At 68.3% G+C, this 56,812-nt stretch carries 50 protein-coding genes, 1 tRNA gene, 1 other RNA gene, 3 pseudogenes and 2 riboswitches; of the genes and pseudogenes, 24 read left to right on the top strand and 31 right to left on the bottom strand.

Translation table 11 applies throughout. The features are described 5' to 3' along the window. Positions 1–337 precede the first annotated feature (337 nt). Positions 338–910, bottom strand: a complete 573-nt coding sequence (locus NBW77_RS02075) for a DinB family protein (RefSeq protein WP_175324628.1) — start codon at positions 908–910, stop codon at positions 338–340. Between the two features lie 103 nt (positions 911–1,013). Here NBW77_RS02075 and NBW77_RS02070 point away from each other — a divergent pair, with 103 nt between their 5' ends. Both NBW77_RS02070 and NBW77_RS02065 read left to right on the top strand, forming a co-directional pair. After that, positions 1,014–2,102, top strand: a complete 1,089-nt coding sequence (locus NBW77_RS02070) for a helix-turn-helix transcriptional regulator (RefSeq protein WP_250279203.1) — start codon at positions 1,014–1,016, stop codon at positions 2,100–2,102. Between the two features lie 110 nt (positions 2,103–2,212). Continuing rightward, on the top strand, positions 2,213–3,481 hold the full coding sequence (locus tag NBW77_RS02065) for an ATP-binding protein (protein WP_131745003.1): 1,269 nt from the start codon (positions 2,213–2,215) through the stop codon (positions 3,479–3,481). Between the two features lie 177 nt (positions 3,482–3,658). On the opposite strand, the gene pglX is transcribed toward NBW77_RS02065, so the two are convergent. Next, positions 3,659–7,084: a BREX-2 system adenine-specific DNA-methyltransferase PglX gene (pglX, locus tag NBW77_RS02060; protein ID WP_131745005.1), complete on the bottom strand. Its 3,426-nt coding sequence runs from the start codon at positions 7,082–7,084 to the stop codon at positions 3,659–3,661. A 419-nt stretch (positions 7,085–7,503) separates the two neighbouring features. Here pglX and NBW77_RS02055 point away from each other — a divergent pair, with 419 nt between their 5' ends. The 3 genes from NBW77_RS02055 to NBW77_RS02045 all read left to right on the top strand — a co-directional run bounded on the left by NBW77_RS02055 (position 7,504) and on the right by NBW77_RS02045 (position 10,785). Beyond that, positions 7,504–7,782 (top strand): hypothetical protein, encoded by a 279-nt coding sequence (locus NBW77_RS02055; protein ID WP_250279202.1) that lies wholly within the window; start codon positions 7,504–7,506, stop codon positions 7,780–7,782. Between the two features lie 407 nt (positions 7,783–8,189). Beyond that, positions 8,190–9,494, top strand: a complete 1,305-nt coding sequence (locus NBW77_RS02050; protein WP_131745006.1) for a toll/interleukin-1 receptor domain-containing protein — start codon at positions 8,190–8,192, stop codon at positions 9,492–9,494. A gap of 94 nt (positions 9,495–9,588) precedes the next feature. Beyond that, the gene (locus NBW77_RS02045) at positions 9,589–10,785 is read left to right on the top strand and encodes an SDR family oxidoreductase (RefSeq protein ID WP_131745007.1); all 1,197 of its coding nucleotides are present in this window, start codon (positions 9,589–9,591) and stop codon (positions 10,783–10,785) included. Between the two features lie 111 nt (positions 10,786–10,896). On the opposite strand, the gene NBW77_RS02040 is transcribed toward NBW77_RS02045, so the two are convergent. Then, positions 10,897–11,301, bottom strand: a complete 405-nt coding sequence (locus tag NBW77_RS02040) for a hypothetical protein (protein WP_131745008.1) — start codon at positions 11,299–11,301, stop codon at positions 10,897–10,899. Positions 11,302–11,406: 105 nt separating this feature from the next. Here NBW77_RS02040 and NBW77_RS02035 point away from each other — a divergent pair. After that, positions 11,407–11,502: pseudogene (locus tag NBW77_RS02035) on the top strand (HhH-GPD-type base excision DNA repair protein); the annotation flags it as partial. A 39-nt stretch (positions 11,503–11,541) separates the two neighbouring features. On the opposite strand, the gene NBW77_RS02030 reads toward NBW77_RS02035, so the two are convergent. Further along, on the bottom strand, positions 11,542–11,946 hold the full coding sequence (locus tag NBW77_RS02030; RefSeq protein WP_131745009.1) for a hypothetical protein: 405 nt from the start codon (positions 11,944–11,946) through the stop codon (positions 11,542–11,544). Between the two features lie 40 nt (positions 11,947–11,986). Between NBW77_RS02030 and NBW77_RS02025 the strand changes: the two genes are divergently transcribed. The 3 genes from NBW77_RS02025 to NBW77_RS02015 are packed head-to-tail and all read left to right on the top strand — an operon-like array spanning position 11,987 to position 13,854. Then, entirely contained in the window at positions 11,987–12,310 is a 324-nt protein-coding gene (locus NBW77_RS02025; RefSeq protein WP_131745010.1) for a PadR family transcriptional regulator, read from the top strand. Then, positions 12,307–13,044, top strand: a complete 738-nt coding sequence (locus NBW77_RS02020; protein WP_131745011.1) for a permease prefix domain 1-containing protein — start codon at positions 12,307–12,309, stop codon at positions 13,042–13,044. The genes NBW77_RS02025 and NBW77_RS02020 overlap by 4 nt, the downstream gene beginning before the upstream one ends. Positions 13,045–13,071: 27 nt before the next feature. Continuing rightward, entirely contained in the window at positions 13,072–13,854 is a 783-nt protein-coding gene (locus tag NBW77_RS02015; RefSeq protein ID WP_502799419.1) for an HhH-GPD-type base excision DNA repair protein, read from the top strand. A gap of 101 nt (positions 13,855–13,955) precedes the next feature. On the opposite strand, the gene NBW77_RS02010 is transcribed toward NBW77_RS02015, so the two are convergent. The 5 genes and pseudogenes from NBW77_RS02010 to NBW77_RS01995 form a co-directional block, all read right to left on the bottom strand. Next, entirely contained in the window at positions 13,956–14,345 is a 390-nt protein-coding gene (locus NBW77_RS02010; protein WP_207386791.1) for a VOC family protein, read from the bottom strand. 171 nt (positions 14,346–14,516) lie between these two features. Continuing rightward, on the bottom strand, positions 14,517–14,801 hold the full coding sequence (locus NBW77_RS22225; protein WP_131745014.1) for a helix-turn-helix transcriptional regulator: 285 nt from the start codon (positions 14,799–14,801) through the stop codon (positions 14,517–14,519). A 173-nt stretch (positions 14,802–14,974) separates the two neighbouring features. Further along, positions 14,975–15,319 (bottom strand): annotated as a pseudogene (locus NBW77_RS22220) (DUF6597 domain-containing transcriptional factor); the annotation flags it as partial. 160 nt (positions 15,320–15,479) lie between these two features. Then, positions 15,480–15,863 (bottom strand): type II toxin-antitoxin system VapC family toxin, encoded by a 384-nt coding sequence (locus NBW77_RS02000; protein ID WP_131745015.1) that lies wholly within the window; start codon positions 15,861–15,863, stop codon positions 15,480–15,482. Beyond that, positions 15,860–16,108: a type II toxin-antitoxin system Phd/YefM family antitoxin gene (locus NBW77_RS01995; protein WP_131745016.1), complete on the bottom strand. Its 249-nt coding sequence runs from the start codon at positions 16,106–16,108 to the stop codon at positions 15,860–15,862. Before NBW77_RS01995 ends, NBW77_RS02000 begins: the two co-directional genes overlap by 4 nt. A gap of 136 nt (positions 16,109–16,244) precedes the next feature. Between NBW77_RS01995 and NBW77_RS01990 the strand changes: the two are divergent. Continuing rightward, a pseudogene (locus tag NBW77_RS01990) lies at positions 16,245–16,331 on the top strand (HhH-GPD-type base excision DNA repair protein); the annotation flags it as partial. 50 nt (positions 16,332–16,381) lie between these two features. Here the strand turns inward: NBW77_RS01990 and NBW77_RS01985 are convergent. From NBW77_RS01985 to NBW77_RS01965, 5 genes are all read right to left on the bottom strand, one after another. Then, positions 16,382–18,490, bottom strand: coding sequence for a SpoIIE family protein phosphatase (locus tag NBW77_RS01985; RefSeq protein ID WP_165485792.1), 2,109 nt, complete (start codon positions 18,488–18,490; stop codon positions 16,382–16,384). A gap of 438 nt (positions 18,491–18,928) precedes the next feature. Next, positions 18,929–20,089 carry a M56 family metallopeptidase gene (locus NBW77_RS01980; RefSeq protein WP_131745018.1) on the bottom strand — a complete coding sequence of 387 codons (1,161 nt, stop codon included), beginning with the start codon at positions 20,087–20,089 and terminating at the stop codon, positions 18,929–18,931. Next, complete coding sequence (locus NBW77_RS01975; protein ID WP_131745019.1) at positions 20,086–20,580, bottom strand: BlaI/MecI/CopY family transcriptional regulator; 495 nt, start codon at positions 20,578–20,580, stop codon at positions 20,086–20,088. The genes NBW77_RS01980 and NBW77_RS01975 overlap by 4 nt, the downstream gene beginning before the upstream one ends. A gap of 73 nt (positions 20,581–20,653) precedes the next feature. Then, complete coding sequence (locus NBW77_RS01970) at positions 20,654–22,018, bottom strand: PH domain-containing protein (RefSeq protein WP_131745020.1); 1,365 nt, start codon at positions 22,016–22,018, stop codon at positions 20,654–20,656. A gap of 11 nt (positions 22,019–22,029) precedes the next feature. After that, entirely contained in the window at positions 22,030–22,503 is a 474-nt protein-coding gene (locus NBW77_RS01965) for a PH domain-containing protein (RefSeq protein WP_242605523.1), read from the bottom strand. 276 nt (positions 22,504–22,779) lie between these two features. Between NBW77_RS01965 and NBW77_RS01960 the strand changes: the two genes are divergently transcribed. From NBW77_RS01960 to NBW77_RS01945, 4 genes are all read left to right on the top strand, one after another. Further along, entirely contained in the window at positions 22,780–24,237 is a 1,458-nt protein-coding gene (locus NBW77_RS01960) for a cytochrome ubiquinol oxidase subunit I (RefSeq protein WP_131745021.1), read from the top strand. Then, a complete protein-coding gene (locus NBW77_RS01955; RefSeq protein WP_131745022.1) occupies positions 24,234–25,241 on the top strand; it encodes a cytochrome d ubiquinol oxidase subunit II in 1,008 nt (335 codons plus the stop codon). Before NBW77_RS01960 ends, NBW77_RS01955 begins: the two co-directional genes overlap by 4 nt. Before the next feature lie 64 nt (positions 25,242–25,305). Beyond that, positions 25,306–26,181 (top strand): CPBP family intramembrane glutamic endopeptidase, encoded by an 876-nt coding sequence (locus NBW77_RS01950; protein ID WP_250279200.1) that lies wholly within the window; start codon positions 25,306–25,308, stop codon positions 26,179–26,181. Positions 26,182–26,485: 304 nt separating this feature from the next. After that, positions 26,486–28,153, top strand: a complete 1,668-nt coding sequence (locus NBW77_RS01945; protein ID WP_131745185.1) for a CYTH and CHAD domain-containing protein — start codon at positions 26,486–26,488, stop codon at positions 28,151–28,153. Between the two features lie 129 nt (positions 28,154–28,282). Here NBW77_RS01945 and NBW77_RS01940 read toward each other — a convergent pair whose 3' ends face one another. From NBW77_RS01940 to NBW77_RS01925, 4 genes are all read right to left on the bottom strand, one after another. Further along, positions 28,283–29,182 carry a helix-turn-helix transcriptional regulator gene (locus tag NBW77_RS01940; RefSeq protein WP_165485793.1) on the bottom strand — a complete coding sequence of 300 codons (900 nt, stop codon included), beginning with the start codon at positions 29,180–29,182 and terminating at the stop codon, positions 28,283–28,285. 332 nt (positions 29,183–29,514) lie between these two features. Further along, on the bottom strand, positions 29,515–30,522 hold the full coding sequence (locus tag NBW77_RS01935; protein WP_250279199.1) for an aldo/keto reductase: 1,008 nt from the start codon (positions 30,520–30,522) through the stop codon (positions 29,515–29,517). A gap of 217 nt (positions 30,523–30,739) precedes the next feature. Further along, positions 30,740–30,940 carry a hypothetical protein gene (locus NBW77_RS01930; RefSeq protein ID WP_250279198.1) on the bottom strand — a complete coding sequence of 67 codons (201 nt, stop codon included), beginning with the start codon at positions 30,938–30,940 and terminating at the stop codon, positions 30,740–30,742. Continuing rightward, positions 30,937–32,619, bottom strand: coding sequence for an N-6 DNA methylase (locus tag NBW77_RS01925; RefSeq protein ID WP_250279197.1), 1,683 nt, complete (start codon positions 32,617–32,619; stop codon positions 30,937–30,939). Before NBW77_RS01925 ends, NBW77_RS01930 begins: the two co-directional genes overlap by 4 nt. Positions 32,620–33,203: 584 nt before the next feature. On the opposite strand from NBW77_RS01925, the gene NBW77_RS01920 reads away from it, so the two are divergent. Beyond that, positions 33,204–33,407, top strand: a complete 204-nt coding sequence (locus NBW77_RS01920; protein ID WP_013872098.1) for a cold-shock protein — start codon at positions 33,204–33,206, stop codon at positions 33,405–33,407. Between the two features lie 326 nt (positions 33,408–33,733). Here the strand turns inward: NBW77_RS01920 and NBW77_RS01915 are convergent, their stop codons facing one another. Both NBW77_RS01915 and NBW77_RS01910 read right to left on the bottom strand, forming a co-directional pair. After that, complete coding sequence (locus NBW77_RS01915; protein WP_131745025.1) at positions 33,734–34,876, bottom strand: aspartate-semialdehyde dehydrogenase; 1,143 nt, start codon at positions 34,874–34,876, stop codon at positions 33,734–33,736. Continuing rightward, positions 34,873–36,141 carry an aspartate kinase gene (locus tag NBW77_RS01910; RefSeq protein ID WP_131745026.1) on the bottom strand — a complete coding sequence of 423 codons (1,269 nt, stop codon included), beginning with the start codon at positions 36,139–36,141 and terminating at the stop codon, positions 34,873–34,875. Before NBW77_RS01910 ends, NBW77_RS01915 begins: the two co-directional genes overlap by 4 nt. Positions 36,142–36,378: 237 nt before the next feature. On the opposite strand from NBW77_RS01910, the gene NBW77_RS01905 reads away from it, so the two are divergent. Then, entirely contained in the window at positions 36,379–36,963 is a 585-nt protein-coding gene (locus NBW77_RS01905; protein WP_131745027.1) for a TerD family protein, read from the top strand. An 87-nt stretch (positions 36,964–37,050) separates the two neighbouring features. Next, the gene (locus tag NBW77_RS01900) at positions 37,051–38,073 is read left to right on the top strand and encodes a zinc-binding alcohol dehydrogenase family protein (RefSeq protein ID WP_502799418.1); all 1,023 of its coding nucleotides are present in this window, start codon (positions 37,051–37,053) and stop codon (positions 38,071–38,073) included. Positions 38,074–38,144: 71 nt separating this feature from the next. On the opposite strand, the gene NBW77_RS01895 is transcribed toward NBW77_RS01900, so the two are convergent. The 6 genes from NBW77_RS01895 to ffs all read right to left on the bottom strand — a co-directional run bounded on the left by NBW77_RS01895 (position 38,145) and on the right by ffs (position 44,012). Beyond that, positions 38,145–39,395, bottom strand: coding sequence for a Fic family protein (locus NBW77_RS01895; protein ID WP_131745029.1), 1,251 nt, complete (start codon positions 39,393–39,395; stop codon positions 38,145–38,147). A 169-nt stretch (positions 39,396–39,564) separates the two neighbouring features. Further along, positions 39,565–40,020: a hypothetical protein gene (locus NBW77_RS01890; protein WP_131745030.1), complete on the bottom strand. Its 456-nt coding sequence runs from the start codon at positions 40,018–40,020 to the stop codon at positions 39,565–39,567. Positions 40,021–40,362: 342 nt separating this feature from the next. Next, the gene (gene recR, locus NBW77_RS01885; protein WP_131745031.1) at positions 40,363–40,959 is read right to left on the bottom strand and encodes a recombination mediator RecR; all 597 of its coding nucleotides are present in this window, start codon (positions 40,957–40,959) and stop codon (positions 40,363–40,365) included. A 50-nt stretch (positions 40,960–41,009) separates the two neighbouring features. Continuing rightward, on the bottom strand, positions 41,010–41,459 hold the full coding sequence (locus tag NBW77_RS01880) for a YbaB/EbfC family nucleoid-associated protein (RefSeq protein ID WP_131745032.1): 450 nt from the start codon (positions 41,457–41,459) through the stop codon (positions 41,010–41,012). Positions 41,460–41,559: 100 nt separating this feature from the next. Continuing rightward, complete coding sequence (locus NBW77_RS01875; protein WP_131745033.1) at positions 41,560–43,845, bottom strand: DNA polymerase III subunit gamma and tau; 2,286 nt, start codon at positions 43,843–43,845, stop codon at positions 41,560–41,562. Between the two features lie 70 nt (positions 43,846–43,915). Next, positions 43,916–44,012: signal recognition particle sRNA small type (ffs, locus tag NBW77_RS01870), an RNA gene on the bottom strand. 101 nt (positions 44,013–44,113) lie between these two features. Between ffs and NBW77_RS01865 the strand changes: the two genes are divergently transcribed. The 4 genes from NBW77_RS01865 (at position 44,114) to NBW77_RS01850 (ending at position 46,996) form a co-directional block, all read left to right on the top strand. Then, positions 44,114–44,198, top strand: a tRNA-Ser gene (locus tag NBW77_RS01865). A 475-nt stretch (positions 44,199–44,673) separates the two neighbouring features. After that, the gene (locus NBW77_RS01860; protein WP_131745034.1) at positions 44,674–46,146 is read left to right on the top strand and encodes an AAA family ATPase; all 1,473 of its coding nucleotides are present in this window, start codon (positions 44,674–44,676) and stop codon (positions 46,144–46,146) included. 315 nt (positions 46,147–46,461) lie between these two features. Continuing rightward, positions 46,462–46,692: a hypothetical protein gene (locus NBW77_RS01855; protein ID WP_131745035.1), complete on the top strand. Its 231-nt coding sequence runs from the start codon at positions 46,462–46,464 to the stop codon at positions 46,690–46,692. Next, complete coding sequence (locus tag NBW77_RS01850) at positions 46,682–46,996, top strand: type II toxin-antitoxin system PemK/MazF family toxin (RefSeq protein ID WP_131745036.1); 315 nt, start codon at positions 46,682–46,684, stop codon at positions 46,994–46,996. The genes NBW77_RS01855 and NBW77_RS01850 overlap by 11 nt, the downstream gene beginning before the upstream one ends. On the opposite strand, the gene NBW77_RS01845 is transcribed toward NBW77_RS01850, so the two are convergent. The 5 genes from NBW77_RS01845 to fbaA all read right to left on the bottom strand — a co-directional run bounded on the left by NBW77_RS01845 (position 46,926) and on the right by fbaA (position 53,049). Next, positions 46,926–48,494 (bottom strand): ATP-binding protein, encoded by a 1,569-nt coding sequence (locus tag NBW77_RS01845; protein ID WP_250279196.1) that lies wholly within the window; start codon positions 48,492–48,494, stop codon positions 46,926–46,928. The genes NBW77_RS01850 and NBW77_RS01845 overlap by 71 nt on opposite strands. Positions 48,495–48,615: 121 nt before the next feature. Then, on the bottom strand, positions 48,616–49,050 hold the full coding sequence (locus tag NBW77_RS01840; RefSeq protein ID WP_131745037.1) for a DUF3151 domain-containing protein: 435 nt from the start codon (positions 49,048–49,050) through the stop codon (positions 48,616–48,618). A 159-nt stretch (positions 49,051–49,209) separates the two neighbouring features. Beyond that, positions 49,210–49,941, bottom strand: coding sequence for a transglycosylase family protein (locus tag NBW77_RS01835; protein WP_131745038.1), 732 nt, complete (start codon positions 49,939–49,941; stop codon positions 49,210–49,212). A gap of 1 nt (position 49,942) precedes the next feature. Then, positions 49,943–50,110, bottom strand: a riboswitch (cyclic di-AMP (ydaO/yuaA leader). Positions 50,111–50,518: 408 nt separating this feature from the next. Continuing rightward, positions 50,519–51,247 (bottom strand): transglycosylase family protein, encoded by a 729-nt coding sequence (locus NBW77_RS01830; protein WP_131745039.1) that lies wholly within the window; start codon positions 51,245–51,247, stop codon positions 50,519–50,521. A 5-nt stretch (positions 51,248–51,252) separates the two neighbouring features. Then, a riboswitch (cyclic di-AMP (ydaO/yuaA leader) is annotated at positions 51,253–51,400 on the bottom strand. Between the two features lie 611 nt (positions 51,401–52,011). Continuing rightward, entirely contained in the window at positions 52,012–53,049 is a 1,038-nt protein-coding gene (gene fbaA / locus NBW77_RS01825) for a class II fructose-bisphosphate aldolase (protein WP_131745040.1), read from the bottom strand. A gap of 643 nt (positions 53,050–53,692) precedes the next feature. Here fbaA and NBW77_RS01815 point away from each other — a divergent pair. The 3 genes from NBW77_RS01815 to NBW77_RS01805 all read left to right on the top strand — a co-directional run bounded on the left by NBW77_RS01815 (position 53,693) and on the right by NBW77_RS01805 (position 56,496). After that, positions 53,693–54,703, top strand: a complete 1,011-nt coding sequence (locus NBW77_RS01815) for a CAP domain-containing protein (protein ID WP_242605526.1) — start codon at positions 53,693–53,695, stop codon at positions 54,701–54,703. 226 nt (positions 54,704–54,929) lie between these two features. Then, on the top strand, positions 54,930–55,991 hold the full coding sequence (locus tag NBW77_RS01810) for an NAD-dependent epimerase/dehydratase family protein (RefSeq protein WP_250279194.1): 1,062 nt from the start codon (positions 54,930–54,932) through the stop codon (positions 55,989–55,991). Then, the gene (locus tag NBW77_RS01805; RefSeq protein WP_131745042.1) at positions 55,984–56,496 is read left to right on the top strand and encodes a GNAT family N-acetyltransferase; all 513 of its coding nucleotides are present in this window, start codon (positions 55,984–55,986) and stop codon (positions 56,494–56,496) included. The genes NBW77_RS01810 and NBW77_RS01805 overlap by 8 nt, the downstream gene beginning before the upstream one ends. Positions 56,497–56,812 lie beyond the last annotated feature (316 nt).

Genomic DNA, 56,812 nt, shown 5'->3' with positions numbered 1-56,812 from the left:
AGCGTGGGACTGCACCTGAGCCAGATCGCCGAGGCCGACGAGCTGCTGACGCGTACTCCCAGAGGATCGCTCGCTTCGCTCACGATCCTCTGGGTCCCCCGGACCCGTTGGCGCTGTTGATCGGGATGGTGCTGGACCAGCCAGTATCGGAAGGATGGAGCGGGACGGGACAATCCGTGCTCAACGGACACGTGGATCCCGTGCGCGTGGCGTAGCGGATCGTCGACGGGCGACGACTCGGCGGTGAGCTTGCGGTAGTCCGTGTCTACCGAGGCCGTCCAAGCCCGGATCACCAGCCGGAGGCTGCGAGGGCCAGCGACCGTCAGGCCGACGGCTGTCAGGTCGCGGTCTGGCCGTCGATCGTTTCGCGGAGGATGTCGGCGTGGCCGGCGTGCTGGGTGGTCTCGGCGATGATGTGGATCAGTACCCGGCGGACGCTGTGCCGCGCGCCCGGCTCGTGCCAGGGCGCCTCCGGCAGTGCCTGCGTCGCTGACAGGTCGGGGATGGCTGCGACGATCTCGTCGGTCCGGGCAGCGGCCCGCTTGTAGCGGGCGACGATCCCGGCCATCGTGTCACCCGGCAGCATCTGGAACTGGTTCTGGCGCTTGATGGCCCAGGCCGGGTATTCACGTGCGGTGCCGGTCATGAACTCCTCCCAGGTGACGCCGTCGGGTAGCGCGTAGTTCATCGCCGAGGGTCCCTCGAGGACGAACCGCATCCAGCCTTCCTCGCCGGCGGCGACATGCTTGATCAGCCCGCCCAGGCACAGGGCACTGGCCGTCGGGCGTTCGCCGGCCTGCTCGTCACTGAGACCGCGGGTCGTGTTGATCAGGCTGGCTCGGGCCACGGCGAGTTCGGCGAGCAGGTCGGCCCGCTCTGCGTCGAGGGCTACGGGTTGCGTGGTCGTCATCGTGATCGGCCCCTTCTGGGTCGTTGCCGTTGTCGGCTGTGACCACCACGGTCGTCCGGGAAGCGGTCAGTTTCTGGCCTCTTCTTCAGGCAATCTCATTGGCATGCCGACGACATCAGCGCGCCTGCTCGCCCTGCTCTCGCTGTTGCAGGCGCGCCGGGACTGGCCAGGGGCGCTGCTGGCCGCGCGGCTCGAGGTCAGCCCGCGCACGGTGCGCCGCGACGTCGACCGCCTCCGTGAGCTGGGCTATCCGATCCGGGCCACCAAGGGTCCCGATGGCGGATACCGGCTCGATGCCGGGGCGGAACTGCCGCCGCTGCTGTTCGACGACGAGCAGGCCGTCGCCCTGGCCGTCGCGCTCCAGCTCGCCGTCACGTCCGGTGCCGGCATCGGGGAGGCTGCGGCCCGCGCACTGAGCACTGTCCGGCAGGTCATGCCAGCGCGGCTGCGCCACCGGGTCGACGCGCTGCGGCTCACCGCGGTCGAACGCCGCGGAAGCCGGCCCAACCCGCGGGTCGAGCCGGCCGTTCTGGTGACGCTCGGTGCCGCCGTCCATGCCCGGGAGGAGCTGCGCTTCGACTACGCCGTCCCGTCGCGGTCGGTGCCGGCCGATGTCTCCCCGCCGCGTCGGGTGCAGCCCCATCACCTCGTCACCTGGGGCGGACGCTGGTATCTCGTCGCCTGGGACCTGGACCGCGACGACTGGCGCACCTTCCGCGCCGACCGGATCACCCCGCGTCCCCCGGCCGGCTCGCGGTTCACCCCCCGCCAGCTGCCCGGCGGGGACGTGGCCACCTTCGTCGCCCAGCGCTTCCAGGGCTCCGCAGGCCCCGACCGTTGGCCGTGCAGCGGGGAGATGATCGTCGATCTGCCCGCCGCCTTCGTGTCCCAGTACTCCCAGGACGGGATCGTCGAGGAGCTCGGCCCGAACCGCTGCCGGCTCGTCGTCGGCTCCTGGTCGTGGCCCAGCCTGGCCGCCACCGTCGGCCGGTTCGACGCCGACGTCGAGGTCCTCGGGCCGCCCGAGCTCGCGGACGCTTTCGATATGTTGGCCCGCCGCTACGCCCGCGCCGCCGCCGGACAGCGGGGCGAGGCGCACCTGTGCCATGAACCCGAAACCGATGCGATGGAGCGAGCCCGGAACGGAGCGAGCCTGCAGCGGAGTGTGACACCGGCCCGTCGTCGACCGTAACGGCCGGGTCCCGATGCGGCGAGAGCGGCCAGGGTCGACGAGGTTGGATCGGCAGACCTATCGATCTGCTATTGGAAGACTAGAATCTCTGTCGTTGGTAGATTAGAGACGTGGTCGACTATCGGCGCCGTGTCCTCGACGGCACACTGGACGCACTTCAGCCGCATCTTCGCGCTCTGTCGATCCACGGGCCGAAGGCAGTCGGCAAGACCGCGACCGCGATGCGGCGTGCGGCGTCGATCATCGATCTCAGCCTTCCCGGCCAGCGGGAGATCGTGGCCGCCGATCCGAGCATCCTGACCCGGCTGCCGGGGCCAGTCCTGGTCGATGAGTGGCAGCGCCTTCCCGAGGTGTGGGACCACGTGCGGCGCGCGGTCGACGCCGGCTCGCCAGCCGGCCACTTCATCATCGCGGGCAGCTCCGCACCGCGAGGGGCGGTGGTTCACTCGGGCGCGGGTCGGATCGTGCCCCTGCGGATGCGTCCGCTGAGTCTGGCCGAGCGGGACGTCGACAAGCCGACAGTGAGCCTCGCTGCACTCCTCGACGGAAACAGCGACATCGGCGGCGCCACCTCGCTTCGGCTGACGGACTACGTCGAGGAGATCACGGCATCGGGCTTTCCCGCCCTCCGTGGCCTGCCACCGCGGGCGCGTCGAGCCGAACTGGACGCGTACCTGGACAACGTCGTTCAACGGGAGTTCCCCGAACAGGGCTACCCGATCCGGCGACCGACGGTGCTGCGTGCCTGGCTCGCCGCCTATGCCGCCGCCACGTCGACGACGACGGCCTACTCGAAAATCCTGGATGCGGCGACTCCCGGCCTGGGTAACAAGCCAGCCAAGGAGACCACTCTCGCCTATCGTGACGCCCTGTCGTCGCTGTGGTTGCTCGACGCGGTACCACCGTGGATTCCCAGCCGAAACCATCTCGAGCGGCTCGGCCGGTCCCCCAAACACCACCTGGCGGACCCCGCGCTGGCCGCACGGCTGCTCGGACTCGACGACTCCGCGCTGCTGCGGGCCGAGCAGGGCAGCACCGTCCTGTCGGCAGGCACGATCCTCGGGGCACTGTTCGAGCACCTCGCCGCGCTCAGCCTCCACACCTACGCGGAGGCCGCCGAGGCCCGGGTAGGCCACCTGCGCACCCAGAACAACGACCACGAGATCGATCTGATAGTCGAGCGCTCGGACGGCCGCGTGCTGGCGGTCGAGGTCAAGCTGGCGGACCGGGTCGAGGATTCCGACGTCAGGCATCTGAACTGGCTACGAGACCGCATCGGAGAAGATCTGATTGACGTCCTCGTGATCTACGCGGGCGAGCACGCCTACCGCCGACGTGATGATGTCGCCGTGGTCCCGCTGGCACTTCTCGGTCCGTGACCCACTGGGGCTGGCGGCGCCGCGGGTTCCGTTCCGGTCCGCGGCTACCTGGATGCCGACGACTACGGCGCCTGCCGGGACTACACCGACTACACGACGTGACCGCCGTGGCCTGATGGCCGGGGGCTCCGGCGGGTCGTCACGAACCCTGCATCCGCCGTGCGGCTGATCTCGTGATCAGGATTGGATCTTCCGGGGTCTTCCCCGACGAGGTGGTTCCGGGCGCCATGCCCGAAGATCCTCCAGCGTTCCGTTGTCTTCCTCAAGGAGCCTGGAGAAGTACTCGGCGAACGGCAGGCCTGATGCGGACTCATACACGGGGCCTGGCCGTCCCCGCGCGTGTTCCAGCCACGGAAGGAGCTCGTGCAGGGCATTCAGGAGCGGCGTGATCCGTGACCGCTGGTCGCCACCCGCCCCGCCGGTTGCGAGGAGATCGGCTAGGACCTGCGCTCGTTCGGCCGTCTCCCAGCCGGCCCATCCGATCAGGGTCTGGTCCGGCATGCGTGGGCCGATAGGAAGGTAAGAGATGAAACGCTCATTTGGAACGTCGAGTTTGCCACGGATTCGCCAGTAGCTTGGACGCAGAAAATCGCCGGAGGTGTACTTCGGTGGCACCATAGATGCCGTCTGGAAACTGGGCTCACTGGCGTCCTCTGCGCGCTGGTTCGCCCAGACCGTCTCCCAGTCGGCCCGCTTCACGAGACCCGCCGGAGTATGCCGCATAGCCGCCGCGCACGGAACGTGCTCCTCGACGAGAAGATCGGTGAGGACCTCGGCTGGGTCTCGGTCGGGTGCAAGGAGCGCCGCGACGGCGGCCACCTGGGGATCGGTCAGGACGAGTCTGGCCAGACGACCAATCGTAAGTGGTCGAGGGTGGCGGAGCCCGTCGCGATTCTCGTACCAGAGATGCTGTGTCTCGCAGTGGTCCAACAGCCACCGGCGAATCGCGCCGGCCTGCATCGTGTCCCAGCCGTCGCTGTGCCACCGCCGCTTGAACTCCGGCCTCTCCAACAGGTTCAGATCGTCGCTGCGCTCGATGGCGTCCACTCGACGGGCGACGACATCGCGGTATGCGGCCGGCCACCTTTCGGGGATCTCGGTGATCGGCGTCGAGCCATGGCGGGAGAACCAGGTCGTGTTCTCCCCGCGTGCTGCGATCCTTCTGGCCAACACGATCTCGAAAGCCCGCTCACCCGGACTGATCGGTGGGATGCTCTCGGCCGGAGCGAGAAGGGTCTCGCCGGGCTCGGGGAGGATGCCGTAACGGGCATACATCGTCCAGTCCAGCTCCTCCTGAATCGCGACCATTTCTCGCCCGACGCTCTCCCACCGGCGTCGGGCCTCGGCCAGGCGTGCCCCGGTCGGTGCTCCGGAGGCGCTGACGGCTTCTGGAGTGCAGGCTGCCCGCTCCTGAGCAAGCCCATCCAGGAGACCCGACTGCCACGTCGTGAAATCATCGGGAAGAGGAAGGCTACGGAGGTTGGCCCCGGTGAACTCATAGAACTCCTGCCATGCCTCCCCGCCGCCTTCCTGCCTCAGGCCGGATCCCTTGCTGTGGCTATGCTGCTTCAACCAGAAGCATGCGGCTGAGCTGTTGAGGAGCCCGACCAGGGAGACGTACCGGGCTCGGGTGGAATCCTGCGGAAGCTCGATGACCGGCGCCGACTGCAGCGCGATGACGCGCCCGCGCTGCAGCGCGAAGTGGTTGTGGCTTGCCACCCAGGAGAAGGTGATCGCGGGTCCGTCGCCACCCGCCCGCGCCGCTATCTGCGTCCAGTCGTACCATGGCCGCCCAGAGACGCGGTGCAGGGCGCCGAAGGCACGGCGCTCCCGCAGGGTCGTTCGGTAGGGCCAGAGCCGGTCATGGATGCGCGGGTAGCTGCGAATGTCCTCGACGTTGTGATCGTCGCGTCGGGGGAAGAAGCCGGTCCTGTCGGTCTGAACGGCCCAGTCGCGTACTTCGGAGCCCGTGGTGATCCGGACCAGGCCCCCCTCCTCCGCTGGCCCGAGTCTGCGGAAGACGTCCGGCGGTGCGACGAAGGCGTCGTCCGCACCGGTGATGGCCGAATACCCGATGCGGGTAGCGACGTCCCCCAACACGGATTGCCTGGACATGCGGGCGATCAGAGCCCGCGCGGTGCTGTCGGTCAGCTGCCACGGAAACTCGCGAAGGACACGCCGCTCCAGGCTCACGGACCGGGTCCAGCGATCGGCGAGGCCGGCCGTACGCGCGTGTCGACGGATCGACTGCCATACCTGCCCCTGACGAGGTACAGGTGGCAGTGTGGGTTCGGCGCGCTCGGCCAGCACGACGGCTACGGGCCGCGACATGTCGGGTCGCCGGTTTCGGCCGACAAGGAGCACGGTCGGGGTGCCGTGGCCGGGAATGTAGGCGCCAGACGCATCGAGGACGTGGGTCAGCGTCACCTCTTCGGCGAGGAACTCCGTGGCCAGCCGTCGCCCGAACTCCCGCCTCGTGAAGGAGTTCGAGGTCAGGATGCCGACGTGGCCGGCGCCCCGTCCGTTGGTGTCAGCCGTACGAGCCAGTTGGAAGAACCGCTGTGTGCAGGGGACCGCCAGCGTGAACGATCCGCTGCAGGTGTAGTAACGCTCCCGGAGGCGATGGCTGAGGTCCCGATCCCGGACAGTGAGGTAGGGCGGGTTCCCGACGACAACGTGATAGCCCGTCCCGTGGGTCTGCTCGGTCTCGTCTGCCCGCGGGTTCTCTGGTCCGAGCAGTGAGTCGCCGACCCTGATGTTGAGCGGCCAGTCGAGGTCCGCCACATCGACCGGCCCGGCCACCCCAGCGGCGCGCAAAGCGGTCACGAACAGCCGAAATCGGGTGAGGGCGACCGACGACGGGAGTAGATCCACACCGTGCACCGCTGCCAGGGCGTGGCGTACCTGGTGACCTGCGGGAAGCTCAGGCGCCTTCCGGCTCCACGCGCTGAACAGGCGGTTGAAGGCTCCCAGAACGAACTGCCCGGAGCCGCATACCGGGTCGATCAGCCGAACATGCTTATGGCCCACCTCCTCGATCGCGGGATCGAGCGTCAGGTCGAGCAGGAGATCCGCCACGAAGTCAGGCGTGGGTACGAGGGCATGCTCCTTTCGTCTGGAGTCGGAGAGCCGCTCGTAGACATCCGCAAGGAAGCCGGTGTCCAGCGTCGGGTCGGTGAAGTCGTAGTGGAGCTCGTCTCCCTGGTCGCGACGGCTCCAGAAGGACACCAGGGTGTCCACGGCATCGGGGGGGATCGTCAGCAGTAAGTCGGATGTGAACACGCCGTCGAACACGGTCGAAAATCCCGTCCTCAGGAACGCCGCCAGGCAGGACGTGAGGTGATCCAGGGCGGTTCCGCCGTGGCTGCCGTCAGCCTGTGGGCCTGCGCTGCTGGAAGACATCGACTGCGGCGGGACGAGTCGGGTCCCGGTGGGGACGAGATTGTTGTCCTCGCAGAAACGAAGCAGGAGCGTGGTCACAACCCAGGCGATGGCTGTGTCTGTCGCCTGGGTGGCCGAGCGGCGCGCATCCGACGCCAGAGTGGCCTCCAGGGCCTGGACCACTCGGGCGAGATCGTCGGAGAGAGCTCGGCGATCGATCATCTGGGACCTCTCCTGGGATTGCTGCCGCGTGACCTGCCGAGCGGGACGGCTGGTTCGAGACTTCGATAATCCTCTGAGACGTGTTGACACGGCCTACGGTACCGTATGCGCGTGCTCGTCTGAAGTGCTCGTGGGCGGGTCACCGGACGCCGGGTCTGGCCTGGGAGAGTCTTGATGGGTCGCAAATCTGGAAATGTTGTGGCGAGGAGGTCGCCCCTTCGGGGGCCCAGCCTCGTCCGTGCAGGTAGTCGACAGCCTTCTGGGTCGGCTCCAAAAAAATCCATCGCTAGTTGTCAGACCGTGATGCGAAGGGAGGTCGAGGAGCCCATGGGCGCAGCCCCGGCGAAGCGCGCCATGGCCTACGAGGACTTGGCTCGAGTCTTTGAGGTGATCAACGTGGCGTTCGGCGGCCACCCCTGGTGGCAACCGCGCCTTCCCCGCGGGTAGCGGCGGTCGGTGTCGTGACCGCGCTGGACATGGTCCCCGTCCTGGCGATCGCGGGTCTCGCCGTGTCGGCGATGACCAGCCTCGTCAAGGTGTGGCTGCACCTACGGTTTGCCCGCTACATAACGGACATGGCGGCTGCTCAGGGCGTGATCCTGGACCCGCAGGCCGTCATTGCCGCGGCTACGGGCCCAGCCTCCCCGCCCGTCCCAGCGGCTCCGCCCGCGGCAAGCGTCACGCCTCCGGAGGCGTGACGCTTGCTGGATGACGGCGTTCAGCGTCTGAGGACGGCGTGTGCGGGTCGATGGGGCGCACGGGTACATCCCGCACCGCCGCGCCTGTCCCCGTCGATGCAGCTGGCGACCACGAATCGTGCCGGCACGACGTAAGCCACACGGCAGTATGATCGGCGGCGCGGTGGTCGCTGTTCCCAGGCCGGCTACGGTGAGGGCGTGGGACTGCACCTGAGCCAGATCGCCGAGGCGGACGAGCTGCTGACGCGTACTCCCAGAGGATCGCTCGCTTCGCTCACGATCCTCTGGGTCCCCCGGACCCGTTGGCGCTGCTGATCGGGATGGTGCTGGACCAGCGGGTTTCGGAAAGGACGAGCGAGATGGGCGTGCGAGGAGCACGCTACCGCTGACGTCTCGCCGCCGGACCGATGACAAACACGAACGCGGACGTTACGGCCGGGCCAGACCCGCCGGATGGCCGAGAAGGCGTCTTCATCTCGCGTGCCTCAGCGGACAAAGGCGATGCCATGTGGATCGCCTGGCACTTGGAGAACGCGGGCTTCGCCGTGACGGTGCAGGACTGGGACTTCGTGCCGGGCACACCGTGGCGTCGGCGGGTACGCCAAGGAATAGAGACCGCCGATACCGTGCTGGCCGTCGTATCGCGAGCCTACCTTGACTCGCGGCACGCCCGCGAGGAGTGGGAGACCGCGAGGGACGCGCTTGCCGCGGGCACGCTGCATCGGCTAATCGTCGCCCGCACAGAAGACATCCCGCCTACCTGGGCTGGTGTAAACGCCTCCATCGACCTGTTCGGTGTCCCTCGGGACGTCGCGCGGCGCCGCCTGCTCGAGGCCTTCGACGCCACCGGCCGCGATCCGGCGGCCCGAGCCGGACCGGGTGGGCCGCGACGCGGCCGGGGGCGGGCCTGGCTCACGTCCGTGCTGGTCGTTGGGCTGTTGCTGGTGCTGGTCATCGCGGTGCTCGCGCTCCGTCCCACCGGCACGTCCGGCCCTGGACCCATGCCGTCGGCCCGCCCGAGCCTCCCCGCCCGACTGGACGCAAAGGTGCTCGCGAGCCTGCCCGGCGGGCGCGGCCCCGCCTATGCGCTCGCGTTCTCGCGGGACGGCCGGCTGCTCGCGCGGGGTGGTGCGGACGTTGTTGAAGTCTGGAGCGTCGCCGACCCGGCCACCCCGAAGCAGCTCAGCGCGATCGAGGACGCGAGCACAATCGGCGGCGCGCTGGCGCTCTCGCCGGATGGCCGCCTGCTGGCCGTCCGCTCGGGGCGCGGCACGACCCTGCTGTGGGACGTCACTGACACCCGGCGGCAGGTCCGGGTGGCGACCCTGGTCAGCACGGCGGGAAACGAGGGCGACACCGTCGCGGTAGGGTTCTCACCCGACGGGCGGACCTTGGCCGCGGCCAGCCGCTTCAGCGGTCGCGTCCGGCTGTGGGACGTTGCCGATCCGGCTCATCCCGCGAGTCTGGATCCCCTCGTCGGGGTGACCGCGGACCTCGCGGCAGTGGCGTTTTCCCCGGACGGGCGGTTTCTGGTGTCGGCCGGCAACTCAAGTACCAGGGTGGTGGTGTGGAAGGTAGCCGCTGGCACTCCGCCGCTCCGGCTGGGGGTGCTCGAGCTCGGATCGGACGCGTACGCGGCAGCGTTCGGCGGTTCCATCCTGGCCACGGGTGGTCACGAGGGCACCGTGACCTTGTGGACAATCGCCGGATAGAACCGCCGATTCCATCCGGCCGGGATCGGCGGTGGAACGCTGGCATCACGCCAACTCCGCACACCCCGCCGGGCTTTCCCGCGGCGCGTGACCGATGAGCGCTCCCGATAAGGACGACAGCACCCGCGACCGACCCCATTTCTTCGTCTCCTACGCGGCCTCGGACCAGCAATGGGCGGAATGGATCGCCTTTCAGCTGGAGGAAGCCGGCTACGCGGTGAGGATCAGGGTCTGGGATGAAGTGCCTGGTTCACACTGGCTGCGGCTGCTGGACGAGGCCATCGAGCGCTCAACGCACCTCCTGGTCCTGCTCTCGAGAAGCGCTCCCTGGCCGACCTACGGCGTGGAGGAGTGGCGGGCCGCGCGGGAGGCGGACCCGCGGCGGTTCACGGGCAGGCTGCTTCCCGTCCGCGTCGAGGAGTGCGAGCGGCCTGGCCTCCTCGAAGGCATCATCTCCTTCGACCTGTTCGGGCTGTATGAGCGGGACGCGCGGGTGGCCCTGGCAGCGAACATCGCGGCGGCTCTTTCCGGCAGGGTGAAACCGACGGTCGAGCCGGACTTCGTCGTGCGGGCGGGACGTGCGAGTGACGGTAAAAGATCCACCCGGGCGTTGTTCCGGGGGCGGGTGCCGCGCTACCCGGGCCCCCGAGGCGGGTGCCCGAGCCTGCCGACGGCTATTCAGAGAAGTCTCGCCCTGACGTTGGGCGCCGCGGCCGTTGTCGGGGCTCTCGTCGTCGGTCTCGTGTTCGCCCTCGACAACGATCGGGCGCCCCTCACCCCCTCGGGCTCTTCGGCGACGCCCGCCGGCCCGGTCCGGCTGGCCACGCTCTCCGGCCACGACCGGGGCATACGAGCGGTGGCTCTTTCACCTGATGGCCGGCTGTTCGGAGCGCACCACGTGGCCCGCGCGGCCGCGTCCAGGTTGATGCCCGGCGGGTTGCTGACCTTCACTTCCGGGATCTTCATCAACCGACCGGCTCCCGGGGTCGCGCTCGGGGCCGCCTCGCTGGGAGCCATCGAGGCATACGCTCGTGCGCTCGCCCTGGAACTCCGCCCGACGAGGATCAATGTGGTACGGCCGGGCAGCACCGACACGCCACTGTTCCGCGGCCTGATCGGAGCGGCCGACGGCCCGGCGGGCGACTCGGCTGTCGCGGCCGCCGGCGCGGCGCTCCCTCTCGGCCGGGTCGCGACCCCCGCGGAGGCCGCGGCTGCCGCGCTGTTCCTCATGGTCAACAGCTACGTCACCGGCACGGTGGTGACGGTGGACGGCGGTATCAGCATCGCCTGAGCGAACGGTTGCGCCCAGGCCGCCGCGGCCGCCGCTGACGGGCACGGCCAACACACCTGGACGTGAAGCGGCGGCAGGGCCGGATACCGGCCCTGCCGCCGTTGAGCCTCCTTACGCTGAGCACACCCATGCGAGCGAGCCGTCGACCGGGATGCCGCCGGGGGCCGTCAGGTCGATGGTGAAGGACCCACCCGTGACGGTGGTCGGCGCGGCGGCGGCGGGCAGGGTGATGACGGTGCCGTCGGGTTCGGTCAACTGTAGGGTGAGCAGCCCGGTGTACGTTCCTGGCCCGTGGTAGGGGGCCGCGACGACGGTGAACGACACTGTGTAGCTCTTGATCGGAACAGTCGAGGCGGATGCCTGGTAGGTCAGCCGACCGGCCGTGCAGGAGACGGTCGTGTCCGCCGTGCCGATGATCGCCACCGGCTCGGTAAGCGAGATCGTGACCGAACCCGTGTCGGTGTCGGCCGCCGCCGGCGTCACGGCGTTCGCCCCGGTGGCCAGGCCGGCCGCCATGGCCAAACTGGCGCCGGTAGGGCAGGTCCGCGCGCACGCGCTGGACCGCGAGGCGATGATAGCCGTGGCTAGGCCCTCCTGGACGATCCGGCTACCGTGAACCGTGTGAGCCTGCACCTGAGTCAGATCGCTGAAGCCGACGAGCTGCTGACGAACGACCCGTTGGCGCTGCTGATCGGAATGGTGCTGGACCGGCAGATCGGACAAACAAGGAACGAATTGCCGACCGAGGTCATCTAGTCATTGGACGGGCTCCGCGCCGAGCGGCGCGTCATGGTCGCCGACGGTGGACGCGTGGGCCCTCCGGCGGGCGAGCCTGGTCACCGCGAGCCTGGCCACCGCGGAAGGGACCGCGCCCGCGACCGCGCCGACAAGTCCGAGGAGGACGAAGGGCCCGAGCGTCGAGGCGAGTGACGCGGTGCCGTCGTATCCGGCGATCATGAAGGTCAGGGCGAGGGCGAAGCCGAAGAGGCCGCCGGCGGCGGCGGCCGAGCTTCGTCGGCGTGCCGCAATGCCGAGCAGGACGGCCAACAGCCCCCACGGGATCAGGATCACGCCTGAGCCGACGAGGAGGACTCGGGCGCCGAGGAAGCCGGCGGCGACCCCGAGCGGTACGGCTGTCGGTACGACCCACGATCTGCTCATCTCTTCCCCCTGCTCGCGACTACCCCTAGACTACCTAGGTATGGGAGCTGATCGCGCCAAGGGGCACCTCGACACCTTGATCCTCTCTGTGCTCAGCATGGGCCCGGGGCACGGGTACGAGGTGATCGCGGAGTTGAGACGACGTAGCGACGGAGCATTCGACATGCCGGAGGGCACGATCTACCCGTCGCTGCACCGGCTGGAGAAGCAGGGACTGCTGGAAAGCGACTGGGACACGCACGACGGCCGCCGCAGGCGTGTCTACCGGCTTACGGCCCAGGGCGCGACCGCGCTCGCCGTGGCCACCACCGAATGGCGGCGGTTCTCCGTCAGCATGAACGCGGTTCTCGGGGTGGCCGGATGACGATCGAGGAGTACCTGGACGAGCTGTTGGTCCGGTCGAAGGGACCGGCGGCAGAGATCCGACGCCTGCTGGTCGAGACCGAGGCGCACCTGCGCGACGCGGCCGACGCGGAGATCGAGGCGGGAGTGGATGCCGCCGCGGCCGAGATCAGGGCGATCGAGCGTTTCGGCTCCCCGCGCGCCGTGGCCAGGGCGGCCCACCGCGCGCAGCGGCCGTTCCTGCTCGCCGCGCTGGCGGTGGCCGGCATCCGGATGGCTGCGGCCGGCCTGGCGGCAATCGGAGTGTCGGCGCTGTTGGCACGGCTGCTCGCCGTGCTCGCGGGCAGGACATTTGTGTACGGGCTGCCATCCGGTGTCGCCGTGTCGGCGCGCGACTGCGCGCACTGGCTCACCGTGCATCCGGCCGCGGCGAGCTGCGCGCGCGCCGCAGGTCTGGAGAATGCCGCCGACACGCTGGTCTTCCACGTCGGCGGCGCGATTGTCGGCCTGGTGATCCTCGGCGTCGCGACGGTCGTGCTGCGACGCCGGCCGCGGGCGGCGACACCGGACTTCGTCCCGGCGATGGGCCTGACTCTTTTCGGCGTCACCGCGGGAGCGCTACTGCTGGCCGGCTACTGGAACCTCTATGTGCCCGGTCTGTGGGGACGGGGCATGTGGCTCGCAGACGGCGCGACTGCCCTGGCCGTCGCCCTCGGCTACGCCGTGGCCCTGGCCAGCCGGCTACGTCCCGCGTGACGGAGCCGAACCCGAACGAGCCCGAGCGTGGCACTGGCTGTCGCCTCCGTACGCCTCGCCTGCAAGAACGCCTACGACGTCGGCATCCCGTTCAGCCGTGACACCGACCTGGTGCCTGCCCTGGAAGCGGTTCGCGACCTCGAATCCGGTCTCGTCCACGTCGAGGCCGCCACCTGGACGCGGCGGCCTGACCAGCGATGCCACGGCTACGCCGATCCGGCTACCGTGATGGGCGTGGGACTTCACCTGAGTCAGATCGACGAGGCCGACGAGCTGCTGACCAACGACCCGTTGGCGCTGCTGATCGGAATGGTGCTGGACCAGCAGATCCCGCTGGAGCGGGCGTTCGCCGCACCCTACGAACTGACCCGGAGGCTCGGGCGTCCCCTCGATGCCGCGGAACTCGCAGACGCGGACCCGGATGCGCTCGCCGCCGCCTTCTGTCAGCGGCCGGCGCTGCACCGCTTCCCGGGATCGATGGCCAAGCGGGTCCAGGCGATGTGCCGTTTGGTCGTCGACAAGTACGACTCGGACGCCGCGAACGTGTGGCTAACCGCCGTAGACGGTCGTGAACTGCTGCGGCGTGTTTCGGCGTTGCCCGGGTTCGGGCAGCAGAAAGCCAAGATCTTCGTGGCGCTGCTCGGAAAGCAGCTCGACGTGACCCCTCCCGGCTGGCAGGAGGCGTCGGCTCCTTTCGGGGAGGACGCAACGTTCTGCTCGATCGCCGACATCACTGACACGATCACCCGGGACAAGGTCCGTGACTACAAGAAGCAGATGAAGGCCGCGGCCAAGGCCGGGACGGCCTGACAGGTTTCGGTTCTCGGAGATCTTCGAGGCTCCGGTCAGATGGGCTCTGCTCCGGGTTTGCCTGACGACCCGTCACCCTTGGTCAGGTAGAAACGTAGAGCTCAACTATGCATGGACCCGAGAATCTGACCGTACCAATCCGCCGGATCGGTGTCGCGCACGTATTGGGTAAGCGCCCATCGCTGGCCCTCGGGATCGGCCACGACCGCTTGCCGGACGCCCCAAGGCCGATCATCCGCCGCATCGAGAATCGAGCCCCCGGCATTGACCGCGCGTTCGCATGCCGCGGCAACGTCATCGACAAAGATCTGAGTGATGCTCACGGTCCCGGCGAACTGCCCACCTCGACGTCCCAGCAAAATGATAAAGCCGTCCCGCTCCACCTCGACATGTCCGACCCAGCCGCCCGGCAGAGCGGCCCGGACGATTTCTCGCACGCCGAGTACATCGGTCAGCCAACCAACAACGGCCAAGGGGTCATCGTAGAGCACGCACGGCACGATGACGGGATACCCTCGCGCGGGATCATAGATGGCATGGTTCCTTGACGACGGAGGCGGGTTTTTGGTCATACGGGGACGGTAGGCTGGGCGTCCGGGCGCGGTCTTGAAGAAAGTTGACCGGCTGACCGCACACCAAAGGTCGCCCTATGATTGTGGTCATCAGTCCGCGAAGCGCCGCGCCGCTGCCGGCGTCACCCCCGCGAACAGGGTGAACTCCCGAGTCAGGTGCGGTTGATCCGCATAGCCGCACATAACCGCCACCTGCGCCGGCGCCATGTCTCCGCGAGTGAGCAGCCGCGCGGCTCGCTCATACCGCAGCACTCGTGCCGCGATCTTCGGAGTCGTCCCGATCTGCTCACGGAACCGGGCTGCCAGGTACCGATGACTGCGTCCGGCACGCGCGGCAAGGTCAGCGACTCGGACCGCCCCGCCGGCCCGGCGCATCGTCCGCCACGCCCACACGACCTCTGGCGACGGAACCGGGCGGCCGCGATCCTGCCGGTGAGCAGACAGTCAAGCAGCGCGAAGCGCTCCTTCCACGTCTTCGCCTCCGACAGCCCTCCGGCCCAACGCTCGGAGTCAGAGCCGAGCAGGTCGGACAGCGCCACGACCCGATTGCCCAGCTCGTGCATAGGCACGCCGAACAGCGAGAACGCGCCAAGCGGATCGAGCCGGATTTGGATGCCGAGCTGACGGCCGTCATGCCCGGTCCGCGTTGGCCGGTCATGTATCCCGGCGATGAACGAGGAATACGTCTTCAAGACCTGGGCGCCAGGCGTGGGCAGCGCGCGGGACCCGTCTCCGAAACTGACGATCACGATGCACTCGCCCGAAGGGGTCTCCCGCCGACGTACCGGGCTGAGCAGCTCTTCTCGGAAACCGGTGTAGGCCCGGACACGGCCACGCAGAGCCGAGCCCGGCAGGCCGTCGGCCCACTCACGAAACCCACCGGCGTCCTCCACTTCCCGTGGGCCGATACGCACGAGACCGATGCTAGGAGCTCGTCGGCCTCCTCCCTACGCCGCTGGCATGTCCACCGGCTGGTTGATCAGGTGCTCCATGTTTCCGACATGTGCTGGGATCAGCAGATCCCGCTGGAGCGGGCGTTCGCGGCCCAGACTCCTAGATCTTTATGATTCTGATGAGGCCTTCGAGGCCGGCGAGGCCGGCGGCGTTGCGGGTGTAGACGCTGGCTTCGTGGGCGTGCGCGGTAGCCGCGATCAGCAGGTCCATCGTCCGTGCACGTGGCTGGCGTCCGACTTCGACGACTCGGGCGGCGAGTCGTCCGTAGCTGTCGGCGACGGCGTCGTCGACGGGTAACGGGTCGAATCTTCGTTGGAGTGCGCTGAGGCGGGCGAGTCGGTTCGCGCGGGCCTCGGGTGTCTTGGCGACGAGGACACCGAACTGGAGTTCGGCAATGCTGATGACGCTGACCGCCAGTTCGCCAGGGATCGGCGCGACATCGGTCGCGACCAGCACGCTGGTGTCGAGGACGCCACGATTCATCGATCTTCCCAGGGATCTGTGAGGGTGTCGTCGATAAGTTCGCGATCACCGGACCAGTCGGTGTCGGTCGGCAGGGTGAAGACATCCGCGAGGTCGTCCCAAAGCCGCCATGCGCGCGGGGTCACCGGGCCGAGGACGGCTGCCGGCCGGCCGGAAACAGTGATGGTCAACCGCTCGCCGGCCTGGGCGCGCCGCACCAGCTCGCTTGCGTTCTGCCGCACTTCGCGAAGCCCTATCTCGTTCATCTCCCCAGAATAGCACTTGTGCTACACGCAGGTGCGGGCTGGGATGGACGGGAGTGCGGCAGAGGTCAGGGGGTGCTGCGAGGGGCATGTCGGTCCGGACGACGTCTTTCCACTCCATGGTTCCGATACCTGCTGGGACCAGCAGATCCCGCTGGAGCGGGCGTTCGCCGCACCCTACGAACTGACCCGGAGGCTCGGGCGTCCCCTGGACGTCGCGGAGCTCGTAAGAGGGATCGACGTTGGACGGGAAGCGCGCCGTTCGCCGACCCGTGATCAGTGGTTGTCCCCCGCGGAGGGACGGAAGCCGTTCTGCATGGCGTTGTTGGGGATGTCCAGCTGGAACCAGACGGTCTTGCCGGTGCGGGTGGGTCTAGCACCCCAGTGGGTGGCCAGTTCGGCGACGAGCTGCAGGCCACGGCCTCCTTCGTCGTCGAAGGTGGGATGCAGCAGGCGGGGCACCCGGGTGTCCTCATCGGAGACTTCGACGTAGAGGGCGTGCTGTCCTCGGCGCAGGACGAGGCGACTGGGGGTGTGCGCATAGCGGATCGCGTTGGTGACCAGTTCGCTGACCAGAAGTTCGACGGTGAAGGCGTCCTCGGCGACTCCCCAGTCGTCGAGGGCGGCGAGGACGGTCGCACGGGCGCTTCTGGCGGCCCGGGGCTCGGGGGCGATCGACGTGGTGGCGGTGGTGGCTGTGGTGGTGGCGCGGACGAGCAGCAGGGCGACGTCGTCGTCATAACCTTCGCCGCGGTCGAGGAGGGACAGCAGTCGGTCGGCGGTTTCATCGAGATCATCTGTAGGGATGTTGGTGTTGAGGCTGGTGAGGGTCCGTAGGGTGCGCTGAAGACGCCGGCAGCCTTCGTCGATGTCGATGGACGGGGATTCGACCAGGCCGTCGGTGAACAGGGCAAGCGTGGAGCCGGCCGGGAACGGGTGCCGAGTTTCGCTGAATGTCTGGCCGCCGACGCCGAGGATGATGTCGCCTCGGCCCGCAAGGAGCAGGACCTCCCCGCCGGGGCGCGCGAGGACGGGGTCCAGGTGGCCGGCATTGGCCAGACAGATTGTGCCGGTGGCGGGTTCGAAGATGGCGTAGATGCAGCTCACGAGGGTGTCCTCGGGGCCGCTGCCGATCGTCTGGACGAGGTCGTCGAGGTGGGTGAGGACGTCGGCGGCGGGCAGGTCGAGGGCGGCGAAGGCGCGGACGGCGGTGCGGACCTGGCCCATGACCGCGGCGGCGGCGAGGCCCCGGCCCATGACGTCACCGATGACCAGAGCGACCCGACCGGCGGACAGCCCGATGACGTCGAACCAGTCGCCCCCGACTTCGGTGCCGGCGGTTCCCGGTTCATAGCGCCAGGCAATGTCTAGACCTTCGAGAGCCGGGGTGTTGTGGGGTAGCAGGCCGCGTTGCAGAGTAATGGCGGCGGTGCGCTGGCGGGCGTAGGCGTGGGCATTGGCCACCGCGTTGGAGATTCGACTGCCCAGTTCGGCCGCGGTCTGCACGTCCCAGTCGGTATAACGACGCCGGGACTGGCCGATGCCGAAGTAGGCAACGCCGAAGAACTGCCGACCTACCAGGAGCGGAACCACGATGGCCATGTCGACTGCCATGCGTTCGAAGTGCGCATCTGCGCGGTATCGGCTCGGTTCCTGGACATGGACGCTACGGATCACCCGGTCGTCTATGGTGAAAAGCACCGGCCGGCGTGTGGCGAGCGCCTGATGAGCCGGATTGTCCGGGCCGAGTTCGACGGGCACACCGATGGTCTCCAGCGGGTCCCAGGGTCGAGGGGAGGAGCTCGGCCAGGTGGCCGACGCGAATCCGCGCAGCGTCAGCGAATCCGGCCTCGCATCAGCGTCGAGAGGTTCGTCGGCCAACAGCAATTCGCAGTTGTCCGCGAATTCCGGGACGATGAGCTCGACGATCGAGTCCAGCGTGTCCGAAAGCTTCAGTGAGGTTCCGAGCAGCCCGCTGGCCCGGCCCAACAGGCGCAGCCGTTGTTCCACAGCATCGCGCTCCGCCTCGGCGTGGCGCTGTTTGGTAACATCGACCACGGTCACGCCAACCGCGACCGTGGCATCGTCCGAGTCGCGGAACGGGTAGTGGGAAACCTGCCAGATGCGCTGGTCGGGGTAGGTCGCCGGGGTGGTGCTGGTGATCTCCACATCGAGGATCGGCTCCCCGGTGGCCAGCACCTGCCGGATCACATCCCATGCGTAGGGCTCCACATCGGGGAGCAGATCGGAGATGACCCTGTCACCGATGTCCGCCACGGACAGACCGTTTATTTCCAGTATCGTCCGGTTCATCATGCGTACCCGTAGCTCTGCGTCCACGACCAGTAAACCGATGGGGGCGAGGTCCGCGAGCTGCGAGATCATTTCGAGGCTTCCCCGTCGGCCCGATAGCAGGTCATGGCTGCCCTGGACGCCCGCATGACGAATCATCGGTGGGCGTGAGCCGCGAGGATACGGCGTCGATTCCATGTGACTGCCCTGTGGTTGGCGGAAGCTGCGGTAGGGGGCACTCCGGGTTGGAGGTATGTGACGTTATCGCGGTCAGTGACGATGTGATGCCATGTGGTTGGATGCACCATCCCGTCATCTATGTGTCGTAGGATTACTGGTGCCCTGTACCAGATGTAACCAAACGTGCGAAGTGGTCACCGATCGGAAAGATCGCAGGGTGAAGTCTTTTCCGGGATATCCGCCTCGTTGATGTCAGTGAAAGTATGTGGAATTTATCGGGATTACCGGCGACCGAATGGCGGGCGAGTTCGCCGCAGTCCCGATTTCCGGGCCGGTGGGTAGTCGGCCTGGTCAGGTAGCAAGCAGGACGAAAACGGGAAAGGCACAGACACAGGCCGCGGTGAGATAGATCGTCACATGCGCCCACAGGGGTGCACTGGGTGACGGGTCCAGCAGGCGTGAGATACGTGCGATCACTGGGGCGTGGGCCGGAGGCCGGGTGAGCTCGGCAAGCCGACCGCGACGCGTGCCATCCGTGCGGTTGTCCGCCCTGGCCCGCCTGTTCTGACTGCCTCGTACCGAATGCGGCGACCGGCCCTGGGCGGTCGCCCCCTGCTGTGGCATTCCGGTGATGCCGACCGCCCCTACCGGCACCGGGGACCGGGCGACACCGAGTCGGGCCAGTGCGCGTGCGAGGGTCTGCCCACTGGTCCGCCGGGCTGCGGCGTCGTCGGCGAGCATCTCGACCAGCAGCGACACCGCGGCGGTCGCCTCGCGGGCCGGCCGAAGGAACGGGAAGGTTTCCTGCCAGGCCACGAAGGGCTGGATGACGAGGTCATGGCGGCCGCGGGCATGAGCCTCCTCGTGGGCGAGGACCGCTGCCAGCTCGTCCGAGGTGAGCACGGTCAGCAGGCCCCTGGAGACGACGACCCGCGTGTGGCGCATTCCGGGCAGGCAGTAGGCGACCGCGACGGGATGGTCGAGGACGCGGAGCCGGCCGTGTCGGCGGACCCGTTCGGCGTGCTCGCACAGCCCGCATGGGACCTCTCCCGATGCGGCGCCGTCCCTGGCCGCGCCGGTGTCCGCCGCCGTCGATGAACGGGGGTGTGTGCCGTGGTCGTGGCCGGCGAGATCAACGAGGTGGCGGTGGCGGCGTCGTTCCCGCAGGGTCCGCGAGGTGGACAGGGCGAGGACGCCGAACAATCGGGCGGTGAGCGCGGATGCCACTCCGAGACCGATCACGTTGATCCAGCCGAGCCCGGCGAGGGGCTCGCCGGCAGCCAGGTGGTCGGCGTGGTCGCGCACGCCGACCGGAAGGTTGGCGGACAGCGGCGCGAAGGTGAACGCAATCACCGCGAGGAGGGCGGACACCCCTCCGGCGAGCCCGACCGCCTGCCACAGCACGATGGCTGATCGTGGGCAGCGGGATGGCCAGTGAGCCACGGCAAGTACCCGTGGGACCGGCCATGCGAGCGCACCAGCGAACAGGGCGAGGATGGCCGCGGTCGTCATAGCGGGTGAACGGTACCTCCGTCCGAAGACGGCGGTACCGCATGCGCGTGCGCTGTGTCCGATTCGATGTCCAGGGTGTCGGTCCGGCCTGCGTCGGACTGCTCGGTGCCGGCATCCGCGTCGACGTCCGCGTCGACGTCCGCGGGCTGGGTCAGCGCGCGGCGCAGGATGTCGGCTTCGGCCGGGGACACCGATCCGACGAAACGGACCAGTGCCGAGCTGCGGTCCTCAGTGGTGTCGAGGGCCGCGAGCATGGCCTCGGCGACGACCGCGTCCCGGCTACTGGACGCCTGGTAGCGGTGAGCGCGTTCGGCGCGCTCCCGTTGGACGAAGCCCTTGCGTTCAAGACGTTCCAACACGGTGAGAACGGTCGTGTAAGCGAGATCACGCTCGTGGTCGAGTCGGGCGGCGACCTCGCGCGCGGTCAGCCAGCTGTCGGTGTCCCACAGCACATCCATGACCGACCGCTCAAGGTCACCCAGACGTGCCATGGTCCCACCTTACGACGGATGCAACGACCGTCGGTACCTGTTGGTCCGACCCGTGCGAGGGTCTGACCAGGTATCAGGGCCGATATGGGCTCTGGCGGGCCGCACGGCAGAGCCCTGGCAGGATGCTCAGCTGGCGGTCGACATCGTCGATACCAAGATCGGTCAGCTTCGCATGGACGCTTCTACCGGCTGTGTCAAGGTGGAGAGTCGCCAGGCCGAGCGTCCGCTGGAACGGTCCCTGGACCCGGCGGATGCTCTGCACCTTTTCGAGCGGGACCCACTGGGTGACCCGACGCAGCCGGCCGCTGGTCGCAACCACGCAGCGGTCGCTGCTACCCCAGGCGAGGAAGTGGTAGCTCAACGGAGTCTTCCATCGGGCTCGCGCAGGGGCGCGCCGGTCGGCGGCGGGGGCGCCGGGGACGAGTCGGGACAGTAGGTAGCGCGCCTGGTCGTGGTCTCCCACCGGCAGAATCACGCGTAGCTGCCGGCCCTCCGGCCCGTTCTCCTTTCTGACCCGCCGGCCCGCCACCTCCACCTCGAGCCGGCACCATCCGAACGGCCTCCACAGAAGGGGTTCGACCAGCCGGGCCGCCTGGACGCGGCCGAACGGGATGGTCTCCGAGGCGGTCTGAACCGCGCCGGACCGCAGGTGGAGCCCGTCCGCGGCGGCGGAGACGGTGAGTTCGAAGCCGCTGTTGAACTGTCGCCAGAAGGATGTCGCCAGGCCGATGGCAAACGCCACGGCACCGCCCAACGCCCCGACGGCCGCAGGGATCACCGTCGCGACCACGGTGAGGCCGACAGCCAGAAATATCTGGACTGTTCCCCAGCCGCCGAACACCATCGAGGCGACCAGCCTGCGGGTGCTGACCGCGAACAGCAGTTGCGCGGGGGGTGGCGGAGCATCCTCGGCGACGCCATGGGCCAGTGCGAGCAGCCGTGCCCGCAGGATCTCCGCGTCCGATTTCCTCAGGCAGGCCAACCGTCCGGTCGTGCCGGTCGAGGCCGCCATCCGAAGACGGAGCTCCGCCAACCCCAACAGCCGGGCGAGCCCCGATTCCACGAGGTCGATCGCCTGGATCTGGGCCAGCGGGTAACGCTGGGAGCTTCGGCGTAGCAGTCCGGTCTCGATCCGTAGCGTGCGGTTGTCGATCTGCCACCGGGTGACCAGCCATGAGACCACACCGACGAGGACGACCATGGCGACCACCGCGGGCTCCCAGTACCGGCCCGCAGTGCCGCCATCCTGCTGCCGAGTCACCTGACCGGACAGCATGATGATCAAGATTACCGCAACGTGGCGGCCGGCCCGGACCAGCGGTGACAGCGGGTGCAGGCGATGCCATCCGCCGGCCACGCCGTCAGCGACCTGGTCGTTCGTCGCCGGTTCGTTCGTCGCCGGTTCACCGACGGCGGCGTCCGGTGCGGAGCCGTTCACGGCCGGCCCTTTCACAGCCCGGCCGCGCGGGCTTCACCCAGACGCGCCAGCGCGTCCCGCAGCCGGCTGGCCTCGTTTGCGGCCAGTCCCGGGATGCGGGCGTCGCTGGCTGCGGCCGCGGTGTGCATGCGCACCGTCGCGAGTCCGAACATGCGCTCGAACGGCCCGGCGGTGATATCGACGAACTGCATCCGGCCGTAGGGCACCACCGACAGGCGGCGGACCATGATGCCTTGGCGTACGAGCAGGTCGTCGTCGCGTTCCGCGTACGCCCAGGCCTTCACCCGGCGATGCAGGATGCGTTCCCAGATCACCGCGACCGCCGCGATCGCCAGGGCCAGTTCGGCGCCCAGCCAGGTGGAACCCAGGATGGCGCCGAGCAGTCCGGCGGTGACAGCTGATGGAACGGCGACGACGGCAAGCTGGGTCCGGCGCATGGCCAGCAGTCGGGCCGATGGTGCGGTCCAGTCCTGATCGTCGTTCATCCGATCCATCCGCTGGCTGTGGGTAAGAGCGCTCGGCAATAGGGACGTGGCGTCGCGGGGCCGGGGCAGGCACCTCGCGTCGTTGTCGTCGACAGAACAGGGCGTCACCCACCATATCGGTCCGGATGCATTCGGCATCCGTGGTGGTGTCTTTGTCGCTTTCGGCGCGTCCTCGGCTGGCGTATTCTACGTAACGTAGAAGTTCTACGGAGGATAGAAGATCCTTTCTTGTCGAAGATCGTCCGGCTACGAAGGACGGGCAGGAGGAGTCCACCGATGGTCCTCGCCGCCTCCACGGATCTTGCGCGTGGGCAGACCGGCTTCTCGCTCGCGTTTCACATCTGCTTCGCGGTCTTCGGGGTGGGCATGCCCTGGCTGCTGCTCTACACCGAACGTCGCTGGATCCGGACGGGTGACCCCGTCTGGTACGCCCTCACCCGCAAGTGGTCGCGGGCCTTTGCCGTCCTGTTCGCGGTGGGTGCGGTGTCAGGGACTGTGCTGTCCTTCGAGTTCGGCCTGCTGTGGCCGGCGTTCATGGCCCGCTACGGCGGTGCGCTCGGCCTGTCGTTCACCCTCGAGGGCTTCGCGTTCTTCATCGAGGCGGTGTTCATTGGCCTCTACCTGTACGGATGGAACCGCCTGTCACCTCGGGCGCACTGGTGGACGATGGTCCCCATCGCCATCGCCGGGACACTGTCCACCCTTTTCATCATCACCGCGAACGCGTGGATGAACGTTCCCCGGGGCGTGCGGGAGGTGGACGGGCGGGTCGTCTCCGCCGAGCCGCTCGCGCCCTTCACCGTCCCGTCCGCTCCGCCTCAGGTCGTCCACATGCTGCTCGCCGCGCTGATGTGCACGGGTGGCGTGGTCGCCGGGGTGTACGCGGTCGGGATGCTGCGCGGCCGGCGGGACGCCTACCACCGTCGTGGGTTGCGGGTCGGCCTGGTCATAGTCCTCGCCTGCGCCCCGCTGCAGCTCGTCGTCGGCGACTGGGCGGCGCGGGTGGTCGACGCCCAGCAGCCCGCGAAGCTTGCCGCGATGGAGGCCCTGTACCGGACCGGGCCACACGCGCCGCTGACCATCGGCGGCATTTACGACGGTACGACCGGAAAGATCCGGTATGGCATTGAGATCCCCGACCTGCTGTCGGTCATCACCGGTTGGAAGCCCGGCCACACCGTCACCGGGCTGGATGCCGTCCCACCGGGCGAACGCCCGAACTCACTTGTCGTCCACCTTGCCTTCGACACGATGGTGGGGCTCGGGAGCGCGGTCATCGCCCTCGCTGTGGCCGTGGGGGCGGTGGCGCTGTGGCGCCGGCGCCGGAAGGTCCGCCCGCTGATCCCTCTGGGCAGGGGGTGGTTGCTCGCGGCGGCCGGCACCGGTCCGGCATCCGTGATCGCGATGCTGGCCGGCTGGGAGGTGACCGAAGGCGGACGCCAACCGTGGATCGTCTACGGCCGCATGCTCGTGTCCGACGCTGTGACCACCAGCCCCGGCATCGGTTGGGCGTTCGGCGGCACGCTCGTCCTCTACCTGGGGCTGGCAACGGCGCTGGTGCTCATCCTGCGGCGGATGGCCACCGGCGGGCCGACCTACGAGACCGGCGTGCCGGCCCCGGATGCAATCGCCGGCCGGCCGGCCGGCCCGGACCCGCGACCGGGTGCGGGCGCGCAGGACGCGGACGAGGACGCGACAGTGCGGATCGTGCGGATGCAGAGGGCGGGCCGATGAGCGCCGCGGATGTTCTGCTGATGGTCATGGTCGGTGGGCTGACCGCATATGCCCTGCTCGGCGGAGCCGACTTCGGCGGAGGCGTCTGGGACCTGCTTGCACGCGGACCTTACGCCGGCGGACAGCGGGCCCTGATCTCGTCCGCTCTGGGCCCGGTGTGGGAGGCCAACCATGTCTGGTTGATCTTCGTGATCGTAGCGATGTTCTCCGGGTTCCCGCAGGCGTTCGGCGTGATCGGCAGCACCCTGGAGCTGCCCATGGCATTGGCCCTCGTCGGCATCGTGCTGCGCGGTGTCGCCTACGTCTACCGGGCCTACGGCGCGGGAGCGGCCGGCCCGGACCACTGGTGGGGGCACGTGTTCGCGGTCGCGTCCACGGTCACCCCCTTCATGCTCGGCGTCTGCGGAGCGGCCATGGCCAGCGGTGTCGCCCGGCCAGGCGACGCAAGCGCCCCGCTGACCAGCGGGTTCGGCCTGGTGGCCGGAGCGTTCACGGTCACCGTGACCGCCTTTCTCGCCGCGGTGTACCTGTGTCGGGACGCGGCCCGGTCAGCCGCGACCGAGCATCTCGTCGAGGGGTTCCGCCGCCGGGCGCTGGGCAGCGCGGTCGTCGCGGGCGGGCTCGCCGCGGCCCTGCTGCCGCTGCTGTGGCGGGATGCACCGGTGGTCGCCGACCGGTTCCCGTCCCGTGGCCTGCCGTTCGTCGCGGTCTCGGCGTGCGGGGGGACCGGTGCGTTGGTGCTGGTCTGGCTACGTCACTTCACCGCGGCCCGGCTGGCTGCCGGCCTCGCGGTGGCTGGCGTGCTGTGGGGCTGGGCCGCCGCCCAGTACCCCGACCTGGTTGTCGGGCAGATCGACGCCGCGTCGGCGGCGGCACCCACCGAGAACCTGCGGGCCATGTTGATCGCAATCGGTTCAGGTGTGGCTGTACTGATCCCGGCGTTGGTCTGGCTGTTCCGGGTGTTCGCCCATCCCGAACCCGCGGGCGCCGACCTTCATCATTAAGAGCGCCCGAGGACAGGGCAGGCACTGCGGCTGGACGGCCCGCACCGAGGGCTACGGTCGGCGGGTGAAAGTGCGTGGGGAGGAACGGGAAACGGCATCGGCCGACGTCGGCATGTCACATGTCGACATGTCACCGGTCGGTGACGCAACGACCGGTCGGCCTGATGGCGGGGGCCGCTGGCACCCACAGCCCAGGCGACTGCTCGTCAGCGAGGTCTGGCTCGTCCTCGGTGTGTCGCTGGGTGCGTCCGCGCTGTGGGCGGTCGTCCGCTACATCGGTGACCTGACCGCTCCGGGGCCGTTGCGTAAGCAGGTTGCCGAACTGAACTCCTCGGCGGCCCCGGGACGCCCGTGGCTTGACCTTTCCCTTCAGGTGGTGGGCATCGCGACCGCGCTCGTGCCCGCCTTTCTGGCACTGCACATGTTCGTCCGGGACGGCGCAGGCCTGGCCACCATCGGGCTGGACCGTCGACAACCTCGTCATGACGCTGTCTTCGGGGCGGGACTCGCCGCGGCTGTCGGTGGTACCGGACTCGGTCTGTATCTGATCGCCTGGCATTCCGGCACGAACCTGACTGTGGTCCCCGCAGACCTGCCGGACGTGTGGTGGCGCATCCCCGTCCTGGTGCTCTCGGCGGTGGAGAACGCGGTGCTCGAAGAGGTCGTCGTGGTCGGCTATCTGCTGACACGGCTGCGCCAGCTCGGCTGGAGCGACAACCGGGCGCTGGCGACGAGCGCGCTGTTGCGCGGTTCGTACCACTTCTACCAGGGCATCGGCGGCTTCGTCGGAAACCTGGTCATGGGTCTGCTGTTCGGTCGGATCTACCAGCGCCGGGGACGGATCGGCCCGCTTGTCGTCGCACACTCCCTGATCGACGCGGTTGCCTTCGTCGGTTACACCTTTCTGGCCGGAAGGGTCTCCTGGCTCCCTATAGCATGAGGTCCTCAGGTGGCGAGCGTCGGGGTCGCGAGAAGGTTAACATACGCTGAACAATAGTTGTCTATTCATCGTCCATCAGATGAGGTAAAGGTGGCCGTGGCGTTGCCGACGGGAGGGTCGGACTTACCTCGGCCGGGTTGTGCTCACCTGGTGTGACTACTCGTGTGTGATCGTGTGTGATCGTGTGTGGCCGGGTGGCCGGGTGGCCGAAGACCGCTCGGGTAGGCCGGTGGCGCGGTGGGCCGACGGCACCGCGGGGCACCAGACCGCGATGATCCGGTCGTATGCGATGAAAGGGGACGACATGGGCGGCGAACTGAGGGAAGTGGAACGTAAGTTCGCGGTCGGACCGGTCTTCGTGCTGCCCGCGCTGGACGGGCTGCCCGGCGTCACAGCGGTGACCGAGCCGGAGACGGTCATTCTCGAGGCTGTCTACTACGACACCGACGATCTCCGATTGGCCCACAACAGGATTACCTTCCGGCGGCGGACCGGCGGGTACGACGAAGGCTGGCACCTGAAGCTGCCGATCAAGGCTGGTGAGCGTGAGGAGATCCAGCGTCCGCTCGACCCGGCCGACACCGGCGGGGACGGTCAGCCGGCCGTGGCTGGCCGTCCACCGGCCGCGGCCGATCCCGTTCCGGAGGTCTCGGCCGTTGCTCGCGCCGCGGTGGATGGCGGATGGTCGCAACGCACCCCACCTGGCGATCTTGTCGACCTGGTGTCCGTGCACCTGGGAGGCGTCCCGCTTCGACCGGTGGCACGGCTGGTCACGACTCGCACGGCCGTCCGGCTGCGCGACGCCGCCGGCGCTGATCTCGCCGAGGTGGTCGACGACCATGTCAGCGCCCAGACCCTCGACGCGGTGGCGGTGGCGGGGGAGGGCGAGCCGAGCCGGTGGCGGGAGATCGAGGTCGAACGGGTCGGATCCGGTGACGTCAGCCTGCTGGACAAGGTCGGCGCCACCCTGACCGCAGCCGGCGCATCGGTGTCTCCCGACGTTTCCAAGCTGTCGCGGGTGCTGGGGCCGGTGCTCGCGAAACAGCGCCGGCCTGCTGTGCCGGTTTCCCGTGGCAGGCTGCGGCCCAAGTCACCGGCGGGCGAAGTGGTCCGTGCCTACCTGGCCGCCCAGGTGGAGGCACTGCTCGCCGCCGACCCGCGCGTCCGCCTCAACGTGCCGGACTCCGTCCACAAGATGCGTGTGGCAACTCGCCGGTTTCGCAGCACTCTGCGTAGTTTTGCACCGATGTTCGATCCGGAGCTCGCCATCCATCTGGACGGGGAGCTGCGCGATCTGGCCGGCGCGTTGTCCGCCGCCCGCGACTCCGAGGTGATGGTCGAGTACTTCGACGGACGGGTGGCTGCCCTGCCGGACGAACTGGTGCGTGGCCCGGTCGTCGAGACGATCGACAGCCGGTTGCTCGCCGGGCAGGACGCGGCGCGCACCGAGACGCTGGAGATGCTGCGCGGCGAGCGTTACCTGACGCTTGTCGCCGACCTGCGGGCGCTGGTCGCCGGACCACTGCACGGGCCGGCGACCGAACCTGCGCGCACCGCCCTGCCCAAGCTGATCGGCCGGGCCGACCGCCGGCTGACCCGCAAGGTCGAGGCGGCCCTGGCGACCCCGTCCGGTCATGGCCGGGACATCCAGCTGCACAGCGCTCGTAAGCAGGCGAAGCGGTTGCGCTATGCGGCCGAGACCGCCGTGCCGGTCTTCGGACCCGACGCGTTGGCGTTCGCCGGACTGTCCGAGGAGATCCAGGAGCTGCTCGGTACCCACCAGGACGCCACCATTGCGCAGGGACTGCTCCGGAAATGGGGGACGGCGTCCCAGGACGCGGGGGAGCCGACGGCGTTCACCTTCGGGCTGCTGCTGGGCCTGGAAGAATGCCGGGCTCGGATGGCGGAACGGGATTTCGTCGACTTCTGGCCGGAGGCGTCCCGGCGTAGTCACCGATGCTGGCTTCGGTAGTCCGCACCTTTCCGGCTGTCCGGCCTGCGGCCCGTTTCTGCCTGCGGCCCGTTTCGGGATGCCGCCCGTTTCGGGATGCCGGACAGCCGGAAATCTCATCCGCAATATTGTTGATGGTCGCAAACATTGCTAATGGTCGTAATAGCCGTGTTTCCGGTCGATTCCTACCCATCGTGTCGGCAACTCGGTCAGCTGTCGGACCCGCACCTGGTCCGTGGAGCTCGCCGGGGTCTGCAGCAGGAGCGTCGAGTCCGGGCCGTCCACCGGACGGAACAACGACAGGATCAGGCGGATCTCGCCGACAGTAGCGGTGTTTACCGTCACCGTCCGTGTTGTGAACTCGTGTACCGGTGGGCTTTCCCACCACTGCCTCAGATCAGGTCTCTCCGCCGCGAGCAGGGCGAGTATCTCTCGGGTACGTCCGTCCTGGGGATCGTGGTCGGCCCGATTCCGGAACTGCGCGAGCACATCTTTTGTCACCGTTTCCCACTCGCGCAGCATGCTGCCCAGAAGGCGGCTGGTGATCAGGAGGTATGCGAGGTTGCGGCGTCGTTCGTCGACCAGGCCCGGGTCCGTCCACAGCGCCGCGTAGGGCTCGTTCCACGCGGTGATGTCGAAGCGACGGTCCAGCAGCAGCGCCGGGCTCGTCGGCCAACTGTCCAGCACGGGTCGGAGCTGCCCCACAAGGCCACGATGGTGATCATCCGATGTTGGCGCGTGCAGACCTGCCAGGGTCAGGATGTGCTGACGAGCGTTGTCGTCCAGATGCAGCGTCCGGGCGACCGCGTCGACGACCTGGTGGGACGCGGGCACCCGTCCCTGCTCCAGCCAGGTGTACCAGGCGAGCCCGAGACCCGACGCCGCCGCGACGTCCTCTCGAGGCAGCCCGGGGACCCGCTCGCGGTGCGCCTGTAGGAACTTGCCCAGTTCCCGCTGGCGGGCCTCCTGCCGGGCTTCCTTCCGGGCCTCCTGTAGGGCTTCTTGCAGAGCCTTTTGCAGAGCTTCGTTGTTCGTCGCGCTTTCCGCCATGGCCAACCGTCCTATGGATCGTCGCCCGGACACCGACATGTGGGATCTGGATGAGGGCGTCCAGACAGGTCAACGCCTTTTGTCGGCCGACGACCCGCCCGTTGGCTCCTACCGGACACATGCCTATCTTGACTTCGTCCACATAGCGGCGTATTCATATTCGGCCCGGTGCGACTTGGGCCTCTCCGGCGCGGTCTGCCCACTCCAGCTCGACGGATCACCCTGCGACGCGGGTCACCAGGCCATCGCGTTCCCCACGGTGGTTTTCCGATGACGCCCCGGGCTGGCCGGCCGGTCAGCCAGCCCGGTCAACTGGTCAACTGGTCAACTGGTCAACCCCATGGTCGGGAGGGTCCGGAACCGACCTGGAGCCGGTCGATGGCGACTTCGATGTCATCGAGATCATCCGTGGTCAGGGTAAGGGTGGCGGCCCCGATCCAGCCGTCGACCTGGGATGGACGACGGCCGCCGACGATCGCCCCGGTCACACCGTCGAAGGCGAGGGTCCAGGCGATGGCGACCGAGGCGACCGTCGTATCGTGCCGTTTCGCCACGGTTCGCAGAGCGTCGACCAGAGCAAGGTTGCGATGCAGTGACTCACCGGTGAAGTCGGGCGACCCGCTCCGCCAGTCGTTGGACGGAAGGTCGGCCGACCGCTGCGCAGACCATGATCCGGTCAGTAGCCCCGACTGCATCGGGCTGTAGACGATTACCCCGATGTTGTGTTTGGCGCAGTACGGCAGGATATCCGCGGCGACGCCCCGTTTCATGGCGGAGAACGGCGGCTGCAGCGCGTCGACGCCACCGACCGATGCGGCCCGCTCGAGCAGCCCGACGTTGAAGTTGGACACGCCCACTGACCGGATCTTTCCTTCCGTGCGCAGCTCGTGCAGGGTGGCGACGGCATCCTCGACCGGTGTCTCGTCCCGCGGCGGCCAGTGCAACTGGTAAAGATCGATCCGGTCGATGTCGAGGCGCCGCAGGGACGCATCGACTTCCCGGCGAATGGAGTCAGGCGCGCCGACCCGGGCAGGTGGACCTGCCGGGTCTGAATCCCAGACCATCCCGCATTTCGTGAACACGTATGGACGGTGGGCTTCGCCGATGTCGGCCAGGGCCCGTGCGACGATTTCCTCGGAGTGCCCGCGGCCGTACACCGCTGCCGTGTCGATCCAGTTCACCCCGGATTCGACGGCGTACCGGATGGCCGCCACGGACTCCTCGTCGTCCTGGGCACCCCATCCGAATTCGTGTTCGGCACCGCCTACAGCCCAGGCGCCGAAGCCGACCCGGGTGATATCCATTCCGGTCGTGCCGAAAGGCGTCGTAGGAAGGGTCATGGTCAGTGCGTACCCCCATGCGAGACCGGAACCCGGGTGGGTGGATACCACCCGATGTCCCCGCGGCTGACTGTCCCGGCCGAGGGCGTACCTCCAGCCGGCTCCTCAAGCATGAAAGCATCCATGGAGCCGCCTGTCCCGCCGGCCGGGAATGCCGACGATGTCATGATTGTCCGGTTGACATTTCGAGCGTGCGGGCGTCCTGTCCTCGGGTGCTCTAAAGATCGGGAAACGGCGGAATGTAGATCATCAGCGGACCGGATGGTTCGGATGGTTCGGATGGCTCCGGTCCCGGCTCGGCGGGGCGCAGCTCGTGGGCGATCCAGGCGTCGATCCCCTTCGTTAACGCGCCGCTTTCGGATGTCTCGCCGCCACGCGCCGGCTCGTACGCCACGAGCTTGTCCGGGCGGCGGCTCACTTCGTCCCGCCCACGGAACGGCTGGCGCGGGCGTTACGCCGGAACCACAGGGCGTAGCGTGCGGCCGCGACCTCCTCGTGGGCACCGCGGCTCAGTCCTATCCCGTCGGTGAGCAGCACCTCGTCGACGACGGCAACGGCGTCGACGAGCCGGCCGGCGGCCAGCGCCCGAGCCACCGTGCGCCGGGCTCCGGACAGTTGCGGACGTAGCCGCTCGACCAGCTCCGGGGCGGGTACCAGAAGTCGGGCGGCCTCACGCGGTTCGAGTTTGAGCATGCCGCCGCCGTAGGCCCGGCCGACGGTCTCGGCGCCGAGCATCGTCACGGAGTTCAGTGCGGCGAGTGGCAACAGATCTCGTCCGGTGCGCCGGTGTTCGGCTTCGAGCGCGACCCCGTGGACGGAGTTCAGATGTGCTGCCGCGGCCAGATTCGTCGCGAGCTGCGGAGTGTGGGCATTCATGTAGGTGAGCAGCAGGTCCGCGGGCTCGGGCTGCAGCGGTACCTGCCACCACGGGCTTCGGACGCGGCACTTGTATGCCTGGTCGACCTCGGCGCGCTCACCTTCGGCAAGGTAGGCGCGAGCTGCGGGGGACGGCCGTGAACCTGGCCGGAACAGCAGGGTTGGCAGACCGGAATTGGTTAGCTCCCGCCAGTCCTGATTACTCAGGGTAAGCGCTCGCAGGTGTCGGGAGCCTGGCGGAGAGATCGGTACCAGCTCGTCGTCGCCGAGCCCGAGGGCGTAGGCACGGTCACGGCTCAGGGCAAAATAGCGGTTGTTTCCGGTGACCGCGCCCAGTGTCGTGCGGCCCCAGGTGGCCAGGGTCACGAAGAGGCCGTCCGCGGTGAGCGTGAGCAGGGTCCGATGGGCCGCAACGCTGATCAACGCGGACATCCAGGACGCCTGCGGACCGGTCGTCGCCTGGTTGGCGGTCGGGTTGGCGGTCGAGGTTGATGGTGTGGCCACGGCGGGTCTTGTCGGGGTCATGGCCAGTTCGGCCAGGTCGCGGATCTGGTGGACCTCGAACCGGTCGGTTGGCCCGGCGCCCTCCGCGAGCAGCAGGACGACCTCTTCCTGCACCCCGGGGAAGACCCGCTCGGTGAACAGCACCAGCTGGACGTGGCGGAAGCGCTCCAGCAGGAACTGCCGGACGGGCGCGGCGTAGTTCACCGACAGCAGCTCCGCGGGGAGTACCAGCCCAAGGCGCCCGGTGGGCTGCAGAAACAGCGACGCGTGCACGGTGAACGCAGCCCAGGAACCGGCCAGGTTGCTGAGGCGTACGCCGGCTCGCAGGGCCGCGGTCCGGGCCCGTGCTCGGGCCTCGCCGTGGAAGTTCTGGTACCGCACGTAGGGTGGGTTGCCGATGACGGCGTCGAACTCGGGATGTGCCTCGACGGAGAAGAAGTCCGCGACCGTGATCTCGGCCGTGGTGCCGCCCGCGCCAACGGCCTTGCCCGCTGCCGCGGCGCTCGGAGCGTGCAGCTCCACGCCGCGCAGCCGCCCGCTGTCGCGGCCACCGCCGAGCGCCTGCAACCGGCGGGAGGCTGCCAGCAGGAATGCGGCCTCCCCACAGGCGGGTTCGAGGACACTGTCGTGCGGGTCTCGAACAGCCCAGCCCGCGATGTGGTCGCACAGCGCCGCAGGGGTGAAGAACGCGCCACGTGCCTTACGGTGAGTAGTCAATTCAGTGGTTCGGGCCGTTCCCCGGGCGGCGGGCACCTCGACCTCGCCGAGCGGTGCGCCTCCGGCCGTCCTAGTGGTACCGGCTGTCGCAGTGGTACCGGCTGTCGCAGTGGTACCGGCTGTCGCAGTGGTACCGGTCGTCTCGGGGGTGAGGGTGACCACGATCGAAACCCTAGAGCCCCCACCGACAGTTCTTCCCACGAGTCCTCCCACGACTCCTCCCACGACTCCTCCCACGACTCCTCCCACGACTCCTCCCACGAGTCCTCCCATAGTGCCGCCGCCGGCATCCGGACAGTTCGTGCCTTCCCCGGCGCGCCAGCGCCCCACAGCGGCTGGTCGCGGTCGGTTACATCGGACGTTGTGACGCCATCCGTTACGTGAGGTATGTAGTGGACTTCCTTGCCCGGAGGGCTCCCGTCATGGCCCGTAGCCGTGTAGCGTCTTCCATGGCCAAGTTCGGTGGTTGGCGTCTACAAGGGACGCCACTGACGAACACTGTCATGGGAGTGCAAAATCCCATGACAAACGGTCCGGGGCCCGCGCGGTGTGGGTCCTGACTGCACCAGCAGGGAGAACGGCACGTGGCTCAGGGCACGGTTAAGTGGTTCAACTCGGAGAAGGGCTTCGGCTTCATCTCCGTGGACGGCGGCGGTTCGGACGTCTTCGTTCACTACAGCGCGATTGACATGGACGGCTACAAGAGCCTGGAAGAGGGGCAGCGGGTCGAGTTCCAAGTGACCCAGGGACAGAAGGGTCCACAGGCTGACGCCGTTCGGGTCGTCTGAGCCACGAGGGACGTAACTCCACCACAGCCATCGGGCGAGGGTCCGCCATCTCCGGATCGGGGGGCGGACCCTCCTCGTTTGTCGAACGGCGGATGATTCGTCGAGTTGTAAAGTACCGTCGAGTTGTAAAGCGACTGCGGTTGTTTTTCCATCTTGACTGGTTGCCGTTTTCGCTGGTTTTCCGCACTTTTCTGTCATGCCCGGTCCGGCGGCGACGATTTTTCGTTGGCGTCGGTCGAGGGTTGCCCATTGTTTCTCTTGTCATGCGAATCCACCGGGTGGTGTGTCCCCGGTATCACCGGATCATCGAATCCGGTGATACCTGCCTACAGACCGCGGGACACGAGTAGTTCGGCGATCTGGAGCGTGTTCAACGCCGCACCTTTGCGAAGGTTGTCACCGCAGACGAACAGTGCCAGCTCGTGCGGGTCGTCGGGCGACTGCCGGATGCGTCCGACCCAGGTCGGGTCGGTGCCGACCACGTCCGCGGGTGTCGGGAACTCCCCGGCCTCGGGGTTGTCCAGAACCACCAGGCCAGGTGCTCCATCGAGCACGGCCCGTGCCTCCTGTGCCAGCACCGGACGGGAGAACCGCGCATGTACGGCTACCGCATGGGTCGTCACGACCGGTACCCGTACGCAGGTGGCGGAAACCTTGAGCCCGGGAATCCCCAGGATCTTCCGTGACTCGTTTCGGATCTTCAGTTCTTCGGATGACCAGCCGTCGTCCTTCAGTGAACCGGCCCAGGGTACGACGTTCAACGCCAGCGGTGCCGGGAACGGGCCGAGCCCGTCCTCACCGATCGCTTTGCGGACGTCCCCCGTGCTCTGCCCGAGCCGGAGCCCGGACCCGCTACCACCGCCGGCTCCGGCGGTAGAAGCGCCGACGACCGTGGCGAGCTGGGCGTAAAGGGTGTCGATACCGGCCTGGCCGGCTCCGCTCGCCGCCTGGTAGGACGTCGCGACCAGGGATTCCAGCCCGAACACGCGGTGCAGCGCGCCGACAGCAACGATCATCGACAGCGTGGTGCAGTTCGGATTGGAGATGATCCCGCGTGGGCGCTCCGCAACCGCGTCCGCGTTCACCTCCGGAACGACAAGCGGGACGTCGGCGTCCATCCGGAACGCGCCCGAGTTGTCGACCGCTACCGCCCCCCGAGACGCCGCTATCGGCGCCCATCGTGCGGAGATCTCGTCCGGCACGTCGAACACGGCGATGTCGACGCCGTCGAAGACATCCGGGGACAGCGCCAGCACCTCGACGTCCACACCACGGACCTGCAGGCTGCGTCCGGCGGACCGGGCCGACGCGATCAGGCGGATCTCACCCCAGATGCTCGGACGTTCGTCCAGCAGCGACAGCATGACCGTGCCGACCGCGCCGGTCGCCCCGACCACCGCCAGTGTGGGACGCCGAGCAGACACCGACCCCGCGGGAGCGCCGGACCCGCCGGCCGTCGGCGCGGTCATCGGCCGGATCCCGCGTAGACGACAGCCTGGCCGTCGGAGTCGCCGAGGTCGAATGCGCCGTGTACGGACCGGACCGCCACCGGCAGGTCGGTGTCGCGGATGACCACCGAGATCCGGATCTCGGACGTAGAAATGATCTCTACGTTGACCCCGGCGTCCGCAAGGGCGCCGAAGAAGAGTGCCGACACCCCCGGGTGCGATTTCATCCCGGCGCCTATCAGCGACAGCTTGCCGATGTGGTCGTCATACAGGGTCCGTTCGAACCCGATCGCCGCGCGGACCTTCTCCAACGCGGTCAGCGCGATGCGCCCGTCGGTTTTCGGGAGGGTGAAGGAGATGTCGGTACGGCCCGTGCCGGCAGCCGACCCGACCTGCACGATCATATCGAGGTTGACGTCGGCGTCGGCGACGGCCCGGAACACCGCCGCGGCCACCCCGGGCTTGTCCGGGCAGCCGACAACCGTCACCTTCGCCTCGCTCGTGTCGTGTGCGACCCCGCGGATGATGGCCTGTTCCACGAGTTCCTCCTCCGGGATCTCGATGACCCACGTACCCGGCTTCGACGAGAACGACGACCGGACGTGCACGGGGACTGTGTAGCGGCGTGCGTACTCGACGCACCGGAGCATGAGCACCTTGGCTCCGCAGGCAGCCATCTCCATCATCTCCTCGTAGGAGATGCGTTCGATGCGGCGTGCGTCCGGCACGATCCGCGGATCGGCGGTGAAGACGCCGTCCACGTCGGTGTAGATCTCACAGACGTCGGCCTGCAACGCGGCGGCAAGTGCCACGGCGGTCGTGTCGGAGCCGCCCCGACCGAGCGTCGTCACATCCTTCGTGTCCTGGCTGACTCCCTGGAAGCCGGCGACGATGGCGATCGCGCCTGAGTCCAGAGCGCTGCGGATGCGTCCGGGGGTGACGTCGATGATGCGGGCCTTGCCATGAACCGAATCGGTGATCACGCCGGCCTGGGAGCCGGTGAACGACCGCGCCTCGGCGCCGAGGTTCGAGATGGCCATGGCCAGCAGCGCCATCGAGATGCGCTCACCGGCGGTGAGCAGCATGTCGAGCTCGCGGGCCGGGGGGAGCGGGGTGATCTGTTCGGCGAGGTCGAGCAGGTCGTCGGTGGTATCCCCCATCGCACTCACCACGACCACGACGTCGTCGCCGGAGCGGCGCTGGTCCACTATCCGCTCGGCGACCCGCTTGATCCGGTCCGCGTCCGCCACGGAGGAGCCGCCGAACTTCGCCACTACGACCGCCATAGGTCCTGAGGCTACCCAGTCCGGCGGGAGCCGGGCGGCCATGGCTGGTATTACTGTCGTGGCCGGTGGTGGGGGTCTGAACAGGTGGAGAGCCCGACCGGGGGTGGGCCGCCGACTCCTCATGTGCGAGGGTTCTCCCTGCATCTGTCTTGGGCATCAGTCGGTACGATCCGTCGAGATGATCCGCCATGAGGTGGAGACGATCTGGCGGACCCCGCCAGAAAGGACGATCTACACATGGCCATCAGCCTCGCCAAGGGCGGCAACGTCAGCCTTACCAAGCAGGCGGCCGCGGCGGGCACGCCCCAGCTCACCGCGTTGACGGTCGGGCTCGGTTGGGACGCCCGCACCACCACCGGAACCGACTTCGACCTCGACGCCTCCGCCATCGGTGTGAAGGCCGACGGCAAGGTCCTCACCGACAAGCACTTTGTCTTCTTCAACAACCTGAAATCCCCGGAAGACGCCATCGTGCTCACCGGCGACAACCTGACCGGCGCGGGTGAGGGGGACGACGAGTCGGTCGTCATCAACCTCGGCCAGGTACCGGCCGAGATCGACAAGATTGTCGTCCCGGTATCGATCTACGGGGCGCAGGAACGGAACCAGAACTTCGGCCAGGTGCGCAACGCCTACATCCGGGTTGTCGATCAGACCGGTACCGAGCTGGTCCGTTATGACCTGTCCGAGGACTACTCCACGGAAACCGTGGTGATTTTCGGCGAGGTTTATCGCAATGGTGCCGAATGGAAGTTCCGCGCGGTCGGCCAGGGACACACCGATCTCGGTGGCCTCGCCCGCGACCACGGCGTCAACATCTGACGTTCGCTGACAGGAGCACGCCGAGTGCCTGGCCGGTGGAACCCTTCCGGCCAGGCATGATTCCGTTTTCTGGAATCTGGGAACGTCATGGCCATGACACCGACGATGACCGGGTGGCAGATCGCCACAACGGCGCCCGCGGCGGCGCGGCCCCTGCGCCGGGTGGTCATCCCCGTGCCCGAACCGGCCACCGGCCAGGTGCGGCTGCAGGTTGCCGCCTGCGGTGTCTGCCGCACCGACCTGCATCTCGCCGAGGGCGACCTACGGCCGCGCAGACCGCACACCATTCCCGGGCATGAGGTCGTCGGCTATGTCGACGCGATCGGTCCCGGAGTGGACGGAGTCGCTCTCGGTGATCGTCTCGGGATCGCCTGGTTGCGGGAGACCGACGGGACCTGCGCCTACTGCCGGCGTGGCGCGGAGAACCTGTGCCTGGCGTCCCGTTACACCGGCTGGGACGCCGACGGCGGCTACGCCGAGTACGCTGTCGTCCGGGCCGACTACGCCTACCGACTGCCGGACGGCTACTCCGACGGTGAACTGGCGCCGCTGCTGTGCGCGGGCATCGTCGGTTTCCGGGCGTTGCGCCGCGCCGAGCTGCCACCCGGCGGTCGGCTCGGGATCTATGGCTTTGGCGCGTCCGCGCACCTGGTCGCGCAGGTGGCGCTGGCCCAGGGCGCGAGGGTCCACGTCCTGACCCGGTCCCCGCAGGCTCGGCAGCTCGCGCTCTCACTCGGCGCGTCATCGGCTGCAGGGGCCTACGACGCCCCACCGGAACCGCTCGACGCCGCTGTCCTGTTCGCCCCGGTCGGTGACCTGGTGCCGGTTGCGCTGGGTGCACTCGACCGGGGCGGGACACTGTCGATAGCCGGCATCCACCTGTCGGATATCCCGGTGCTGAGCTACCAACGGCACCTGTTCCAGGAACGGTCGCTGCGGAGCACGACCGCGAACACCCGGGCGGACGGGCGCGAGTTCCTCGGCATCGCCCAGCGGCACCGGCTTGCGGTCACGGTCCGGTCCTACCCGCTCGACCGGGCGGACGAGGCATTGATCGACCTGGCGGCCGACCGGGTGAACGGCGCCGCGGTACTGTTCCCGTCCGGCTGACCCGGCCGTGTCCGCAGGCTCTGGGTTCCACAGCGGCCGGGTCGCCGAGGGCAGGGCCCGTCGAGAGGTGTTTATTGTCGTTTGGTGGATGCAAGGCGACGCTCGGCGAAGGTGAGCAGGTCCGACACCTCCCGGGTGAGGTAGCCGGTGGTGCCGCGCCCGATCTGGCGGCGCCGCAGGATGCCGGCCTCGACGAGTTCCTCCGCCGCCGCCCAGGCTGCCTGCGCCGGCACGCCCAACAGGTCTGCCGCGCTGGCCCCGGTGATGACAGGTGACGCGGGTAGCTCGGCGAGTAACCGATCGGACGTCGATGGCTCCCGAGGTCTGTTGCGGACCGGAATGGTCTGACCTCGGAAGGCGGAAAGCCGGGCGTCCCAGGATCGGCGCAGTTCGGCGATTTCCTCGGCGAAGGTTCGGGCCTGCTCCACGGCCACGACCACGGAGTCGAGGAAGAACGTGAGCCACTGGTTCAGCGCGGCACGCGCGGCATGGCCGCCCGGCGGGCCTTCGGAACAGTAGGCGGTCAACGCCGTCACGTACTCGTCCGATCGGGTCATGAAGACGAGGCTGACCGGCAGCACAGCCGGGGTGACCAGCCCCCGACGGGCCAGCACGGTATGGATCAACGTCCGTGCGACCCGCCCATTGCCATCGTTGAACGGTTGGATCGTCTCGAACTGGGCGTGGATGAGCCCGGCCTGGATGAGCGGTGGGTGGGTGTCACCGGAAGCGTAGGTGACAAGGTCGGCCATCAGCTCCGCCAGCTCGGACGGAGGCGGAGGGACGAACCCCGCGTCGAGAGGGTTCCACTCGCTGCCGCCGAGCCAGGTCTGGACCGTTCGCAGGCCGGTGTGAGGACGGCTGGACAGCAGGGTGCGTTGCAGGTTGACGATGCCGTCAAGGGTGACCGTCTCGGCGCGGGCGAGATCGGTGACCGCGCGGCGGAGTGTGGCGATGTTACGGGCGATCCTGCGGGCGCTCGCGCTGAAACCTTCGACGACACTGCCGGAGCCGGCGCCGGCAGCGAACTCCGCGAGGGCGACCTGCTGGGGTGCGACCTGGATCCCCCCGATCCGGGAGGACGCGATGGCCTCCGACCGGAGGAGGAAGCCGGCTGTCTGATCAAGGCTCGCCATCACGGTACCGGTCAGCGATCGGATGCCGGCTTCGACTGCTGCCGCACGCACAAAAAGATCATTCCGAAGAGCCGGTGGAGACTCGGCAAGAAGATCGGGATGGTATGGGCGGTACACCCCCGTCCGACGTCCGCGGAACGGCGCGGCCGGGTTCGGGGACCAGACCCGTTCCCCGTATCGTCCCATCGCCGGATTCCCCTGTTGTCAACAATTCAGCACTTCAACATAAGCAAAGAGTACGGACCGGTGGCAGCCGCGCCTTTGGCCGGGTCATCCGGGTGGGGCCGCCGGCAGCGCGGGAGGAGCCATGGTCGCGCTGCCTTTGGCCGGGCCTCACCGGGAGGCGGCGTCGGGTTCACCGGCGCGGCGGCCGGCTTCGACCCAGGGCCTGCAGGAGTCCTGCGGCGGTCACGCTGAGCATGGCGGCGACGAGGACGTCACGGGGCAGCAGGTCGGCGGACTCCCGCTGGATGCGTCCGTGGAAGCGGTCGAAACGACGCGGCCACGGGCTGCGGCCCGCGAAATAGATTCCGATCTTGTCGGTGTCGGGAAGGCAGGCACCGGTCATGCCGGCCAGGACCGCGATCCTGCGTCCGGGTGGTGCCGCCGCGGTCAGTACGCCCATCGCGGCCAGGCCCGCCACGCCGTCGCGTCGGGCGACGGGGATCCAGCCCAGGCCCGGGCCGTTGCCCCAGTGCGGCACCATGTCCATGGCGAGGTGGGAGACGAACCCGGCTGCAAACGCGGGCAGGGGTCGACGCAGTGCCGTGCCGACCAGCGCCCCCGCACCCACGTGCGCACTGATGATCATCGGTCTTCTGCTCCTGACGGTAGTACCGGTGGTACCGAAGTCCAGCTGTTGTCATGCACTGCTCGGTCGAGGCGCTCGGCCAAGGCGCTCGGCCAAGGCGTTCAGCCGGGACCTCAGCCGGGACCTCAGCCGAGGCGGAGGACGCGTACAGAAGGCAACTGAGCGCAGCAGGCCAACGCCGCCTGGATTGCCCGTTGATGTCTGCCGGTCAGTCACCTGAGCGGTCTTCCGGTCTCGCTTGTCGGCCCCGGTGAGAGCTGCCCACAGTAGCCGAGATGCGTCCGGCGGCGTCCATGTGCCGAGGACGGTCACACCGTCCCACCTCGTACAGGGCAGAACCTGTCAGGCGACGACGCGGCGGCCTTCGAACGCGCGGCCGAGAGTCACCTCGTCCGCCCATTCCAGGTCCCCGCCCATGGGGAGGCCACTGGCCAGACGGGTGACCTTCAGGCCCATCGGCGCAATCTGCCGAGCAAGATAGGACGCGGTGACCTCACCCTCGGTGTTCGGATCGGTAGCGAGAATCAGCTCCGTCACCGTTCCGTCGGCCAGGCGTGAGATCAGTTCCCGGATGTGCAGATCGTCGGGGCCGACTCCGCCGATCGGGTTGATTGCGCCACCAAGGACGTGGTAACGCCCGCGGAACTCCCTCGTCCGTTCGATGGCGACGACGTCCTTCGGCTCCTCCACGACGCAGATCTGAGCCGGATCGCGGCGATGGTCCGCGCAGATCCGACACAGCTCCGCCTGCGCGACGTTGAAGCACATCCGGCAGAACCGGACTTTGTCCTTGATTTCGTTCAGTGCCGTCGCCAGCCGCCGCACATCCGTCGGGTCCGCGGAAAGAAGGTAGAAGGCGATCCGCTGCGCGCTCTTCGGGCCGATACCCGGCAGTCGGCCGAGCTCGTCGATCAGATCCTGGACGACTCCCTCGTACATCGATCGTCACCGACCTGTCCGGGCGTGCGCCTCGACCAGCCCGGCGCCTGTCATCCGATGCCGGGGATGCCGGACCCCGACCCGAAGCCACCCGGCAGAGCCGTCGGCCTTCCCTGGAACGCGGGATTCGAAGCTCCACCCGGCCCACCGAACCCGCCCAGCCCACCGAGGGCATCACCCAGCCCACCGGTGACCTCGCCCATCCGTTGGGCGGCGAGACTCCGGGCGTTGCCGGCCGCGTCCCGGACGGCCGCAAGGACAAGGTCGGCCAGTGTCTCGGTGTCGGCCGGATCCACGGCTTTGGGGTCGATGGCGAGGTCGACCAATTCGCCGCCGCCGGTCACGGTGGCCTTCACCAGGCCGCCGCCGGCGGTGCCATCCACCCGGGTGTCGGCGAGCTCCTGCTGGGCGGTCATCAACTGGGCCTGCATCTGCTGGGCCTGCTGAAGGATCTGGCTGATGTTCGGCCCGGCGCCCGGTGGTATCTGCGGGTTCGGCATGCCCCTGAGCCTACGTCCTCGGTCCGCCCCGTCCGAGGCTGCTCCAAGTACCTGACCTGTGTGCCCTGCGGCCTGGTGTGCCTTCGGGGGATGCGGCCGTTCAGCCGGTGATCTGTTCGATGACGGTGGCGCCGAGGCCGGACCGCAGCAGCGCCATTGCGGCATCCTCGCCCGACAGGGACGAACCCGGGTGCCCGGGTGCGTCGTCGTCGTCCGGGGACGGCTCGTCGTCGACGTCGGCATGGTTGGTCTTCGGTCTGGCCGATGCCGTTGGCGTAACCGAGGGTGAGGTAGTGGAGGGTGATGGTGGTGAAACGTTCCTGTTGCCCGTAGCAGTGGCGCCGCGGTGGGTCGCCGCGCGTGGTTGCTGACGATCGACGGGTGGCGTACCCGGACGGGTACCTGGAGTCTGCCCGGGTGCTGGTTCCGCGACGGTCTGCCCTGAATGCGGCGAGACGACTGTGGCCCGGCCCACTGTACGTTCCATGGTCGACGCCATGGGTGCTGCCGCTGCCGGTGTTGTTGCTGCCGCGACGGGCCCGGAGTGAACCTGGACGGACGAGATCCCCGACGGGGCGAACCCGCTGGGACCGAACCCACCGCCTGTACCGAACCCGCCAGGGCCGTCCGATCCGCCGAACCCGCTGGGCTCACTAGGCTCGGCCACTGCGCCGGGTGGTCTGCCCGGCGGGCCGATGGTGACCCGCCAGGTCCCGCCGATGATCTCCGTCAGAGCGGCGCGCAGGACCTCGACATTGCTGCCCTGCCCGAACATCCGGGCGATCGTCGGAACCGAGAACGCCAGGATGACCTCGTCTCCGCGGACGTCCGCGACCGAGGCGTACTCCTGTAGGAGGGCGTGTGTGGCGGGCTTGCGTGATCGCGAGGCGCGCAGCACGTCATCCCAGACCGCCCGCAGACCGCCCGTGTCGATACCGCGGGCAGTACCGGTCGATGACGTGGCGGCGGAAGGAGACGGGGCAGGGGGCGGTGGCTGTATCCGGGCCGTGGGAGCCGGCGCGGGCGATGACTCGGACGTCCGGCCCGCCGGTGACGTGGGTGCGGACCCCGTGGCGGAGGACGTCGGCGGGATCGGCGCGGCAGACAGATGCGGGGCCGGCTGGAACGCCGCCGGTGTGGCCGTGCCGGCCGCGGTTGCGGATGTCGTCACCGTGGCCGGGCCTACCGTCGGACCCCCCGCCACCGTCGGGCCTGCGGTCGGGCCGCCCGGGTCCGCCCGCCGTTCCAACCGCTCGAGGCGGACCAGCAGCGCTGACGGGTCGGAGCCGGCGCCGGGCAGCAAAGCCCGCGCCAGGACCAGCTCGAGGAGCAGTCGGGGGCTGGTCGTCCCCCGCATCTCCAGCAGGCCGGCGTGCACGACATCGGCGGCGCGGGACAGCTCCGCCGGGCCCATCCGCCCGCACTGGTCGCGCATCCGTTCGATCTGGTCGACCGAGTAGGTCTCCAACAGACCCTTTTCGGGCGCGTCCGGCACGGCCGCGAGCACGATCAGATCCCGTAACCGTTCCAGCAGGTCCATGGCGAACCGGCGTGGGTCGTGCCCGGAAGAGACGACCTTGTCGACGACGGTGAACGCGGTGGCGCCGTCATGCGCGGCAAGGGCGTCGACCGCCTCGTCCAGTAGGACGCCGTCGGTCATCCCGAGCAGCGCGACCGCCCGCTCATAGCCGAGGCCGTCTGGCCCGGCCCCGGCGAGCAACTGGTCGAGGACGGACAACGAGTCGCGTACCGACCCGGCCCCGGCCCGTACGACAAGTGGCAGCACCGCCGGGTCGACGTCGACACCTTCGGAGGCGCAGATCGAGGTCAGATGGTCGCGTAGTACGCCGGGTGGGACGAGTCGGAACGCGTAGTGATGGGTTCGGGACCGGATGGTGGCGATGACCTTGTCGGGTTCGGTGGTCGCGAACACGAACTTCAGGTAGGGCGGTGGCTCTTCGACGACCTTGAGCAGGGCGTTGAACGCCGCCGTGGTGACCATGTGGGCCTCGTCGATGACGTACACCTTGAACCGTGCCGAAGCCGGTGCGAAGAACGCGCGTTCCCTCAGGTCGCGGGCGTCGTCCACGAGCCCATGGGACGCGGCGTCGATCTCGGTGACGTCCATGGACACCCCGACGCGGATCGCCGCGCACTGCTCACACACCCCGCACGGCTCGGGCGTCGGACCGTTCACGCAGTTCAGGGATGCGGCGAGGATGCGCGCGGACGATGTCTTGCCACAGCCGCGCGGCCCGCTGAACAGGTAGGCGTGGTGGATACGGCCGGTGCGCAACGCCTGCATGAGTGCGCCGGTGACGTGCTCCTGACCGACGACCTGGGCGAACGTGGCTGGACGGTACCGGTTGTACAGCGCGCCGCTCACAGAATCACCGGCCTACTCGCTCGCTTCGTCGGCACCCGCGGGCCCCAACGACGTACACATGACCCGTGACGAAGACGACCCCCCGCGCACCCGCCAGAGCCCGCTTACCCTTGCTGCCTTCCGGCCCTGGGGGAGTTCACGAGGGTGACGCCGCGCGAGGGGTCTTCCCAAGAGTCTAAGGCCTGTCGGATGGCTCTTCAGCATCGCCCCGACAGAGATCTTGCTGCCCCCGGCTCCGGCACCTGCTGGATCCGATAGGCTCATCGACGGAGGATTCGCCTAGTGGCCTAGGGCGCACGCTTGGAAAGCGTGTTGGGGGCAACCCCTCGCGAGTTCGAATCTCGCATCCTCCGCCCTGTGGTACCAGGCTTTCTGCCGAGCCGATCAACATTGGCCGGCTCGGCAGTCGATCATCTGGTCTCAGTTCTGGTCTCACTTGCTCCGGTCGGGCGGTTCGGCGGGGTCCGGTGGCTCCTCCCACAGCAGGCGACCCAGCCAGGTTGCCACGTCCTGGTTACATTTATTTCGGTGGGGACCTTCGCCGTCGACTACCGGCTGTTCCTGCTCGACACCGCGCCCCTCCACCGGGACCCCCCGACACCGGCCGTGAGTACTGGGCCGTGGTGGAGGCCAACATGCCGTAGTTCTCACACAGCTACGCCGCGTCGGCCGACGCAGTCCTGAGTGCGATCCTGCGCGCCGCCGGGCCTGGTGACCAGGTCACCCCTGAAGACCGCCCGTTCCTGCGTGCTCGCCGCAGCCGTGTGAATACAGGAGTACGTTTTATAGATACGTGCCTCTACATCTCTATCTCCCAAGGAGTGGCGCGTGGACAAACCTGCCGAGATGTTCGACCGCGACTACGAGTGGTCGGCGCTGACCCGGTTCATCATCGACCAGCAGCCCGGTGCCACGCTCGGGGCGGTCTCCGGGCGGCGCCGGCAGGGCAAGACCTTCCTGCTCGACGCCGCCTGCCGGGCCGCCGGGGGCTTCTACTTCGGTGCGACCGAGGCCGTCGACGCCGAATCACTGCGCCGGATCAGCACCGCGCTCACCGCCCATGTCCGGCCCGCCAGCCCGTACCACTTCGCCAACTGGCACGAAGCCGTCGACGCACTCCTCGCCCTCGGCTCCGAGCGCCCCGTACCCGTGGTTATCGACGAGTTCCCGTACCTCGCCCGAGCCAACCCGGAGCTGCCCTCCATCATCCAGGAGGCGCTCCGGCCGCTGCGCGAGCAGCGCACCGCCTCCCGCGCCCGGCTGCTGCTGTGCGGCTCGGCTCTGTCCTTCATGGGCAAGCTACTGTCCGGCAACGCCCCGCTACGCGGCCGGGCCGGGCTTGAACTGGTCGTTCGCCCCCTCGACCATCGCCTCGCCGCCGAGTTCTGGAACATCACCGACCCCCGCCTGGCCCTGCAGGTCAACGCGATCGTCGGCGGCACGCCCGCCTACCGGCGCGAGTTCGCCCGCGGCGACTCCCCCACCGGACCCGACGACTTCGACGACTGGGTCATCCGCACCGTCCTCAACCCCGAAACCCCCCTCTTCCGCGAGGCCCGCTACCTACTCGCCGAGGAACCCGACCTGCGCGACACCGCCCTGTACCTGTCCGTCCTGGCAGCAGTCGCCGACGGCAACGCCACCCGAGGCGGCATGGCCAGCTACCTGGAACGCAAAGCCACCGACATCGCACACCCCATCAACGTCCTCGAAGACGCCGGGCTGCTGCACCGGGACGCCGACGCCTTCCGCGACAACCGCCCCACCTACCGCATCGCCGAACCACTGATCGGCTTCTATCACGCCATCATGCGCCCGGTCTGGGACCAACTGGAACGCCCCGGCAACGCCGCCCGAGTCTGGCAGGCCAGCCGCCGCCGCTTCACCAGCAACGTGCTGGGCCCCCACTTCGAACAGGTCTGCCGCGTCTGGGCCCTCCACCACGCCGACCCCGACCTGCTCGGCGGCCTGCCCGCCCGCGTCGGACACGGCATCGTCCACGACCCCAAGGCCCGCACCGGCCACGAAGTCGACTCAGCCGTCATCGGAATCGCCGACGGTACCAAGCCACCACTGCTCGCCATTGGCGAAGCCAAATGGAACGACACCATCGGCATCGCCCACATCGAACGCCTCCAGCACATCCGTGACCTCATCGCCCAGGCCGGACGCTACGACACCACCCACACCCAGCTCATCTGTTTCAGCGGAGCAGGCTTCAACGACAAAGCGCGCAACGCCGCCGGGACTTCCCCCGACATCCAGCTGGTCGACCTGGCCATGCTGTATGGACAGGCGTGACGCCAGCCCCGAACCTGCTCAACAGGTCCGGGGTCGTGGTCTCCACCAGAGCACCGAATCATCCTCTGCGCTGGTCACGCTTTCCGCTAGACCTGCTCCTGTTCGCAGGGGTCCCCGGGGATCGCCGGAGGCGATCTTTGGGGGAGGCGCCCTCGCGAGTTCGAATCTCGCATCCTCCTCCCCGTTCGACCCGGTCCGACCAGGCACGATGCCGGCCAGCCCGCATGAGTGGGTTGGCCAACGGCTGTCGGTGGTCTCAGTCGTAACTTCACATCAACCAGGCGCCGTACTACGTGAAGTAATACAGTGGGTGGCATGGCTACGATTACCTTCCGTACGGACGAGGGCGTCGACCGGGCGTTGGCCGACCTCTCAGCCGGTGAACGGGATCGGTCGCAGGTGATCCGTGAGGCGATCCTGGCCGCATGGCACCGACGTCAGGCCGAGCGGCTGAGAGCCGAGGCCGAGGTTCTTGCCGCCGACCCGGTCGACCGGGCCGAGGCACAGGCCGTGCTTGCTGACATGGAGCTGCTGCGTGCGTGGTGACGTGTACCAGGTGCGGGCTCCCCGCGACGCACGCGGCCACGAACAGCGCGGCAACCGGTATGCCGTCGTCGTGCAGTCCGACCTGCTCCCGTTGTCGACATGGCTTGTAGCTCCTACCTCCACCAGTGCCCGGCCGGCATCGTTCCGGCCTGAGATCGAGGTCGGAGATCAGGTGACCCGCGTCCTGGTCGAGCAAACGGCCGCGGTCGACCCTGAACGCCTGGGCCAATTCGTCAGTCATCTGTCGGCGGCCCGAATGGCTGATGTCGATGCCGCGTTGCGCGTCGTACTCGGGCTGAACTGACTACGCCCGGAGCGCCACCGGCTCGTCCGCCGAACCCCGACGGTGTTGTTGACCTTGCCGGGGCTCGGCTTGCGGAGAAGATGTCCGCGGCGGTGACGGTGAGGGCGCCGGACGGTGGGTTGCGGATCTCCTCGCGGGCGCAGAGCGCGAGCCGGACCGTTCCCGAACCGCTTGTCACGTCCGGAGCATCCCCGTGATCGTCCCGCGGCGGCATGGAGGGTACGCCGGACCGTAGCGCGCGGGTCTTTTCCCGTAGGCCCGTGGCGAGCCTTCGGCCGTCGACGGTCCGAGCCCACTTGGCCTCCCCGGCAAGCACCGGACGCCGGTCCCGACCGGCGAGCACGACCGCGTCGATCTCGTCCTGGCCACCGGCGCCCCAGTAGGGTCCGATGGCCACGATGTCCGGCCCGAGCGAGCCTGAAACGGCGAGCCGTCGCAGATGCTCCCGCAACGATTCTTCCCAGGGGGCGCCGAGATGGTCATCCAGGCTTTCGACCAGCACCGGCAGCAGAGCTTCCCCGAGCCCACGGTCGATCTCGGCACGGAACCGGGAGAGTACCCCGAGGTAGAAGGCGAGGAAGTTGTCGGCGATCCGGTAGACACGGCGCCGGCTGCGTGGGGTGTCCGTCACCGGCATGATCCGTTCGACGAGCCGTAGCTCTATGAGCCGGTCCAGGGTGCGGGTCGGCTCGGCCCGGATGTGGTCCTTGATCTCGTTGTGCTGTGTTCGGCCCGAGGCGATGGCGTGCAGCACCGCCGCCGGATGCTCGCCGTGTTCCACCGCCGTGGCCAGTACGAGTTGTCCTTCGGTGAGCAGGGACGCCCCGGGACGGCATGCCAGCCGCAGCAGGTTGTCGGTGACGTTTGCGTCCTGGTCCCACCAAGACAGGTACAGCGGCACCCCGCCGACCAGTCCGTACACGAGTGCCCGGTCGGCCGGTGCCAGCCCGGGCAGCATGAGGGCGGCCTCGTGCGGGCGGAACGGATGCAGCGACAGCGACAGGTCGAACCGGCCGTACAACGGCGCCCGCTGCTCCTGAAGCGCGGTCATGTGCCGCACTGCCGACCCGCACAACAGCAGCCGCAGTTTCGTCCTGCCTGCTATGCGGTCGAGGAAGGCCCGCAGCACTCCCGGCAGGTCGGGTGAGGTCGCGACAATCTCGGGGAACTCGTCCAGGACGACGACCAGCGGCTCATGCTCCGCCGCCGAGGCGAGATCGTCGAGGGCGTCGTCCCAGTCGAAGTAGGGGCGGGCCAGCAGATCCCGGTACCGCCCGGGTAGACCGCTCGCAACCTGCCGGGACAGTTGCGCCAGCTCGCCGGAGGCCGCGCGGCCGGCACCCGTGTGGAAGACCGATCGCCGTCCGTCGGCGAAGTGTTGCAACAGGGCGGTCTTGCCGACTCTTCGTCGTCCCCACACCACCGCCGGGCGCGGGTCGGTCGAGTCCCACCAACGCTCCAGCGCGGCAAGCTCCTCGGTGCGATTGACGAATGCCATACGCCTCTACTTACATCGCGCGCTACTTACGTCGCCTGTAACTTACGCCAGGCGTCGGTAGGGCCTGGACGGTCGACGTGACCACGCGGTCGAGACAGGCCGAAGCCAGGTTCGAACCGGTTCAGCTGGTCTTGAGGCCCAGCACAGCGGCGGCTTCGGGATCGCTGTCGACGAGGAAGTCGCGGCAGCGGGTGGCCTCGTCGTCCTCGCCGATGGCTGCGGCCGCGCGACCCAGCGCCGCGAGTGCTCGCAGGAACCCCCGGTTGGGCTCGTGCGACCAGGGGATCGGTCCGTGCCCTCGCCAGCCGGTGCGGCGAAGCTGGTCGAGGCCTCGGTGGTATCCGGTCCGGGCGTAGGCGTAGGCGGTGACCGGTTCGCCCGCGTTCAGGGCGAGTTCGGCGAGCGTCGCCCAGGCCAGACTGGATTCGGGGAAGCGGCCGGCGATCGCCTTGGGATCCTCGCCCGCGCCCAGCGCGTCGGCCGCGGCAGGATCGAGGATGAGTTTCGTCGGGGGCGGACCGCCGAGCAGATCCGGTCGTCCAGGCGAGGTCGTCATGGTGTCCATCCTGTCCGATCGCGGTCGCGCTGTGCCGGGGTGAGGATTTGTCCTGCGACGGACCCGTAGGGAGGGGGGTGGGCCTGCGGGTCCGTCGCAGGATCAGGATCCGAAGGCGTTTGCGCCGTCGGACGGTCCTCGGGTGTTACCGGACAGGTGTCACAGGACCGTCGGGTTGGTGACGGTGATGTCCCAGAGGTTCTTGCCGACCACACCGCTCTGACCATCGGTCGTGCGTGTGAGGTAGCCGTAGAGCGAGGCCAGACCCTGCGACTCCGCGCCGTAGCGGCCGTCCACGGTCAAGACGAACTTCCTGTCGCGCATCGAGGCCTGCCAGACCATGGCGTCGGCGCGGACCTGGCCCGCCAGATCGGTGGACAGCGTGGTCCCCGCGAAGTCTGCCGAGTGCAGCTCTGCCTTTGCGCGATCGAGCGTCATCGCGGGCGCCTGCGGAGTAATCGCTCGTTCCACAGCGTCGGAACTGGATGTGCCGGCCGATGACTGCGGGGCCGGGCCGTTGTTGGTGAGGCCCATCTTCGCCGAGCAGGACGGCCACGGGGACCAGCCACGAGAATCGTAGAGCTTGTAGGCGGCCTCGTCCTGCAACGCCGGCGGCGCGTTACTGGGTAGACCGGAATACCCGAGACCATGCCAGGTACCCGCATCGAACTGGTAGGCGCCGTAGTAGCCGTTGCCGGTGTTGATGGAGTAGTTGCCACCGGACTCGCACTGGCGGAGCTTGGCGAAGTCGTCGGCGGTTGCGGCGTTCGCGGGAACTGCTGCGACAGCGAGGCCGCTACCCACAAGTGCTGTCACCGCACCGGTGGTCCGCAGGACCTTTACAGCGGTGGATGACTGTTGCGGGGCACGGTGCCTGCCAACGGACGGCATCTGGATCCTTCCCGTCGCCTACGAGGTGAGCTGTCGGGTGCGGGCTGGGAACGTGCCCGGCCGGTAACGCCAACGGGCGCTGCCAGCTTTACCCCAAGGACGCTGAGAAGTTCCAGCGTCCGGATGTGGTTCCCCCACTCCTGTCCGTATGGCTCCGCGGTAGATCCTGCCGCGTCGGGCGGGGACAGGACTCGGCGTCCGTCCGGGCGGCCTCACCGATCCGGCGAGTGGAAGGACTGTAGCGAGCCTGGCCCTTTCGAAGCAAACCCGGGTGTCGGATGAACTACAGCGGCTTGGCTCGTACCGCCCAAATGGACTAGGTGAACTCCAAATTCAAAACTCTACCCGGCGATCGGGGCACCCCTGAGTCGGGGTCGTCGCCGGTCATTTTCGTAACACCGAGTAATCGGGCCGATCGCTGCCGTGTTTTTCAGTTGTGTTTGTTGTCATATTGGCGTGGATCGGCCCGACTCGTTGTGTGTTTGGTTATGTATCGGCCGTCACCACTCGGCCATAGATGGTGTGATCATGTTTCTTCGCGTGTCACCCGAGCCTCTGAGGTCCTCGGCGGCCGGGCTCAGCCGAAGACGGCTGCCCAGGTCCTCGGGCCGCAGATCCCGTCAACCGTCAGGCCTTTGGCGGCCTGGAAGCGGCTGGCCGCGCCGGCCGACTCCGGACCGTACTGACCATCGACCCGGATGTGGTAACCCAGGCTGTTCATCTGGTTCTGCCAGGAATGCACGTCCGATCGGACCTGGTAGATCAACCCCACGGTGAGCAGTGGCCTGCCGGTGGACGTCGATCCGGTGTCCGCGCTCAGCACGACGCGGGGCGGGACCGAGGCGGCGATCGACCTGGACGAGTTGATGTTCACCCTGCCGCCGCTCGTCCGCCCGCTTGTGCCGGCGCCTGAGGAACTGGCGCCCGACGCGAGTTGGGAGGAGCCCATACCCAGGCCGCAGACCGGCCACTGGCCGAAGCCGGAGCGGGCAGCGAGCTTCAGCGCGGCCTCGTCCTGGGTGGCCGGCGAAGCGTCGCTGGGCAGGCCGGTGTAGCCAAGGCTCCGCCAGGTGCTCAGCGAGAACTGGTAGGCGCCGTAGTAACCGTTGCCGGTGTTGGTGGAGTAGTTACCTCCGGACTCGCACTGGCGGAGCCCCGCCCATGTGGTCGCGGCGCTGGCCGGCTGGGACATCGCGATGCTCCCACCGACGGCGGCGACCAGGGCCGGGGCGACAACCAGGGTCCGGGCGCGGCTCCGGGCCTGGCTGGTTCCACGATGTCGACCGCGAGAACGTGCTCTGGACATATTGGTGATGCCCTTCCCCACGCCTGCGAGGTGAGCTGTCGGGTTCGGGCTGGGACTGCCCGGCCGCTTTTGCGGCTTCACCCCGAGGACGCCCGATTTCAGCGCCCAAAAGTGGGTCCCCCGTTCCTGCCGCAAGTTTGGCGTTCGTCGGACGAGGGCAGGATTCGGCGTGCCGTCCGACGCATGCTCACTCTGTCGCGAGCATGGCGCAGACAATAACCGGCACTGCTGGTGGCCGAACAAGTGACGAATATGCTTCGTGAGCATGCGCACACCAGGCTGGTCGCTCTTGATGAACCCGAGATCGGATGCTAACGCGCGCGCTCGTGCGCTCATTACATAAGTGATCGCCGGAATTGCTGGATTGTGGCGGGGCGGTCACGATCAAACAGGTTGGCCGGGTAATGCCATCCGTGCACGATCCGGTCGTATACGTGGTCCACGTTATTGTTGCCGATTCAGGCCGTCGAGTACCTGGGGCGGAAATCTGCGCCACGTCGGCGAAAGCACATAACCCAGTGCCAGGTGGGATATGGGAGGACGAACCGACGGCGGAGTGGCCGCGACGGAAATGCGAACGCTCGCCAGGCGGACACCGTGTCCGGCCTGGCGAGCGCGTTGCGGTTGGTTCTGGATGTCTGGAACCACCGGTGGGTCGGATCAGCTTGGTTCGATCAGCTTGGTCGGATCAGCTTGGTCGGATCAGCTTGGTTCGATCAGGTTGACCGGGCCCGGCCCGGCTCGTCCCGTGGCCGTGGGCGGGGTCAGCCGGCAAGCGCGCGTCCGGCGGATCGCAGGTCCTCGCATGCCTGTGCCACCCGGGCGGCCATGCCGATCTCCGCGGCCTTGCCGTAACTGCGCGGGTCGTACTGCTTCTTGACGCCGACCTCGCCGTCCACCTTGAGGACACCGTCGTAGTTCCTGAAGATATGATCGACGATCGGCCGGGTGAACGCGTACTGGGTGTCGGTGTCCACGTTCATCTTGATCGCACCGTAGCCCAACGTCTCGCGAATCTCAGCCAGATCGGAGCCGCTGCCGCCGTGGAAGACCAGGTCGAACGGCTTGGCACCGGTTGGCAGCCCGAGCTTCTCCGCGACATACTGCTGTCCGTCCCGCAGGATGCTTGGACGGAGCTTCACGTTGCCCGGCTTGTACACCCCGTGCACATTTCCGAAAGTTGCCGCCAGTAGGTAGCGACCCCGTTCCCCGGTGCCGAGGACTTCCGCGGTCCGCAACATGTCTCCCGGCGTGGTGTACAGCTTCTCGTCGATTGCGCCGACGACGCCGTCCTCCTCGCCGCCGACGACCCCGATCTCCACCTCCAGAATAATCTTCGCCTGATGGGCGTCGGTCAGCAGCGCGTCGGCAATCTTGAGATTCTCCTCGAGTTCGACCGCGGAGCCGTCCCACATATGTGACTGGAACAGTGGTTCGCGGCCTTCCTTGAGAACTCGGTCCTTGGAGATCGCGAGAAGGGGGCGAAGATAGGTGTCAAGTTTGTCCGCGGGGCAGTGGTCGGTGTGAAGCGCGATGTTGACCGGGTACGCCTTGGCGATATGGTGGGCGAACTCTGCCAGTGCCTGAGCGCCGAGCACCATGTCCTTTACTCTCGTCCCGGAGAGGAACTCGGCCCCTCCGGTGGAGACCTGCACGATGCCGTCACTTCCGGCGTCGGCGAAGCCCTTCAGGGCGGCGTTCAGGGTCTGGGACGAGGTGACGTTGATCGCGGGGTAGGCGAATGCCTCGGCCTTGGCCCGGTCAAGCATCTCCGCATAGACATCTGGGGTGGCGATGGGCATGGGTCTGGCTCCTGTAGGCTGTCGGGGTCACATGTCCGATTGGTTGACAATTGCCCGTTCCGGACATGCGTCGTGGATGGCAAGTTGCGCGAAGGGTATGATGAGTGGGCCCCCGCGGGCTGGTGGAGCGTGACCGGCGGGTGCGGCTGGTCGCGATGGCCGGCGCCGTCGTGGGTCGTGTTATCGGGCACCGGTTGGGCAGGCCCTGTCTCGAACGCCGTCACGTGCGGATACTTTCCCGAACCGATGCCTTCTACCAGCGTTTTGGCACTCTGACCCCTATTGCTGCCCGGTTTGTCCGGCGGGTGTGGACGTTTGCCCCTGTTCTCGCGGGTGCGGGCTCGTCCCGCCGGGTGGTGCAACCGGGATCCTCTGCCGTAGATCGTTCCAGGCGGGTGTGGATGTGCGTGCAGTCGGTCGGCGTGGCGGGTAGTCAATGCCGCACAAAGAGTCAAGTTGTTGTATTGATTTGGGTCGGGCTGGCCCGGTCTGCTCACAACTATTCGGTCAAAAGCGATGCCCGATGGCCCGTCATGCCTAGTACTCGCTACTCTTGATGCCGAACGGCGGGGACGTACCAACAGAGGGGACGCACCAACGGCGGGACGCATGAACAGGGGGGACCGACCACACGGAAGGTTCCATGGATCGACATCGCAAGCACCGCCGTTCCCACCGGGGATGGTTCGGCGCCTCGTTGGTAGTGCTCGTCTTCGTCCTTGCGGCTGGTGTCCTGGCCGCCACCGCGGTCATCAACCGGAGCGGACCGGCCGGTGACGACACGTCGGTCGTCGCGGCCCAGGCGCTCGCGTCGTCGACGGCTCCGGTCCAACTCGCAGCCCAGTCGGTGTCGGATCGAATCATCGACCGAGGCACGGTCGGTGGGACCGTGCGGGTCCAGACCTCCGTCCCGGCCGACGGCCAGACCTGGGTGGCCTATGTCCTGCGTGGGCCTGGGACGATCGTCCGCGTCGTACCTGCCGCGCCGTACGAGGCCGACCTCGACACCCGGTCCGTGCCCGACGGCGCCTACACGTTGAACGAGGTCGTCTTCCACGCGTCGCAGGCACTACGCGTACGGACGAGCCGGATGCGGATCATCAACACTCCGGCGCCGGCGAGCAGCGCGCCCGCGCGTCCGCCGGCACAGCCGACGATCGGCCCATCGGCCGTGCCGCTCTCCTCCTCGCAGCCGGCACCGACCACAGCACCTCCGTCGACCTCCCCGGCGTACCCGGTGGTGACGGTTGCCAGCAAGCCTTCGGCATCCTCGGACGCCGCCTCCGAGGTTGTTGTGCTCACGAACGCCGAACGGGCCAAGGCCGGCTGCGGGCCGCTCACGGTGGACTCCCGGCTGACCGCTGCGGCCCAGGCGCACAGCGCGGACATGTCCACACGCAACTACTTCAGCCATACGGATCTGGACGGTCAGACACCCTTCCAACGCATGGCCGCCGCCGGGTACCAGTTCTCGATCGCCGCGGAGAACATCGCCGCCGGCCAGCAGACGGCCGCGGAGGTTGTGACGGGCTGGATGAACAGCACCGGGCACCGCGAGAACATCCTCAACTGCTCGCTGCGGCAGATCGGTGTCGGCTACGCCACCGGAGGCAGCTACGGCACCTACTGGACGCAGGACTTCGGGACTCCGTAGGAACTTCGCAGGGGAGTCGGACTCCTCGCATCGGGCATCTCTACCGGATCCGGGTGAGGCATCTCCTGCTCTGGCGCTCTGGTCACGTAGGGTCGATATGGTGCGACCGGAGTGACCGGCCGGTAGGCGCGGCGGGTCGGTACGCAAGGCGTGTCAGCGGGGCGTGTCGGCAGGGCCTGCCGACGGTGACCGGCCCGGGGGCTGCCGAGGGGCGAGAGGGGCGGACGTGGCTCGTGCGGTGGTGACCGGTGCCGGCGGATTCATCGGGGACGCGGTTGTGCACGAGCTCCGCCGGCGCGGTGACGACGTTGTCCCGATCGACGTCCGCCGTGGTCCGGGCATTGTCATGGCCGACGTCACACGTCCGGGTGACTGGGAGAAACTGCTGGTCGGGGCCGATCTCGTGGTGCATGCTGCGGCTGTCGGTACCGGTGGTGAGCTGGCCGCGGTCCGCGCCGGAACGCCGAGCCGGCCGGCTGTGGTCGACGAGGGCGAGCTGCGCCGTGTGACGGTCGCGGGTACCGTCCGGGTGCTGGAGGCCTGTGAACGGGCTGGTGTCGGCCGGGTGGTTCATGTCTCCTGCGTGAGTGTGCTGGGCAGCTCCTTCCCGGATCTGGTGGATGAGACCGCGCCCGTCACCGTGACAGGTCTGCCGCGAGCCGACGCTCTCGCCGCCGCGGAACACACGGCCATCGCCGCGGCGGCCCGCGGTGTACCGGTCACGGTGCTGCGGGCCGGCGACGCCTATGGGCCACGTGCCGGCCGCTGGACGCTGTGGCCGTTGCTGCTGCTACGGGCGGGCCGCTTCGTCCTTGTCGACTCCGGTCGCGGGGTACTGAGCCCGGTCCACATCGATGATCTGGTCTGCGCGGTCATTGCTGTCGCGGAGGCGGGGGAGGCGGTCGGCGAGATCCTGCATGTGACCGGCGGTGAGAGCGTTTCCGCGGCGGACTTCTTCGGCCGGTATGCACGGATGGCGGGGGTGCCGGAGCCGAGCTCGGTGCCGGCCGCGGTCCTTCGTGCTGTCGACACCGCCGACCGGGTACTCACGGGGCATGGCTGGTTGTCCGGACGGGTGAGCTCGCGCCTGCATCCCCGAACCCATATAGATCTTGGGCCGCTCGCGCTGGCCGAACTGGTCCGCACCGGCACCTACTCGATCGCCAAGTCCCGGCGGATCCTGGGCTGGCAGCCAGGCGTCAGCCTGGACGAGGGGATGGCCCGCACCGAGGTGTTGCTGAGAGAGCGAGGGCTGCTCGGCGTCCAGGAGCCCGCCCGCCGTGGGTGAAGGGCCAACCCTGACGACATTGCGACTGCTGGCGCTTCCTCTGACGGTGTGGAACGCCGGTTTCGTGGCCGAGGAACTGGGACCGCTGCTGGCCGGTGTGCTTCTGCACCGGGCGCAGGGGATCGCGGTCGACGCGACCGACGATCCGACGGATGCGCTACGTCGTGATCTGCGTCGTCGCGCCGGTGCCGGTCGTGGCGTGATGACCTGGGCGGTGCGTGGCGACGACTCGGCCGCCGTCGGTCTGCTCGCGGTGGACGGGGTGGGCCGGCGGGCGCTGGTTTCGGTGTCCATCGGGCGTCCCTACCGGCGTCAGGGGTATGCCACCGAGGCGTTGCGGGCGCTGGCCGGTTGGTTGGAGTTCCGCGGCTCGGTGGTGGTCGAGGCCCGGGTACGGGTGGGCGACCGGACCGGCGAGCGGCTTGCGGTCGCGACCGCCTTCGTCCCGACCGACATAGTGCTGCCTGAGGGCTGGCGGGTCTGGTTTCGGCCACCACCGCCGTAATCCACCATTTCGTTAGCCTTAAGTCACCGTTTCAACCCCGATGTCTACGGTGTGGCAGGATGCGGCACCATAAGGAGCGATGTCGCGAGGTGGATGGCGTAGGTCGGCCATCCACCTCGCAAGTCCGTGTCGATCGGTCATCGGCACGTGTCACGGGATGGGGGACCGTACGGTCGGCGCGCAGGCGCCTGGGAGGTTCTCAGAGTGAGCGTGGAAACCCGGCGCGAAATCGCGGCCATGGGGAGTCCGGACGTATCGGGTCCGACGGGGGCCCCTGCGTCCGAGGTTACGTATGATCATTTGATTATTCCGCCGC

The organism is Frankia sp. Cppng1_Ct_nod (assembly GCF_920656135.1).
Lineage (GTDB): Bacteria > Actinomycetota > Actinomycetes > Frankiales > Frankiaceae > Protofrankia > Protofrankia meridionalis.
Note: the sequence above shows the minus strand (reverse complement) of the source record. Positions and strands in the feature narration are given on the sequence as shown.

Coding starts and splice junctions, on each gene's coding strand:
- NBW77_RS01900 (WP_502799418.1), top strand. CDS start 37,051: ATGGCCATGACACCGACGATGACCGGGTGGCAGATCGCCACAACGGCG.
- NBW77_RS02045 (WP_131745007.1), top strand. CDS start 9,589: ATGAGCGCTCCCGATAAGGACGACAGCACCCGCGACCGACCCCATTTC.
- NBW77_RS02040 (WP_131745008.1), bottom strand. CDS start 11,301: ATGGCGGCCGGCCTGGCCACCGGGGCGAACGCCGTGACGCCGGCGGCG.
- recR (WP_131745031.1), bottom strand. CDS start 40,959: ATGTACGAGGGAGTCGTCCAGGATCTGATCGACGAGCTCGGCCGACTG.
- NBW77_RS02075 (WP_175324628.1), bottom strand. CDS start 910: ATGACGACCACGCAACCCGTAGCCCTCGACGCAGAGCGGGCCGACCTG.
- NBW77_RS22225 (WP_131745014.1), bottom strand. CDS start 14,801: ATGCGCCGGGCCGGCGGGGCGGTCCGAGTCGCTGACCTTGCCGCGCGT.
- NBW77_RS01960 (WP_131745021.1), top strand. CDS start 22,780: ATGGTCCTCGCCGCCTCCACGGATCTTGCGCGTGGGCAGACCGGCTTC.
- NBW77_RS01935 (WP_250279199.1), bottom strand. CDS start 30,522: ATGACCCTTCCTACGACGCCTTTCGGCACGACCGGAATGGATATCACC.
- NBW77_RS01905 (WP_131745027.1), top strand. CDS start 36,379: ATGGCCATCAGCCTCGCCAAGGGCGGCAACGTCAGCCTTACCAAGCAG.
- NBW77_RS02020 (WP_131745011.1), top strand. CDS start 12,307: ATGACGATCGAGGAGTACCTGGACGAGCTGTTGGTCCGGTCGAAGGGA.
- NBW77_RS02070 (WP_250279203.1), top strand. CDS start 1,014: ATGCCGACGACATCAGCGCGCCTGCTCGCCCTGCTCTCGCTGTTGCAG.
- NBW77_RS01915 (WP_131745025.1), bottom strand. CDS start 34,876: ATGACCGCGCCGACGGCCGGCGGGTCCGGCGCTCCCGCGGGGTCGGTG.
- NBW77_RS01890 (WP_131745030.1), bottom strand. CDS start 40,020: ATGATCATCAGTGCGCACGTGGGTGCGGGGGCGCTGGTCGGCACGGCA.
- NBW77_RS01830 (WP_131745039.1), bottom strand. CDS start 51,247: ATGTCCAGAGCACGTTCTCGCGGTCGACATCGTGGAACCAGCCAGGCC.
- NBW77_RS01815 (WP_242605526.1), top strand. CDS start 53,693: ATGGATCGACATCGCAAGCACCGCCGTTCCCACCGGGGATGGTTCGGC.
- NBW77_RS01955 (WP_131745022.1), top strand. CDS start 24,234: ATGAGCGCCGCGGATGTTCTGCTGATGGTCATGGTCGGTGGGCTGACC.
- NBW77_RS01880 (WP_131745032.1), bottom strand. CDS start 41,459: ATGCCGAACCCGCAGATACCACCGGGCGCCGGGCCGAACATCAGCCAG.
- NBW77_RS01945 (WP_131745185.1), top strand. CDS start 26,486: ATGGGCGGCGAACTGAGGGAAGTGGAACGTAAGTTCGCGGTCGGACCG.
- NBW77_RS01985 (WP_165485792.1), bottom strand. CDS start 18,490: ATGATCTCGCAGCTCGCGGACCTCGCCCCCATCGGTTTACTGGTCGTG.
- NBW77_RS01975 (WP_131745019.1), bottom strand. CDS start 20,580: ATGGCACGTCTGGGTGACCTTGAGCGGTCGGTCATGGATGTGCTGTGG.
- NBW77_RS02000 (WP_131745015.1), bottom strand. CDS start 15,863: ATGAATCGTGGCGTCCTCGACACCAGCGTGCTGGTCGCGACCGATGTC.
- NBW77_RS01940 (WP_165485793.1), bottom strand. CDS start 29,182: ATGGCGGAAAGCGCGACGAACAACGAAGCTCTGCAAAAGGCTCTGCAA.
- NBW77_RS02050 (WP_131745006.1), top strand. CDS start 8,190: ATGACAAACACGAACGCGGACGTTACGGCCGGGCCAGACCCGCCGGAT.
- pglX (WP_131745005.1), bottom strand. CDS start 7,084: ATGATCGATCGCCGAGCTCTCTCCGACGATCTCGCCCGAGTGGTCCAG.
- NBW77_RS02030 (WP_131745009.1), bottom strand. CDS start 11,946: ATGAGCAGATCGTGGGTCGTACCGACAGCCGTACCGCTCGGGGTCGCC.
- NBW77_RS01845 (WP_250279196.1), bottom strand. CDS start 48,494: ATGGCATTCGTCAATCGCACCGAGGAGCTTGCCGCGCTGGAGCGTTGG.
- NBW77_RS01995 (WP_131745016.1), bottom strand. CDS start 16,108: ATGAACGAGATAGGGCTTCGCGAAGTGCGGCAGAACGCAAGCGAGCTG.
- NBW77_RS01965 (WP_242605523.1), bottom strand. CDS start 22,503: ATGAACGACGATCAGGACTGGACCGCACCATCGGCCCGACTGCTGGCC.
- fbaA (WP_131745040.1), bottom strand. CDS start 53,049: ATGCCCATCGCCACCCCAGATGTCTATGCGGAGATGCTTGACCGGGCC.
- NBW77_RS01855 (WP_131745035.1), top strand. CDS start 46,462: ATGGCTACGATTACCTTCCGTACGGACGAGGGCGTCGACCGGGCGTTG.
- NBW77_RS01910 (WP_131745026.1), bottom strand. CDS start 36,141: ATGGCGGTCGTAGTGGCGAAGTTCGGCGGCTCCTCCGTGGCGGACGCG.
- NBW77_RS01895 (WP_131745029.1), bottom strand. CDS start 39,395: ATGGGACGATACGGGGAACGGGTCTGGTCCCCGAACCCGGCCGCGCCG.
- NBW77_RS02025 (WP_131745010.1), top strand. CDS start 11,987: ATGGGAGCTGATCGCGCCAAGGGGCACCTCGACACCTTGATCCTCTCT.
- NBW77_RS01840 (WP_131745037.1), bottom strand. CDS start 49,050: ATGACGACCTCGCCTGGACGACCGGATCTGCTCGGCGGTCCGCCCCCG.
- NBW77_RS01980 (WP_131745018.1), bottom strand. CDS start 20,089: ATGACGACCGCGGCCATCCTCGCCCTGTTCGCTGGTGCGCTCGCATGG.
- NBW77_RS01835 (WP_131745038.1), bottom strand. CDS start 49,941: ATGCCGTCCGTTGGCAGGCACCGTGCCCCGCAACAGTCATCCACCGCT.